This window comes from Geodermatophilus sp. SYSU D00879 (genome assembly GCF_054050375.1).
In genome coordinates this window covers 227,751-281,396 of record NZ_JBJGZF010000002.1, presented here as the reverse complement: position 1 = coordinate 281,396, position 53,646 = coordinate 227,751, and the positions used below count along the sequence as shown (strand labels likewise).

At 75.9% G+C, this 53,646-nt stretch carries 64 protein-coding genes (2 of these 64 running past the window's edge); 26 read left to right on the top strand and 38 right to left on the bottom strand.

What is annotated here, in order from left to right; translation table 11 throughout:
* Window positions 1-341, top strand: the 3' portion of a protein-coding gene (locus tag ACI79B_RS04785) for a cytochrome P450 (RefSeq protein WP_456929257.1). 979 nt of this gene lie to the left of the window's left edge; the window shows 341 of its 1,320 coding nt (coding positions 980-1,320); the start codon falls outside the window, past its left edge; its stop codon occupies window positions 339-341.
* Window positions 341-526 carry a ferredoxin gene (locus tag ACI79B_RS04780; protein ID WP_456929258.1) on the top strand — a complete coding sequence of 62 codons (186 nt, stop codon included), beginning with the start codon at window positions 341-343 and terminating at the stop codon, window positions 524-526. Before ACI79B_RS04785 ends, ACI79B_RS04780 begins: the two co-directional genes overlap by 1 nt.
* 5 nt (window positions 527-531) lie before the next feature.
* Here ACI79B_RS04780 and ACI79B_RS04775 read toward each other — a convergent pair whose 3' ends face one another.
* Complete coding sequence (locus ACI79B_RS04775; protein WP_456929259.1) at window positions 532-801, bottom strand: helix-turn-helix domain-containing protein; 270 nt, start codon at window positions 799-801, stop codon at window positions 532-534.
* A gap of 43 nt (window positions 802-844) precedes the next feature.
* Between ACI79B_RS04775 and map the strand changes: the two genes are divergently transcribed.
* Window positions 845-1,615, top strand: a complete 771-nt coding sequence (gene map, locus ACI79B_RS04770) for a type I methionyl aminopeptidase (RefSeq protein ID WP_456929260.1) — start codon at window positions 845-847, stop codon at window positions 1,613-1,615.
* A 3-nt stretch (window positions 1,616-1,618) separates the two neighbouring features.
* On the opposite strand, the gene ACI79B_RS04765 is transcribed toward map, so the two are convergent.
* Together ACI79B_RS04765 and ACI79B_RS04760 are read right to left on the bottom strand one after the other, a co-directional pair.
* Window positions 1,619-2,767 (bottom strand): cystathionine gamma-synthase, encoded by a 1,149-nt coding sequence (locus ACI79B_RS04765; RefSeq protein WP_456929261.1) that lies wholly within the window; start codon window positions 2,765-2,767, stop codon window positions 1,619-1,621.
* On the bottom strand, window positions 2,764-4,146 hold the full coding sequence (locus tag ACI79B_RS04760) for a cystathionine beta-synthase (protein ID WP_456929262.1): 1,383 nt from the start codon (window positions 4,144-4,146) through the stop codon (window positions 2,764-2,766). The genes ACI79B_RS04765 and ACI79B_RS04760 overlap by 4 nt, the downstream gene beginning before the upstream one ends.
* A 183-nt stretch (window positions 4,147-4,329) precedes the next feature.
* Between ACI79B_RS04760 and ACI79B_RS04755 the strand changes: the two genes are divergently transcribed.
* Entirely contained in the window at window positions 4,330-5,109 is a 780-nt protein-coding gene (locus ACI79B_RS04755) for an aldo/keto reductase (RefSeq protein WP_456929263.1), read from the top strand.
* A 3-nt stretch (window positions 5,110-5,112) separates the two neighbouring features.
* On the opposite strand, the gene ACI79B_RS04750 is transcribed toward ACI79B_RS04755, so the two are convergent.
* The gene (locus tag ACI79B_RS04750; RefSeq protein ID WP_456929264.1) at window positions 5,113-5,607 is read right to left on the bottom strand and encodes a hypothetical protein; all 495 of its coding nucleotides are present in this window, start codon (window positions 5,605-5,607) and stop codon (window positions 5,113-5,115) included.
* Between the two features lie 99 nt (window positions 5,608-5,706).
* Here ACI79B_RS04750 and ACI79B_RS04745 point away from each other — a divergent pair, with 99 nt between their 5' ends.
* The 4 genes from ACI79B_RS04745 to ACI79B_RS04730 all read left to right on the top strand — a co-directional run bounded on the left by ACI79B_RS04745 (window position 5,707) and on the right by ACI79B_RS04730 (window position 8,805).
* Window positions 5,707-6,717, top strand: a complete 1,011-nt coding sequence (locus tag ACI79B_RS04745; RefSeq protein ID WP_456929265.1) for an aldo/keto reductase — start codon at window positions 5,707-5,709, stop codon at window positions 6,715-6,717.
* Window positions 6,714-7,217 (top strand): XdhC family protein, encoded by a 504-nt coding sequence (locus tag ACI79B_RS04740; protein WP_456929266.1) that lies wholly within the window; start codon window positions 6,714-6,716, stop codon window positions 7,215-7,217. The genes ACI79B_RS04745 and ACI79B_RS04740 overlap by 4 nt, the downstream gene beginning before the upstream one ends.
* Window positions 7,214-8,530, top strand: a complete 1,317-nt coding sequence (locus tag ACI79B_RS04735; RefSeq protein WP_456929267.1) for an FGGY family carbohydrate kinase — start codon at window positions 7,214-7,216, stop codon at window positions 8,528-8,530. The genes ACI79B_RS04740 and ACI79B_RS04735 overlap by 4 nt, the downstream gene beginning before the upstream one ends.
* A gap of 86 nt (window positions 8,531-8,616) precedes the next feature.
* Window positions 8,617-8,805: a hypothetical protein gene (locus ACI79B_RS04730; protein WP_456929268.1), complete on the top strand. Its 189-nt coding sequence runs from the start codon at window positions 8,617-8,619 to the stop codon at window positions 8,803-8,805.
* Between the two features lie 54 nt (window positions 8,806-8,859).
* On the opposite strand, the gene ACI79B_RS04725 is transcribed toward ACI79B_RS04730, so the two are convergent.
* Both ACI79B_RS04725 and ACI79B_RS04720 read right to left on the bottom strand, forming a co-directional pair.
* The gene (locus ACI79B_RS04725) at window positions 8,860-9,669 is read right to left on the bottom strand and encodes an inositol monophosphatase family protein (RefSeq protein WP_456929269.1); all 810 of its coding nucleotides are present in this window, start codon (window positions 9,667-9,669) and stop codon (window positions 8,860-8,862) included.
* Between the two features lie 22 nt (window positions 9,670-9,691).
* Window positions 9,692-9,868, bottom strand: a complete 177-nt coding sequence (locus ACI79B_RS04720) for a DUF2795 domain-containing protein (RefSeq protein ID WP_456929270.1) — start codon at window positions 9,866-9,868, stop codon at window positions 9,692-9,694.
* A 54-nt stretch (window positions 9,869-9,922) separates the two neighbouring features.
* Between ACI79B_RS04720 and ACI79B_RS04715 the strand changes: the two genes are divergently transcribed.
* Entirely contained in the window at window positions 9,923-10,459 is a 537-nt protein-coding gene (locus ACI79B_RS04715; RefSeq protein ID WP_456929271.1) for a DUF2087 domain-containing protein, read from the top strand.
* A 94-nt stretch (window positions 10,460-10,553) separates the two neighbouring features.
* A complete protein-coding gene (locus ACI79B_RS04710; RefSeq protein ID WP_456929272.1) occupies window positions 10,554-11,183 on the top strand; it encodes a hypothetical protein in 630 nt (209 codons plus the stop codon).
* Here ACI79B_RS04710 and ACI79B_RS04705 read toward each other — a convergent pair.
* The 4 genes from ACI79B_RS04705 to ACI79B_RS04690 form a co-directional block, all read right to left on the bottom strand.
* Complete coding sequence (locus ACI79B_RS04705; protein ID WP_456929273.1) at window positions 11,180-11,611, bottom strand: VOC family protein; 432 nt, start codon at window positions 11,609-11,611, stop codon at window positions 11,180-11,182. The two genes, ACI79B_RS04710 and ACI79B_RS04705, sit on opposite strands and share 4 nt — an antisense overlap.
* Window positions 11,612-11,624: 13 nt before the next feature.
* Window positions 11,625-12,497: a ribosome small subunit-dependent GTPase A gene (gene rsgA / locus ACI79B_RS04700; RefSeq protein ID WP_456929274.1), complete on the bottom strand. Its 873-nt coding sequence runs from the start codon at window positions 12,495-12,497 to the stop codon at window positions 11,625-11,627.
* A gap of 140 nt (window positions 12,498-12,637) precedes the next feature.
* Entirely contained in the window at window positions 12,638-13,918 is a 1,281-nt protein-coding gene (aroA, locus tag ACI79B_RS04695) for a 3-phosphoshikimate 1-carboxyvinyltransferase (protein ID WP_456929275.1), read from the bottom strand.
* Window positions 13,919-13,968: 50 nt separating this feature from the next.
* Complete coding sequence (locus ACI79B_RS04690) at window positions 13,969-15,432, bottom strand: NAD-dependent succinate-semialdehyde dehydrogenase (RefSeq protein ID WP_456929276.1); 1,464 nt, start codon at window positions 15,430-15,432, stop codon at window positions 13,969-13,971.
* Between the two features lie 135 nt (window positions 15,433-15,567).
* Here ACI79B_RS04690 and ACI79B_RS04685 point away from each other — a divergent pair, with 135 nt between their 5' ends.
* Window positions 15,568-16,314, top strand: coding sequence for an SOS response-associated peptidase (locus tag ACI79B_RS04685; RefSeq protein WP_456929277.1), 747 nt, complete (start codon window positions 15,568-15,570; stop codon window positions 16,312-16,314).
* Between the two features lie 74 nt (window positions 16,315-16,388).
* Complete coding sequence (locus tag ACI79B_RS04680; RefSeq protein WP_456929278.1) at window positions 16,389-17,885, top strand: fused MFS/spermidine synthase; 1,497 nt, start codon at window positions 16,389-16,391, stop codon at window positions 17,883-17,885.
* On the opposite strand, the gene ybaK is transcribed toward ACI79B_RS04680, so the two are convergent.
* On the bottom strand, window positions 17,857-18,411 hold the full coding sequence (gene ybaK, locus ACI79B_RS04675) for a Cys-tRNA(Pro) deacylase (RefSeq protein WP_456929279.1): 555 nt from the start codon (window positions 18,409-18,411) through the stop codon (window positions 17,857-17,859). The two genes, ACI79B_RS04680 and ybaK, sit on opposite strands and share 29 nt — an antisense overlap.
* Window positions 18,412-18,631: 220 nt before the next feature.
* Between ybaK and ACI79B_RS04670 the strand changes: the two genes are divergently transcribed.
* Both ACI79B_RS04670 and rsrA read left to right on the top strand, forming a co-directional pair.
* Window positions 18,632-19,348 carry a sigma-70 family RNA polymerase sigma factor gene (locus ACI79B_RS04670; protein WP_387990223.1) on the top strand — a complete coding sequence of 239 codons (717 nt, stop codon included), beginning with the start codon at window positions 18,632-18,634 and terminating at the stop codon, window positions 19,346-19,348.
* Complete coding sequence (rsrA, locus tag ACI79B_RS04665) at window positions 19,345-19,683, top strand: mycothiol system anti-sigma-R factor (RefSeq protein ID WP_456929280.1); 339 nt, start codon at window positions 19,345-19,347, stop codon at window positions 19,681-19,683. Before ACI79B_RS04670 ends, rsrA begins: the two co-directional genes overlap by 4 nt.
* A gap of 81 nt (window positions 19,684-19,764) precedes the next feature.
* Here the strand turns inward: rsrA and ACI79B_RS04660 are convergent, their stop codons facing one another.
* Window positions 19,765-19,839 carry a 50S ribosomal protein bL37 gene (locus ACI79B_RS04660; RefSeq protein ID WP_014377707.1) on the bottom strand — a complete coding sequence of 25 codons (75 nt, stop codon included), beginning with the start codon at window positions 19,837-19,839 and terminating at the stop codon, window positions 19,765-19,767.
* 166 nt (window positions 19,840-20,005) lie between these two features.
* On the opposite strand from ACI79B_RS04660, the gene ACI79B_RS04655 reads away from it, so the two are divergent.
* The gene (locus ACI79B_RS04655) at window positions 20,006-21,055 is read left to right on the top strand and encodes a biotin carboxylase N-terminal domain-containing protein (RefSeq protein ID WP_456929281.1); all 1,050 of its coding nucleotides are present in this window, start codon (window positions 20,006-20,008) and stop codon (window positions 21,053-21,055) included.
* A 63-nt stretch (window positions 21,056-21,118) separates the two neighbouring features.
* Window positions 21,119-21,343 carry a biotin/lipoyl-binding carrier protein gene (locus ACI79B_RS04650; protein WP_387990214.1) on the top strand — a complete coding sequence of 75 codons (225 nt, stop codon included), beginning with the start codon at window positions 21,119-21,121 and terminating at the stop codon, window positions 21,341-21,343.
* Between the two features lie 16 nt (window positions 21,344-21,359).
* Here ACI79B_RS04650 and ACI79B_RS04645 read toward each other — a convergent pair whose 3' ends face one another.
* Complete coding sequence (locus ACI79B_RS04645) at window positions 21,360-22,154, bottom strand: esterase/lipase family protein (RefSeq protein ID WP_456929282.1); 795 nt, start codon at window positions 22,152-22,154, stop codon at window positions 21,360-21,362.
* Between the two features lie 110 nt (window positions 22,155-22,264).
* On the opposite strand from ACI79B_RS04645, the gene ACI79B_RS04640 reads away from it, so the two are divergent.
* Complete coding sequence (locus ACI79B_RS04640; RefSeq protein ID WP_456929283.1) at window positions 22,265-23,836, top strand: WS/DGAT/MGAT family O-acyltransferase; 1,572 nt, start codon at window positions 22,265-22,267, stop codon at window positions 23,834-23,836.
* Window positions 23,837-23,846: 10 nt separating this feature from the next.
* On the opposite strand, the gene ACI79B_RS04635 is transcribed toward ACI79B_RS04640, so the two are convergent.
* On the bottom strand, window positions 23,847-24,353 hold the full coding sequence (locus tag ACI79B_RS04635; RefSeq protein ID WP_456929284.1) for a GNAT family N-acetyltransferase: 507 nt from the start codon (window positions 24,351-24,353) through the stop codon (window positions 23,847-23,849).
* Between the two features lie 43 nt (window positions 24,354-24,396).
* Here ACI79B_RS04635 and ACI79B_RS04630 point away from each other — a divergent pair, with 43 nt between their 5' ends.
* Window positions 24,397-25,896 carry a sensor histidine kinase gene (locus ACI79B_RS04630; RefSeq protein ID WP_456929285.1) on the top strand — a complete coding sequence of 500 codons (1,500 nt, stop codon included), beginning with the start codon at window positions 24,397-24,399 and terminating at the stop codon, window positions 25,894-25,896.
* Window positions 25,897-25,986: 90 nt separating this feature from the next.
* Here ACI79B_RS04630 and ACI79B_RS04625 read toward each other — a convergent pair whose 3' ends face one another.
* Together ACI79B_RS04625 and ACI79B_RS04620 are read right to left on the bottom strand one after the other, a co-directional pair.
* Entirely contained in the window at window positions 25,987-26,235 is a 249-nt protein-coding gene (locus tag ACI79B_RS04625) for a WhiB family transcriptional regulator (protein WP_456929286.1), read from the bottom strand.
* A gap of 318 nt (window positions 26,236-26,553) precedes the next feature.
* Window positions 26,554-27,576, bottom strand: a complete 1,023-nt coding sequence (locus ACI79B_RS04620; RefSeq protein WP_456929287.1) for a diacylglycerol/lipid kinase family protein — start codon at window positions 27,574-27,576, stop codon at window positions 26,554-26,556.
* A gap of 81 nt (window positions 27,577-27,657) precedes the next feature.
* Here ACI79B_RS04620 and ACI79B_RS04615 point away from each other — a divergent pair, with 81 nt between their 5' ends.
* Window positions 27,658-28,131, top strand: coding sequence for a hypothetical protein (locus tag ACI79B_RS04615; protein WP_456929288.1), 474 nt, complete (start codon window positions 27,658-27,660; stop codon window positions 28,129-28,131).
* 25 nt (window positions 28,132-28,156) lie between these two features.
* On the opposite strand, the gene ACI79B_RS04610 is transcribed toward ACI79B_RS04615, so the two are convergent.
* From ACI79B_RS04610 to sodN, 6 genes are all read right to left on the bottom strand, one after another.
* A complete protein-coding gene (locus ACI79B_RS04610) occupies window positions 28,157-28,942 on the bottom strand; it encodes an HAD-IIA family hydrolase (RefSeq protein ID WP_456929289.1) in 786 nt (261 codons plus the stop codon).
* A gap of 4 nt (window positions 28,943-28,946) precedes the next feature.
* Entirely contained in the window at window positions 28,947-29,438 is a 492-nt protein-coding gene (locus ACI79B_RS04605) for an N-acetyltransferase family protein (RefSeq protein ID WP_456929290.1), read from the bottom strand.
* Window positions 29,435-30,265, bottom strand: a complete 831-nt coding sequence (gene pssA, locus ACI79B_RS04600; RefSeq protein WP_456929291.1) for a CDP-diacylglycerol--serine O-phosphatidyltransferase — start codon at window positions 30,263-30,265, stop codon at window positions 29,435-29,437. Before pssA ends, ACI79B_RS04605 begins: the two co-directional genes overlap by 4 nt.
* Window positions 30,266-30,276: 11 nt before the next feature.
* The gene (locus ACI79B_RS04595; protein WP_456929292.1) at window positions 30,277-30,966 is read right to left on the bottom strand and encodes a phosphatidylserine decarboxylase; all 690 of its coding nucleotides are present in this window, start codon (window positions 30,964-30,966) and stop codon (window positions 30,277-30,279) included.
* A 74-nt stretch (window positions 30,967-31,040) separates the two neighbouring features.
* Window positions 31,041-31,454 carry a VOC family protein gene (locus tag ACI79B_RS04590; protein WP_456929293.1) on the bottom strand — a complete coding sequence of 138 codons (414 nt, stop codon included), beginning with the start codon at window positions 31,452-31,454 and terminating at the stop codon, window positions 31,041-31,043.
* Window positions 31,455-31,581: 127 nt separating this feature from the next.
* Entirely contained in the window at window positions 31,582-31,986 is a 405-nt protein-coding gene (gene sodN, locus ACI79B_RS04585; protein WP_456929294.1) for a superoxide dismutase, Ni, read from the bottom strand.
* A gap of 51 nt (window positions 31,987-32,037) precedes the next feature.
* On the opposite strand from sodN, the gene ACI79B_RS04580 reads away from it, so the two are divergent.
* Window positions 32,038-32,403, top strand: a complete 366-nt coding sequence (locus tag ACI79B_RS04580) for a S24 family peptidase (RefSeq protein ID WP_456929295.1) — start codon at window positions 32,038-32,040, stop codon at window positions 32,401-32,403.
* A gap of 9 nt (window positions 32,404-32,412) precedes the next feature.
* On the opposite strand, the gene ACI79B_RS04575 is transcribed toward ACI79B_RS04580, so the two are convergent.
* Entirely contained in the window at window positions 32,413-33,018 is a 606-nt protein-coding gene (locus ACI79B_RS04575; RefSeq protein WP_456929296.1) for a dTDP-4-dehydrorhamnose 3,5-epimerase family protein, read from the bottom strand.
* Window positions 33,019-33,101: 83 nt separating this feature from the next.
* Between ACI79B_RS04575 and ACI79B_RS04570 the strand changes: the two genes are divergently transcribed.
* Window positions 33,102-34,295, top strand: coding sequence for an NAD(P)-dependent malic enzyme (locus tag ACI79B_RS04570; RefSeq protein WP_456929297.1), 1,194 nt, complete (start codon window positions 33,102-33,104; stop codon window positions 34,293-34,295).
* On the opposite strand, the gene ACI79B_RS04565 is transcribed toward ACI79B_RS04570, so the two are convergent.
* Together ACI79B_RS04565 and ACI79B_RS04560 are read right to left on the bottom strand one after the other, a co-directional pair.
* Window positions 34,285-35,736: a pyridoxal phosphate-dependent decarboxylase family protein gene (locus ACI79B_RS04565; RefSeq protein WP_456929298.1), complete on the bottom strand. Its 1,452-nt coding sequence runs from the start codon at window positions 35,734-35,736 to the stop codon at window positions 34,285-34,287. The genes ACI79B_RS04570 and ACI79B_RS04565 overlap by 11 nt on opposite strands.
* Window positions 35,733-37,073 (bottom strand): MFS transporter, encoded by a 1,341-nt coding sequence (locus tag ACI79B_RS04560; RefSeq protein ID WP_456929299.1) that lies wholly within the window; start codon window positions 37,071-37,073, stop codon window positions 35,733-35,735. The genes ACI79B_RS04565 and ACI79B_RS04560 overlap by 4 nt, the downstream gene beginning before the upstream one ends.
* Window positions 37,074-37,231: 158 nt before the next feature.
* Here ACI79B_RS04560 and ACI79B_RS04555 point away from each other — a divergent pair, with 158 nt between their 5' ends.
* Window positions 37,232-37,666 carry a hypothetical protein gene (locus tag ACI79B_RS04555; protein WP_456929300.1) on the top strand — a complete coding sequence of 145 codons (435 nt, stop codon included), beginning with the start codon at window positions 37,232-37,234 and terminating at the stop codon, window positions 37,664-37,666.
* Between the two features lie 2 nt (window positions 37,667-37,668).
* On the opposite strand, the gene ACI79B_RS04550 is transcribed toward ACI79B_RS04555, so the two are convergent.
* The 7 genes from ACI79B_RS04550 to ACI79B_RS04520 form a co-directional block, all read right to left on the bottom strand.
* Window positions 37,669-38,073, bottom strand: coding sequence for a hypothetical protein (locus ACI79B_RS04550; protein WP_456929301.1), 405 nt, complete (start codon window positions 38,071-38,073; stop codon window positions 37,669-37,671).
* A gap of 36 nt (window positions 38,074-38,109) precedes the next feature.
* Complete coding sequence (locus ACI79B_RS04545; protein ID WP_456929302.1) at window positions 38,110-38,826, bottom strand: metal-dependent hydrolase; 717 nt, start codon at window positions 38,824-38,826, stop codon at window positions 38,110-38,112.
* 126 nt (window positions 38,827-38,952) lie between these two features.
* Entirely contained in the window at window positions 38,953-39,141 is a 189-nt protein-coding gene (locus ACI79B_RS04540) for a DUF6104 family protein (RefSeq protein WP_456929303.1), read from the bottom strand.
* 2 nt (window positions 39,142-39,143) lie between these two features.
* Window positions 39,144-42,986, bottom strand: coding sequence for a multifunctional oxoglutarate decarboxylase/oxoglutarate dehydrogenase thiamine pyrophosphate-binding subunit/dihydrolipoyllysine-residue succinyltransferase subunit (locus ACI79B_RS04535; protein ID WP_456929304.1), 3,843 nt, complete (start codon window positions 42,984-42,986; stop codon window positions 39,144-39,146).
* A gap of 127 nt (window positions 42,987-43,113) precedes the next feature.
* Window positions 43,114-43,920 (bottom strand): ankyrin repeat domain-containing protein, encoded by an 807-nt coding sequence (locus ACI79B_RS04530; RefSeq protein ID WP_456929305.1) that lies wholly within the window; start codon window positions 43,918-43,920, stop codon window positions 43,114-43,116.
* A gap of 43 nt (window positions 43,921-43,963) precedes the next feature.
* The gene (locus tag ACI79B_RS04525) at window positions 43,964-44,719 is read right to left on the bottom strand and encodes an ABC transporter permease (protein WP_456929306.1); all 756 of its coding nucleotides are present in this window, start codon (window positions 44,717-44,719) and stop codon (window positions 43,964-43,966) included.
* Window positions 44,716-45,687 carry an ABC transporter ATP-binding protein gene (locus ACI79B_RS04520; protein ID WP_456929307.1) on the bottom strand — a complete coding sequence of 324 codons (972 nt, stop codon included), beginning with the start codon at window positions 45,685-45,687 and terminating at the stop codon, window positions 44,716-44,718. The genes ACI79B_RS04525 and ACI79B_RS04520 overlap by 4 nt, the downstream gene beginning before the upstream one ends.
* A 202-nt stretch (window positions 45,688-45,889) precedes the next feature.
* Between ACI79B_RS04520 and ACI79B_RS04515 the strand changes: the two genes are divergently transcribed.
* The 3 genes from ACI79B_RS04515 (at window position 45,890) to ACI79B_RS04505 (ending at window position 49,223) form a co-directional block, all read left to right on the top strand.
* Window positions 45,890-46,348 carry a universal stress protein gene (locus ACI79B_RS04515; protein WP_456929308.1) on the top strand — a complete coding sequence of 153 codons (459 nt, stop codon included), beginning with the start codon at window positions 45,890-45,892 and terminating at the stop codon, window positions 46,346-46,348.
* A 14-nt stretch (window positions 46,349-46,362) separates the two neighbouring features.
* Window positions 46,363-47,502 (top strand): adenylate/guanylate cyclase domain-containing protein, encoded by a 1,140-nt coding sequence (locus ACI79B_RS04510; protein ID WP_456929309.1) that lies wholly within the window; start codon window positions 46,363-46,365, stop codon window positions 47,500-47,502.
* Between the two features lie 83 nt (window positions 47,503-47,585).
* Window positions 47,586-49,223, top strand: coding sequence for an ABC-F family ATP-binding cassette domain-containing protein (locus ACI79B_RS04505; protein WP_456929310.1), 1,638 nt, complete (start codon window positions 47,586-47,588; stop codon window positions 49,221-49,223).
* Window positions 49,224-49,265: 42 nt separating this feature from the next.
* Here the strand turns inward: ACI79B_RS04505 and ACI79B_RS04500 are convergent, their stop codons facing one another.
* The 5 genes from ACI79B_RS04500 to ACI79B_RS04480 all read right to left on the bottom strand — a co-directional run bounded on the left by ACI79B_RS04500 (window position 49,266) and on the right by ACI79B_RS04480 (window position 52,137).
* Window positions 49,266-49,439 carry a hypothetical protein gene (locus ACI79B_RS04500; protein ID WP_456929311.1) on the bottom strand — a complete coding sequence of 58 codons (174 nt, stop codon included), beginning with the start codon at window positions 49,437-49,439 and terminating at the stop codon, window positions 49,266-49,268.
* 3 nt (window positions 49,440-49,442) lie between these two features.
* The gene (locus tag ACI79B_RS04495) at window positions 49,443-49,979 is read right to left on the bottom strand and encodes an esterase/lipase family protein (protein WP_456929312.1); all 537 of its coding nucleotides are present in this window, start codon (window positions 49,977-49,979) and stop codon (window positions 49,443-49,445) included.
* Window positions 49,980-50,157: 178 nt separating this feature from the next.
* Entirely contained in the window at window positions 50,158-50,700 is a 543-nt protein-coding gene (locus ACI79B_RS04490; protein ID WP_456929313.1) for an N-acetyltransferase family protein, read from the bottom strand.
* Window positions 50,701-50,702: 2 nt separating this feature from the next.
* Window positions 50,703-51,791, bottom strand: a complete 1,089-nt coding sequence (locus ACI79B_RS04485) for an alpha/beta fold hydrolase (protein WP_456929314.1) — start codon at window positions 51,789-51,791, stop codon at window positions 50,703-50,705.
* Window positions 51,712-52,137 carry a hypothetical protein gene (locus tag ACI79B_RS04480; RefSeq protein WP_456929315.1) on the bottom strand — a complete coding sequence of 142 codons (426 nt, stop codon included), beginning with the start codon at window positions 52,135-52,137 and terminating at the stop codon, window positions 51,712-51,714. Before ACI79B_RS04480 ends, ACI79B_RS04485 begins: the two co-directional genes overlap by 80 nt.
* Before the next feature lie 118 nt (window positions 52,138-52,255).
* Here ACI79B_RS04480 and ACI79B_RS04475 point away from each other — a divergent pair, with 118 nt between their 5' ends.
* Complete coding sequence (locus ACI79B_RS04475) at window positions 52,256-53,026, top strand: SDR family NAD(P)-dependent oxidoreductase (RefSeq protein ID WP_456929316.1); 771 nt, start codon at window positions 52,256-52,258, stop codon at window positions 53,024-53,026.
* A 45-nt stretch (window positions 53,027-53,071) separates the two neighbouring features.
* Here ACI79B_RS04475 and ACI79B_RS04470 read toward each other — a convergent pair whose 3' ends face one another.
* Window positions 53,072-53,646, bottom strand: partial view of an alpha/beta fold hydrolase gene (locus tag ACI79B_RS04470; RefSeq protein ID WP_456929317.1) — the 3' portion only. Its footprint extends 319 nt past the window's final position; 575 of the gene's 894 nt are visible here — the last part of the coding sequence; the start codon falls outside the window, past its right edge; it ends in the stop codon at window positions 53,072-53,074.

The following is a 53,646-nucleotide window of genomic DNA, read 5'->3' as shown; positions in this document are numbered from 1 at the left end:
GCCGCACCGCCACGCAGGACGGCGAGGTCGGCGGGCACCGCTTCACCGCCGGGGAGAAGTTCCTGCTGTTCTACGCGGCGGCCAACCGCGACCCCGAGGTCTTCGCCGACCCGCAGCGCTTCGACGTCGGCCGCGACCCCAACCCGCACGTCGGGTTCGGCTCGAAGGGCCCGCACTTCTGCCTCGGCGCGCACCTGGCCCGCCGCGAGCTGCAGGTGACCTTCCGCGCGATCTTCGACCAGCTGCCCGGCCTCGAGGTCACCGGCCCGCCCGACCGGCTGGCGTCCTCGTTCGTCAACGGCCTCAAGCGGCTGCCGGCCCGGCTCGGCGGGACCCGCTGATGCGGGTCGCCGCGGACCGCGAGCTGTGCGTGGGCTCGGGGCAGTGCGAGCTGCTGGCCCCGGACGCCTTCGAGGTCGACGACGACGGCGCGGTGCGGGTGCTGCAGGAGACGCCGGACGACGGGGACGCCGCGCGCGACGCCGTGCAGCAGTGCCCGACCGGGGCGCTGTCGCTCGCCGACTGAGCGCCTCAGGCGGAGAGCGCGGCCCCGGCGCCCGGCGCGGTGAGGTCGGCGGCCAGCCGGTCGAGCGGGACATCGAGCGCGCGGGCCAGCGCGGCGACGGTGAAGAACGCCGGGGTGGGCACCCGCCCGGACTCGATCTTCCGCAGCGCCTCCAGGCTCACCCCGGAGGCGGCGGAGACCTCGGCGGGGGAGCGGTCCCCGCGCGCGGCCCGCAGCAGGGCGCCCAGCCGGCGGCCGCGCTCGCGCTCCTCGGGGCTCAGCGGCGGTCGCACCATGGCGTGATAGTAATACCGGGATACCAATCCCGGGAGGACCCAGATGATCGAGCTGCGCACGCCGGGCGAGCTGGAGGCCATGCGGGCCGCCGGGGCCGTGGTGGCCGACATGCTCGCCGCCGTCCGCGCCGCGGCCGCCCCCGGCGTCCGGCTGACCCAGCTGGACGGGGTGGCCCGCGACGTCCTGGCCGACGCCGGCGCCACCTCACCCTTCCTCGGCTACGCCCCGCACGCGACCACCCCGCCGTTCCCGGGCGTGGTCTGCCTGTCGGTCAACGACGTCGCCCTGCACGGCATCCCGACCACCCGGGAGCTCGAGGACGGCGACCTGCTGAGCGTCGACGCCGGCGCCACCCTGGACGGCTGGGTCGGCGACTCGGCGACCACCTTCCCGGTCGGCACCGCGCGGCCCGAGGACCTCGCGCTGGTGGCGACCGCCGAGCGCGCGCTGGCGGCGGGGATCGCGGCGGCGGTGGTCGGCAACCGGGTGGGCGACGTCTCGGCGGCGATCGGGGCGGTCGGCCGGGCCGGCGGCTGCGGGATCAACACCGACCAGGGCGGGCACGGCGTCGGCCGCACCATGCACGAGGCGCCGCACGTGCCCAACGAGGGCCGGGCCGGCCGCGGCGTGCCGCTGCGCCCCGGGCTGGTGATCGCGATCGAGCCGTGGTTCCTCGCCGGCGGCCGCGACGACTACCGGGTGGACGCCGACGGCTGGACGCTGCGGAGCGCCGACGGCAGCCGGGCCGCGCACGTCGAGCACACGGTCGCGGTCACCGAGGACGGCCCGAGGATCCTCACCGCCCCGCGCTGACGCTCAGGCCAGCGCCTGCTCCAGGTCGGCGAGCAGGTCGTCGACGTCCTCGATGCCCACCGACAGGCGCACCAGGTCGCCCGGCACCTCCAGCGGCGAGCCGGCCGCGCTGGCGTGCGTCATCCGGTGCGGGTGCTCGATCAGCGACTCCACCCCGCCCAGCGACTCGGCCAGCGTGAACAGCCGCGCCCGCTCGCAGACCCGCAGCGCCGCCTCCTCGCCGCCGGCCAGCCGGAACGACAGCATCCCGCCGGAGCCGGACATCTGCTTGACCGCGATGTCGTGGCCGGGGTGGTCGGGCAGGCCGGGGTAGAGCACGCGGGACACCGCCGGGTGCCCGGTGAGGTACTCCGCGATCCGGGCGGCGTTGGCCTGGTGCCGCTCCATCCGCACGCCGAGGGTCTTGATCCCGCGCAGCACCAGCCAGTCCGACAGCGGGCCGGACACCCCGCCCATCGCGTTCTGGTGGTAGGCCAGCTGCTCGGCGAGGTCGGCGTCGCGGACGACGAGCGCCCCGCCGACGACGTCGGAGTGCCCGCCGAGGTACTTCGTCGTCGAGTGCACGACGACGTCGGCGCCCAGGGTGAGCGGCCGCTGCAGGTAGGGGCTGGCGAAGGTGTTGTCGACGACGAGCAGCGCGCCGGCCTCGTGCGCGACCTCGGCGGTGAGCGCGATGTCGGCGATGTTCAGCAGCGGGTTCGTCGGCGTCTCGCACCAGACCACGCGGGTGGCGCCGGGCCGGATCGCCGCGCGCAGCGCGTCGGGGTCGTTGAGGTCGACGGGGGTGTGCTCGACACCCCAGCGCGACACCACCCTCGAGATGAGCCGGAACGTGCCGCCGTAGGCGTCGCCGCCGAGGACGACGTGGCTGCCGGGCGCGCACACGGTGCGCAGCAGGGTGTCCTCGGCGGCCAGGCCGGAGGCGAACGCCAGGCCCGCGGTGCCCTCCTCGAGGGAGGCCAGCAGCTGCTGCAGGGCGTCGCGCGTCGGGTTGGCGCTGCGGGCGTACTCGTAGCCGTTCCGCAGCCCGCCGACGCCGTCCTGCTTGAACGTGGTGGCCAGGTGCAGCGGGACGACGACGGCGCCGGTGGCCGGGTCGGGGTCCTGCCCGGCGTGGATCGCGCGGGTGTCGAAGCCGTCGAACCCGCTCACCGGGTCACCCCCGCCAGGTGGCCGAGCACGTCCTGCCGGGTGACCACGCCCGCGGGCTTGCCGTCGACGTGGACGACCAGCGCGTCGGCCTCGCCGAACTCGGCCACCGCGGCGCTGACCGGCTCGCCGGAGCCGATGATCGGCAGCGGCGCGGACATGTGCTTCTCCACCCGGTCCGACAGCGAGGCACGGCCGGCGAACAGCGCGTCGAGCAGCACCTTCTCGTCCACCGAGCCGACGACCTCGCCGGCGGTCACCGGCGGCTCGGCCCGCACGACCGGCATCTGGCTGACGCCGTACTCGCGCAGGATGTCGATGGCGTCGCGGACGGTCTCGTTGGGGTGGGTGTGCACCAGCACCGGCGTCGCGCCGTCCTTGGCGGCGAGCAGCTCGCCCACCGTCTCGCCGGTGGCGACGTCGAGGAAGCCGTAGTCGGCCATCCACCGGTCGTTGAAGATCTTGTTCAGGTAGCCGCGGCCACCGTCGGGCAGCAGCACCACCACGACGTCGTCGGGCCCCAGTTTCTCCGCCGCCCGCAGCGCGCCGGCGACGGCCATCCCGCAGGACCCGCCGACCAGCAGCCCCTCCTCGCGGGCCAGCCGCCGGGTCATGCGGAAGGAGTCGGCGTCGGAGACCGGGACGATCTCGTCGGCGATCGAGCGGTCGTAGGCCTCGGGCCAGAAGTCCTCGCCGACGCCCTCGACCAGGTAGGGCCGGCCGGTGCCACCGGAGTACACCGACCCCTCCGGGTCGACGCCGACGACCCGGACCCCGCCGTCGCTGACCTCCTTGAGGTAGCGGCCGATGCCGCTGATCGTGCCGCCGGTGCCGACGCCGGTGACGAAGCAGGTCACCTCGCCCTCGGTCTGCTCCCAGATCTCCGGGCCGGTGGTCTCGTAGTGCGAGCGGGGGTTGGCCGGGTTGGCGTACTGGTCGGGCTTCCAGCCGCCGGGGGTCTCGCGGGCCAGCCGGTCGGAGACGGAGTAGTACGACCGCGGGTCCGACGGGTCGACGGCGGTGGGGCAGACGACGACCTCGGCGCCGTAGGCCCGCAGCACGTTGATCTTGTCCTGGCTGACCTTGTCCGGGCACACGAAGACGCAGCGGTAGCCGCGCTGCTGGGCGACCAGTGCCAGGCCGATGCCGGTGTTGCCGCTGGTCGGCTCGACGATCGTCCCGCCCGGCTTCAGCTCCCCGCTGGCCTCGGCGGCGTCGACCATCCGCACGGCGATCCGGTCCTTCACCGACCCGCCGGGGTTGAGGTACTCGACCTTGGCCAGCACCAGCGGCGCGTCCGGGCCGAGGTCGGCGGTGACCCTCGACAGCCGGACCAGCGGGGTGCCGCCGATCAGGTCGACGACGGACTCGGCGTACTGCACGCGGACCTCCTCGCCGGCGCTCCGGGCGGGCGCCGTGTGTCCCATCCCACCACTCCGCCGGCTTCCCGGCTGCGCCGCCGTCCCGTCCGCCCCCGGGCCGCCGCCCGGCGGCGACGGGTTCCTGACCGGGTCCGTCCGCTCCGGGTGCGTGTCGCCGCCCGCCGGCCCGGGCAGGGCTGCGGCATGACCGCGCCCCTCCCGTCCGCGCCGCTGGCCGGCGGCGGCAGCATGCCGCTGCTCGGCTTCGGCACCTGGCAGATGACCGGCAGCACCTGCTACGACGCCGTCCGCACCGCCCTGGACGCCGGCTACCGGCACCTGGACACCGCGACGATGTACCGCAACGAGGCCGAGGTCGGCCGGGCGCTGCGCGACTCCGGCGTCGACCGGGAGGAGGTCTTCGTGACCACCAAGCTGCCGCCGCGCGAGGCGGGCCGGGCCGACCGCACGCTGGCGGCGTCGCTGGACGCCCTCGGCCTCGACGCGGTCGACCTGTGGCTGGTGCACTGGCCGCCCGGCGGCTCCGACGAGGGCCTGTGGGAGCGGTTCGTCGCCGCCCGCGAGGACGGGCGGGCCAGGGCGGTCGGGGTCAGCAACTACTCCCTCGACGCGGTGGACCGGCTCACCCGGGCGACCGGCGTGACGCCGCAGGTGAACCAGGTCAGCTGGGCGCCGGCGCTGTACGACCCGGCGGTGGAGGACGGGCACCGGGAGCGCGGCGTCGTCCTCGAGGGCTACAGCCCGTTCAAGAACACCGACCTCGGCGACCCGGTGCTGCGGGAGGTCGCCGGCGCGCACGGCGTCACCCCGGCCCAGGTCGTGCTGCGCTGGCACGTCGATCACGGCGTGGTGGTGATCCCGAAGTCGGCCACCCCGGAGCGGATCCGCGCCAACCTGGAGATCGGCGGGTTCGCGCTGTCGGCCGAGGAGGTCGCCCGCGTCGACGGCCTGGCGCGCGGCTGATCCCTACCCGGCGTCCGGGGCCGGGGCTACCGGGCGCCGGGGCTCGCCGGCCAGCGCCGGCCGGACGTCGATCATCGGGGCCACCAGCCCCGTCGTCGGCCGGGTCACCGGGGTGAGGGAGGGCGCCGGCGTCCGCCGCCGGGAGCGCAGGGCGGTGAGCAGGTCCAGCGCCGCCAGCACCGAGGCGCCGACGACGACGTTGCGCAGCCGGCGCTCCCGTTCCCCGCGCCGGTTCTGCAGGGCGACGCCCATGACGGCCAGGTCGACGGCGTCGCCGGCGACGCGGGTCCACGCCCAGCCCGGGCGGCCGGCGAGCAGGCCGGCCGCGTGCGCGAGCTCCCGGGCGCCGACGGCGGTGACCACCGGCAGCGCCACCGGGGAGTCGTCGACGCCGGCGAAGCGGGCGACGGCCGCGGGCGAGGCCAGCATCGAGGTGCCGAGGCCGAGGCTGGCCAGGCCGAGCAGTCGGGCCGTGCGGCGGGCGGGGCGCGCGCTCATGGGGGTCCTCCCGGGGTCGGTCGCCCGGGCGGCTACCCGGGCGACCGGGCCGGAAACGGCCGGTGGCGGGGCCGCTCGCGGCGGGACGAGGATGCGGGCATGACCTCTCCTGCGTCTCCCCGGACCCTCGGCCGGGACGGCCTGGTCGTCTCCGCCCTCGGTCTGGGCTGCATGGGCATGAGCCAGATGTACGGCGCCGCCGACCGCGACGAGTCGATCGCGACGGTCCACCGCGCGCTCGACCTCGGCACCACCTTCCTCGACACCTCCGACGTCTACGGCGACGGGCACAACGAGGAGCTGGTCGGCGCGGCGATCCGGGGCCGGCGCGACGAGGTGCAGCTGGCGACGAAGTTCTCGCTGCGGCGCAACGACCGCGGGGGCATGGACATCGACGGCCGGCCGGAGAACGTGCGCGCCTGCGCCGAGGCCAGCCTGCGCCGGCTCGGCGTCGACGTGATCGACCTGTACTACCAGCACCGGGTGGACCCGCGGGTGCCGATCGAGGACACCGTCGGGGCGATGGCCGAGCTCGTGCAGCAGGGGAAGGTCCGGTACCTCGGGCTGTCGGAGGCGTCGACCGCGTCGGTCCGCCGGGCGGTGGCCGTGCACCCGATCGCCGCGCTGCAGAGCGAGTGGTCGCTGTGGACGCGGGACCTCGAGACGGAGGTGCTCGGGGTCGCGCGCGAGCACGGGATCGGCATCGTGCCGTTCAGCCCGCTCGGCCGCGGCTTCCTCACCGGCGCGATCACCAGCCCCGACGACTTCGCCGACGACGACTGGCGGCGCACCCACCCGCGGTTCACCGGGGAGGCGTTCGCGGCGAACCTGCGCCTGGTCGACGCCGTCCGCGCGCTGGCGGGGGAGAAGGGCTGCACGCCCGGGCAGCTGGCGCTGGCCTGGGTGCTCGCGCAGGGCCCCGACGTCGTCCCGATCCCCGGCACCAAGCGGCGGTCCTACCTGGAGGAGAACGCCGGCGCGCTCGCCGTCGAGCTGTCGGCCGACGACCTCGCGCGGCTCGCCGAGATCGCCCCGCCCGGGGTCGCCGTCGGCGGCCGGTACGCCGACGCCGGGTACGCCTACGGCGACAGCCCGGAGCGCGCCGCGTGAGCGACCCGGCCTGCGGCGTGGCGCACGGGGCGCCGGCCGCCCCGCCGACCGACCGGGTGCTGGTCGCGGTGTTCGCCTCGCCGGTCGCGGAGGTGCTGCTGCGCTGGGGCGCCGAGCTCGGCTTCCGCACCGCGCTGGTCGACCCGGCCGGCGGGGACGGCGCCCGCGCGCTGGCCGACCTCGAGGACGCCCTCGACCTCGACCGCGCCGACGTCGTCGTCACCGACCACCACCGCCCCGAGCTCGGCGAGGTGCTGCGCGACGCGCTGACCCGCCGGGTCCGCTGGGTCGGCGTCATGGGCAACCCGCGGCACGAGGGCCCGCACGTGGCGGCGCTGGCCGCGCTCGGCGTCCCGCCGGAGGAGGTGGCCCGGGTGCACCGGCCGATCGGGCTGGACATCGGCTCCCGGGCGCCGGCGGAGATCGCGCTGAGCACGCTGGCCGGGCTGCTGGCCGACCGCACCGGCCGCTCCGGCGGGTTCGCGCACGGCCCGCGGTGAGCGCCGTCCTGCTCGGTGCCGACCTCGGCACCAGCGGGCTCAAGCTCGTCGCGCTCGGCGAGGACGGCGGCACCGTCGCCGAGACCGAGGCCGGCTACCCCGTCGACAGCCCGCGGGAGGGCTGGGCCGAGTGCGCCGTCGGGACCTGGCGCGCGGCGTTCGACGACGCCCTGGCCCGGCTGCTGCCCGCGCTGGGCGGCCGGCCGGTGGCCGGGCTCGGCCTGTCCGGCCAGATGCACGGCACGGTGCTCGTCGACGACGCCGGCGCCGCGCTCGCGCCCGCGGTGCTGTGGCCGGACCGGCGGGCCGCCGCGGAGGTCGGCCGGTGGCGGGCGCTGCCGGCTCCCGACCGCGCCGCCCTGGCCAACCCGCTGGTGCCGGGCATGACCGGCCCGGTGCTGGCCTGGCTGGCGGCGCACCGGCCCGGCCTGGTCGACCGCGCCGCGGCCGTGCTGCTGCCCAAGGACGCCCTCCGCGCCACGCTGCTGCCCGGCACCGACCCGCGGGTCACCGACCGCAGCGACGCCTCGGCCACGCTGCTGTGGGACGTCGTCGCCGACGGCTGGTCCGCCGCCGCGCGAGCCGCCGCCGGGGTGCCGCCCGGCCTGCTCCCGGCGGTGCGGCCCTCGGCCGAGGTGGCCGGGACGGCGGTGCTCGGCGGGGCCGAGGTCCCGGTCGTCGTCGGCGGCGGGGACACCCCGCTGGCGCTGCTCGCGGCCGGCGCCACCGCCGGGCTGCAGGTCAACCTCGGCACCGGCGCGCAGGTGCTGCGCCCCGGCTGGACGCCCGCCCCGGCCGACGACCCGCCGGTGCACGGCTACGCCGACGCCGAGGACGGCTGGTACGCGATGGCCGCGCTACAGAACGGCGGCTCGGCGTGGACCTGGGTGGCCGGCGTGCTCGGCGTCCCGCCCGCCGCGCTGTTCGACCTGGCCGCCACCTCGCCGCCCGGCGCCGGGGGAGCGGTGTTCCGGCCGTTCCTCACCGGCGAGCGCGGCGGGGTGGCCGGACCCGCGGACCGCGCCGGCTGGTCCGGCCTGGGCGCCGGCACCACCCGCGCCGACCTCGCCCGGGCCGCCGTCGAGGGGGTGCTGTCCGCCGTCGCCGCGGCGGCCGGGCTGCTCGGGGAGGTGCCCGAGGGGCCCGTCGTCCTGACCGGGGGCGGGGGCCGCGCGCCGCTGGTGCGGGAGATCCTCGCCGCCCTGCTCGGCCGGCCGGTGACGTGGCTGCCGCTGCGGAGCGCGTCCGCGGTCGGGGCGGCGGTGCTGGCCGGGCGCGGCGCCGGCCTGCCGGTCGAGCCGCGGCGGGCCTGACCGGGCCGCATGGAACGGTGCCGGTCCGGGCACCGTTGACCTCGACGAGGGCCCAGGACGGGCCCCGGCGAGAGGAGGCACGCGAGATGGCGTCGGTGTTCGACAAGGTGGCCCAGTTCGCCCGCAGCCCGAAGGGTCAGCAGACCCTCAAGCAGGTGTCGGCCAAGGCCCAGCAGCTGGCGAAGGACCCCAAGACCAGGGCGCGGATCGACGACGCCCGCCGCCGGTTCACCGGTGGCCGCGGCACCGGCGGCGGCCCGCGCCCCACGGCCTGAGCCACGACGCGACGGCGGCCCCTCCCCGGGATCGGGGAGGGGCCGCCGTCGTCGTCACCGCGCCGCGGGGTCGGGCAGGCGCAGGTGCGCCAGCGCGGCGTCGTGCAGCGCGCCGTTGGTGGCCAGGGCGCTGCCGCCGGCCGGGCCGTCGGCGCCGGTGAGGTCGGTGAACCGCCCGCCGGCCTCGCGCACGATGACGTCGAGCGCGGCGAGGTCCCACAGCGACACCTCGGGCTCGCAGGCGACGTCGACCGCGCCCTCGGCCAGCAGCACGTAGCTCCAGAAGTCGCCGTAGGCGCGGGTGCGCCACACCGACCGCGTGAGGTCCAGGAAGCCGTCGAGCAGGCCGCGCTCCTCCCAGCCGGAGAGGCTGGAGTAGGACAGGCTCGCGTCGCCGAGGTCGGTGATGCCGGAGACGGAGCACCGGGTGGCCGACTCCAGCCGCCGCCCGGTCCAGGCGCCGACGTCCTTGGCCGCCCACCAGCGGCGGTTGAGCGCCGGTGCCGAGACCAGGCCGACGACCGCCTCGTCGCCGTCGAACAGCGCGATGAGGGTCGCCCACACGGGCACGCCGCGGACGAAGTTCTTCGTCCCGTCGATCGGGTCGAGCACCCAGCGCCGCGGGCCGTGCCCGGTGACGCCGAACTCCTCGCCGAGTACGGCGTCGCGGGTGCGGGCCCGGGCGAGGGTGATGCGCAGCTGCTCCTCGACGGCGCGGTCGGCGTCGGTGACCGGCGTCAGGTCCGGCTTGGTCTCGACGGTGAGGTCGAGCGCCCGGAACCGCTCCATGCTGATGGAGTCCGCCTGGTCGGCCAGCACGTGCGCCAGGTGCATGTCCCCCGTGAAGTCCCGGCCCGGTGTCATGGGCACCGAACCTAGCGGGCGGTCAGTCGAAGACGGCGGCACTGACGCCGCTGGGCCCCTCGTACTCCCGGTCGTCGATCTTCCGCAGCGCGTCGAGGACCTCCTCGCCCGCACCCTTGGCGTGCTCGAGGATCTGGTCCTTGCTCGCCGGGTAGTCCATGCCCTTGAGGGCCTTCTGCAGGTCGATGGGGCTCACCATGCCGGTGCGGCTACCCCCGCCCACGTGCTCCGATGCACGGATACCGTCGAGGGGATGGACGCGGCGACGATCGTGGGGCTCCTGGCCGACCCCACCCGGTTGAAGGTGGTGGCGGCCCTGGCGCTGGGCGCCGGGACGATCGAGGACGTCGCCGCGGCCTCGGGCCTGTCGCTCAAGGACGTCGCGCTCGCCGCCCGCCGGCTCGCCCGGGCCGGGCTGGTCCGCCGCGACGGGCACGTCCTCGAGCTGCTGACCGACCGGTTCGGCGCCGCCGCCCGCGCGGCGGCCGAGGCGGCGCCCGCGCCGGAGCCGCTGTCGGACGACCCGGCCGAGTCCGCGGTGCTGGCCGCGTTCATCCGCGACGGCCGGCTGACCACCATCCCGGCGCAGCAGAGCAAGCGGCGCCTGGTGCTCGAGCACGTGGTGCGGGTGTTCGACGTCGGCGTCCGCTATCCCGAGCGCGAGGTCAACGCGCTGCTGGCCGTCTGGCACCCCGACACCGCGGCGCTGCGCCGCTACCTGGTCGACGAGGGGCTGCTGTCCCGCGAGTCCGGCCTCTACTGGCGGACCGGCGGCTGGGTCGACGTCTAGTCCTCCTGCCGGCGCTCGTGCTCTGCCCACAGGTGTGAGCAGAGCACGAGTACCCGGAGGACAGGTCGGCGGCCGCGGGGCCACACTGCCGGGCGTGCCCGACGCCGACGCCTTCCGCGCGCTCGCCCGGTCCTCCCCGGACCGGTGGACGACGCTGCGGTTCACCGAGCGCCGGCGTCGCGGGTGGACGTGGTCCGAGCCGGTCCGCGCGTGGCTGCGCCGGCCGGACCGGCTCCGGGTCGAGGACGCCGCCGGCCGGCTGCTCGGCGTCGTCCGGGAGGCCGGCGCGGGCGAGGACCCGATGTGGCAGGACTACCGCTGGGTGGCCGAGCTGCGGCCGAGGGAGCTCGCCGACGGCGTCGACCCGGACACCGGGGCGCCCGCCGGGCCGGCGCTGACCGTCGACGGTGTGCGCGAGGTCGAGCACGCCGGCCGCCCGGCCTGGGAGGCGCTGGTCGTGCCCACCGACCGGTACGAGCCGCGCTGCGGGTGCTGCCCGCTGCTGCGCAGCCGCCGGGTCGACGAACTGGAGTGGGGGAGCGTCCCCGAGGGCGTCGAGTACCCGACCGCCCACCTCGTCCGGCTCGACGTGCAGACCGGCGTCTGCGTGTGGGCGGAGGCGCTGGACGGCACCTGGGCGGGCGAGACGCACGACCTGCGCATCGAGGCGGTCGACGACCCGGTGCCCGACGGGCTGTTCCGGAGCGCGAGGCGCGCGGTCTAGCCGAGCCGCACGGTCCCGTCGGCGTCGACCGACCAGCCGGGGTTGTGCCCGATCTCCCAGACGACGCCGTTCGGGTCGCGCACCAGCGCGTGGAAGACGCCGCCGAAGGCACCCTCCTCGGGCGGGGTGAGCACGGTGCCGCCCGCCGCGGCCATCCTCTCGCACAGCGCGGCGACGGCGTCGCGGTCGCCGACGTTGTGTGCCAGCGTCAGCCCGGACACCTCCGGCCGGGCGGGCCCGGTGCCGAGGTCCTGGGCGAACTTCGCCGTCTCGAAGAAGGCCAGCACCGTGCCCGGCGCGACCTGGAAGAACACGATCTCGCCGGGCACGTCGAGCAGCGGCGTCCAGCCCAGGCCCTCGACGTAGAACCGCCGCACGGCGTCGAGGTCGGCGGTGGCCAGGGTCAGGAAGTGGACCTGCTGGTCCATGGGTGACCTCCCGTCAGTAGCCGGGGCCGAGCTGGCCCACGGCGTCGAGCAGCCGCCGCACGCTGGCCAGCCGCTCGGCGCGGCCGGGCGGGCCGGCGGCGGCCCAGGCGTCCAGCGCGCAGTCGGGGTCGTCGGCGGAGTGCCCGCACCCGGGCGGGCAGTCGACGGCGGCCTCGGCGAGGTCCTCGAAGGCCGCGACGACGTCGTCGGCGGTGACGTGCGCCAGCCCCAGCGAGCGGATGCCGGGGGTGTCGACGATCGTCCCGCCGCCGGGCAGGTCGAACAGCACCGCCGACGACGACGTGTGCCGCCCCTTGCCGACCTTCGTCACCTCGCCGATGGCCCGGCCGGCCTCGGGCACCAGCCGGTTCACCAGCGTCGACTTGCCCACGCCCGACTGGCCCACGAACACGCTGGTGCGCCCCTCCAGCCGCTCGAGCAGCGGGTCCAGCGGCGTCTCCCGCGACACCGGCACCGCGCCGACGTCCAGCCCGGCGTAGCGGTCCAGCAGCGCCTGCGGGCTGGCCAGGTCGGTCTTGGTCAGGCAGAACAGCGGCTCCAGCCCACCGGCGTAGGCGGCCACCAGGCAGCGGTCGAGGAACCCCAGCGCCGGGTCGGGGTCCGTGACCGAGGTGACGACGACCAGCTGCTCGGCGTTGGCCACCACGACCCGCTCGGTGGGGTCGGTGTCGTCGGCGGTGCGCCGCAGCGACGTCGTCCGGTCCTCGATGACGACGATCCGGGCGAGGGTGTCGGGCCGGCCGCTGGTGTCGCCGACCAGCCGCACCCGGTCCCCGACGACGACGCCGTGCCGCCCCAGCTCCCGGGCGCGCATCGCGGTCACCTCGAGCGGGGCGCCGTCGGGACCGGGGACCCGGACGGTCATCCGGCCGCGGTCGACCGCGATCACCAGGCCGGGGACGGCGTCGGAGTGCGCTGGCCGGGTGCGGGTGCGCGGGCGGGAGCCGCGCCGGCTGGGCCGGACCCGGACGTCGTCCTCGTCCGAGCGGCTGTCGTGGCGGCGGCTCAGGAGGCCACCCCCGCGGTCGCGGAGAGCATGCCCGCCCAGCGTTCGCGGAAGTCCGGCAGCGTCTTGGTGACCGCCTCGGGCCCGGAGACCCGCACCCCGTCGACGGCCAGGCCGAGGACGGCCGCGGCGTGCACCATGCGGTGGTCGGCGTAGGAGTCCAGGAGGGCCGCCCGGAGCGGGCCCGGCTCGACCTCCAGGCCGTCGGGCAGCTGCCGCACGCGGGCGCCGACGGCGGTGAGCACCTCGTCGAGGGCCTGGATGCGGTCGGTCTCGTGGCCGCGCAGGTGGGCGATGCCGGTCAGGCGCGAGGGCCCGTCGGCCAGCGCGCACAGCGCGGCGAGCACCGGGGTCAGCTCGCCGACGTCGCCCAGGTCGGCGACCAGCGGGGCGATGCGGCCGGTGCCGGTGACCCGCAGGCCGTCCGGCGTCCGCTCGACCTCGGCGCCCATCGCGCCCAGCAGCGCGTCCAGCTGCGCGCCGGGCTGGGTGGTGGCCGCCGGCCAGTCGGGGACGGTGACCCGCCCGCCGGTGACCAGCGCCGCGGCGAGGAACGGCGCGGCGTTGGACAGGTCGGGCTCGACGACGCGGTCGAGCGCGGCCAGCCGCCCGGGGGCGACCCGCCAGCCGCGGTCGGTGGCCGCGACGCCGATGCCGTGCTCGCGCAGCGCGGCGACGGTCATCTCCACGTGCGGCATCGACGGCACCCCACCGGCCAGGGCCAGGTCGAGGCCCTCGTCGAAGCGGGCGGCAGCCAGCAGCAGCCCGGAGACGATCTGCGAGGACTCGCTCGCGTCGACGGTCACCGCCCCGCCGCGGACCGCGCCGGTGCCGTGCACGGTGAACGGCGCCCGGCCGCGGTCGCCGTCGTCCACCTCGACGCCGAGGTCGCGGAGTGCGGCGATCAGCCCGGCGTTCGGGCGCTCGCGCAGCCGCGGGTCGCCGTCGAGCCGGACCGGGCCGTCGGCGAGCGCGGCCACCGGCGGCAGGAAGCGCAGCACGGTGCCGGCCAGGCCGGCGTCGACCTCCGCCGGGCCGCGCAGCGCGCCGGGGGTGACCAGCCAGTCGGCGCCGTCCTCGGCGATCCCGACGCCGAGCGCGCGCAGGCCGGCGGCCATGAGGTCGGTGTCGCGGGCCCGCAGCGGGCGCACGACGCGGCTCGGGCCGTCGGCGAGCGCGGCCAGGACCAGCGCCCGGGCGGTGATCGACTTGGACCCGGGCAGCGGGACGACGGCGTCCACGGGGGTCGAGCGGTGCGGCGTCGTCCAGACCTGGCTCACGGGGGACCATCCTGCCCGGTCCGGACGACGCCGCCCACGCTCGGCCTGCCCTAGCCGGCCTGCGGCTTCTCGGCCTTCTTGGCCGGCACCGTGCGCAGGAGGCGCCGGTTGGCGAACTCGAACACCGCCAGCTCGGAGAGCTCGCGGCCGTAGCCGGAGCGCTTGATCCCGCCGAAGGGCAGCTCGGGGGAGGAGCCGGTGGGCTGGTTGATCCAGACCATCCCGGCCTCGATCCGCTCGGCCACCGCCCGCGCGCGGTCGAGGTCGCTGCTCATCACGGTCGCACCGAGCCCGTAGACGCTGTCGTTGGCGAGGGCGACGGCCTCGTCGGCGTCCTTCACCTTGTAGACGACGGCGGCGGGCCCGAAGAGCTCCTCGTGGTACGCGCGCATCTCGGGCGTCACGTCGGTGAGGATCGTCGGCTCGACGAACGCGCCCGGCAGGTCGGGACGGCCGCCGCCGGCGAGCACGGTGGCGCCCTTGTCGACGGCGTCCTGGATCTGGGCGTGCAGGTCCTTCGCGGCCTGCTCCGACGACAGCGGCGCCAGCGTCGTGCCCGCCTCGGCCGGGTCGCCGGGGGCGAAGGTGGAGAAGGCCTGCTGCAGCCCGGCGACGAACGGCTCGTAGGCGTCCTCGGTGACGATCAGCCGCTTGGCGGCGATGCACGCCTGGCCGGTGTTCTGCATCCGGCCCGTGGCCGCCGCCTTGACCGTGGCGCCGACGTTCTCGGCGTCCAGGACGATGAACGGGTCGCTGCCGCCGAGCTCGAGCACCGACTTCTTCAGGTGCTTGCCGGCCAGGGCGCCCACGGCGCTGCCGGCGCGCTCGCTGCCGGTGAGCGTCACGCCCGCGATGCGCGGGTCGGCGATGACCTGCTCGACGTCGGCGATGCGCAGGAAGGTGTTGGTGAAGACGCCCTCGGGCGCACCGGCGTCGGCGAACAGCTGCTCGATGGCCAGCGCGCACTGCGGGACGATCTCGGCGTGCTTGAGGATCACCGTGTTCCCGAGCACGAGGTTCGGGCCGGCGACGCGGACCACCTGGTAGTAGGGGTAGTTCCACGGCTCGATGGCCAGCAGCACGCCCACCGGGTGCGTCTCGACGACGGCCTCGCCCTTGCCCAGCAGCGGCTGGATCGGCGTGGGCTGCAGGAAGCCTGGGCCGTTGTCGGCGTAGTAGTTGAGGATCATCGAACAGAGGAACAGCTCGCCGGCGGCCTCCTCGAGGCGCTTGCCCATCTCCTTGGTGGCGAGGGCGGCCAGCTCGTCGCGGCGCTCGTCCATGAGCTCCGCGGCGCGGCGGACGACGCCGGCGCGCTCCTCGACCGAGCGCTGCCGCCACTCCTGGTACGCGGCGTGCGCGGTGCCGATGATGCCGTCGATGGCCTCGGTGGGCGTGAAGTCGAACTCCTTCTCGGTCTCCCCGGTGAAGGGGTTGACCGTCGCGTAGCGCCGCTCGGCGGACTCGCTCGCGGTCTTCGGCTGCTCCTGCGGTGGGTTCTGGGTCGCGGTCACGCGCGTGATCCTCGTCTCTGCTCGCCGGGGTCTCCACCCGGGGCCCACGGAGGGCCCTCCTGCTGTCCCCGGTGCCGCCTAGAGTCGGTCCCGCGGGCCCGTCCCGGGCCGGCCCGACAGCCGGGAGGACCAGCCATGTGTGGTCGCTACGCCGCCACCCGCCGTCCCGAGGACCTCGTCGTCGAGTTCGAGGCCGTCCCCGCCGAGGGACAGGAGCCGCTGCGGGCCGACTTCAACGTCGCGCCGACCAAGGACGTCTACGTGGTCCGCACCAAGCGCGAGCGCGACCCGGAGGGCAGCCCCACCGGCGAGGCGCACCGGGAGCTGCGCTCGGTCCGCTGGGGCCTGGTGCCCTCCTGGGCCAAGGACGTGTCGGTCGGCAACCGGCTGCTCAACGCCCGCGTCGAGTCGCTCACCGAGAAGCCGGCGTTCCGCTCGGCCGCCCGCTCCCGCCGGTGCCTGGTCCCGGCCGACGGCTGGTACGAGTGGCAGAAGAAGCTCGACTCGCCCGGCAAGCAGCCGTACTTCATCACCCCGGCCGACGGGTCGGTCCTGGCCATGGCCGGGCTCTACGAGGTGTGGGGCAAGGGCGAGGACCGGCTCTACACCTGCACGGTGGTCACCGCGCCCGCCGTCGGCGCGCTCACCGAGATCCACGACCGGATGCCGCTGGTGCTGCCGCGCGAGCGGTGGGCCGACTGGCTCGACCCCGCCCGCGACGACGTCGAGGCGCTCGCGGAGCCGACCCCGCCGTCGGTGGTCGAGGGACTGGAGCTGCGCCCGGTGAGCCCCGCGGTGAACAACGTCCGCAACAACGGCGCCGGGCTGGTCGCCCGCGTCGAGGGCGCCAGCGCCCCGGCCGACCAGCCCGCGCTCTTCTGAGGAGCCGTCCCCTGAGCGAGCGCGCGTCCGCCGTCGTCCCCTCCGACCCGCCCGCCGAGCCGCCCGCCGGTCCCGTGCTGCCCGGCTGGGTGGCCGCCGGGGTGACCTTCCTCGCCTCCGGCGCGGTGCTGGTGCTGGAGATCGTCGGGCTGCGGCTCATCGCCCCCTACGTCGGCATCACGCTGCAGACCAACACCGCGGTCATCGGCTTCGCGCTGGCCGCGATCGCGGTCGGCGCCTGGGCCGGGGGCGCCACCGCCGACCGCCGCGACCCGCGCGGGCTGATCGCGCCGCTGCTGGTCGCCGGCGGGGCGCTGGTGATCGCCGTGCTGCCGCTGGTGCGCTTCACCGGGTCGTTCCTCACCGGGCCCGACGCCGGCGCCGTGCTGCTGCTGGCCGCGGTCGCCATCGTGGTGCCCGCGACGCTGCTGTCGGCGGTGCCGCCGATGGTGGTGAAGCTCCAGCTGGCCAGCCTGGCCGAGACCGGGTCGGTGGTCGGGAAGCTGTCGGGCATCAGCACGCTCGGCGGGATCGCGGCCACCTTCGCCACCGGCTTCGTGCTCATCGCGGTCTTCCCCAGCAGCGGCATCCTCGTCGGCACCGGGCTCGTGACCGTCGTCGCCGGGATCGCCGTGTTCCTGCTGCTGCGCCGCCGGTCCCCGGGCGGGGCCGGCCGGGTGCCGACGGCGCTGCTGCTGCTCGCCGTCGCCGGGTCGCTGCTGGCGGCCGTCGCGCCGACGCCGTGCGAGGAGGAGACCTCCTACCACTGCGCCCGCGTCGTGGCCGACCCCGAGCGGGAGACCGGCCGGGTGCTGGTGCTGGACACGCTGCGGCACAGCTACGTCGACCTCGCCGACCCGACGTACCTGGAGTTCCAGTACGTCCGGGCGATCGCCGCGGTCACCGACGTCCTGGCCCCCGCCGGGCAGCCGCTGTCGGCGCTGCACCTGGGCGGCGGCGGGGCGACCGTGCCGCGCTACCTCGCCGAGGTCCGTCCGGGCACGGAGAGCCTGGTGCTCGAGGTCGACCCCGGCGTCGTCGCGATCGACCGCGAGCAGCTGGGCCTGCAGACCTCGGAGCGGCTGCAGGTGCGGGTCGGCGACGCCCGTGTGGGGCTGGCGGCCGAGCCCGCCGGCACCCGCGACGTCGTCGTCGGCGACGCCTTCGGCGGCCTGTCGGTGCCCTGGCAGCTGACCACCGTGGAGGCGCTGCGGCTGGTCGACCGGGCGCTCACCGACGACGGCGTGTACGTCGCCAACCTCATCGACCACCCGCCGCTGGGCTTCGTGCGCGCGGAGCTGGCCACGATGCGCGCGGTGTGGCCGCACGTGCTGCTGCTCGCGCGCGCGCCGGTGCTGGCCGGCGAGGACGGCGGCAACGTCGTCGCGGTCGCCTCGCACCGGCCGCTGGACGAGGCCGCGCTCGCCGAGGCGCTGCTGGCGCAGGACTCGACCTGGCAGGTCGCCCCGTCCGAGGAGGTGGCCGCCCTCGCCGGCGACGCGCAGGTGCTCACCGACGACGCCGCGCCGGTCGACCAGCTGCTCACCCCCTACGGCGCCCCCAGCTCCTGATCGGCCCCTCGCAGGGGCCCGCCGCGAGCGTGCGAGGGGTGGGGGCGAGGGGTCCTTTCGCGATGGGGGCGGTGCGGGCGCGGGTGAGACGCACCAGTTCGGCCGGCGGCAGCTCCACCTGCAGCCCGCGCCGGCCGGCGCTGACCATCACCGTGGCGAACCCCAGCGCCGAGTCGTCGACCACCGTCGGCAGCGCCTTCCGCTGGCCGAGCGGGCTGATCCCGCCGAGGACGTAGCCGGTGGTGCGCTCGGCGTCGGCCGGGTCGGCCATCGCCGCCTTCCGCCCGCCGGCCGCGGCGGCCAGCGCCTTGAGGTCGAGGGTGCCGCTCACCGGGACGACGGCGACGGTCAGCGCGCCGTCGACGCGGGTGACCAGCGTCTTGAACACCTGGCGCGGGTCGGCGCCGAGCGCGGCCACCGCCGCCTCGCCGTGGCCCTGGTCGCTCGGGTGCTCGGGGTCGTAGGGGTGCAGGGTGTGCGCCACCCCGGCCTTCTCCAGGGCCCGCACCGCGGGGGTCGCCGCCACGGCCGGGCACTGTAGCCAGCGCCCGCGCGGACCGCCGCCGACTTCCCGCGGCCGGGGAATGAGCCCACCGGCGGGCACCGTTGCAGGGACCGTGAGCAGCACCGTCTCCAGCGCCCGCACGCGGGCCCCGCACCGGCGGCCCCCGGGCCGGCCCGACGCCGCGCGACTAGGATCGACCGACGTGGCAGCCCGCCTCCGGGCGCCGCAGAGAGGACGGTCGGTGCCTGAGGAGACCCCGGGCGGGAACCCCGCCGTCGAGCCGGTCGAGACCCCGCGCGAGCAGGTGGTCGGGGCTCCGGTGGAGGTGCCCGAGGCCCGCGAGGGGGGCAGCCGCACCGAGGTCGCCGAGACCCGCGCGGAGCGCGACGCCCGCTTCGAGCGGGACGCGCTGCCCTACCTCGACCAGCTCTACCCGGCGGCCCTGCGGATGACCCGCAACCCCGCCGACGCCGAGGACCTGGTCCAGGAGACGTTCGTCAAGGCCTACTCCGCGTTCCACCAGTTCGCCGAGGGCACGAACCTCAAGGCCTGGCTGTACCGGATCCTGACCAACACCTACATCAACAGCTACCGCAAGAAGCAGCGGCAGCCGCAGCAGTACCCCACCGACCAGGTGCAGGACTGGCAGCTCTACGCGGCCGAGGAGCACAGCTCCAGCGGGCTGCGGTCGGCGGAGATCGAGGCGCTGGACCACCTGCCGGACTCCGACATCAAGGAGGCCCTGCAGCAGCTGCCCGAGGACTTCCGGCTGGCGGTGTACCTCGCCGACGTCGAGGGCTTCGCCTACAAGGAGATCGCCGAGATCATGGGCACGCCCATCGGCACGGTGATGTCCCGGCTGCACCGTGGCCGGCGGGGCCTGCAGAAGCTGCTGGCCGACTACGCCCGTGAGCGCGGGTTCGTCCGCGCCGGAGCCGGTGAGGAGGGGCGGTCGTGAGCACCGAGCAGGAGCGTCCGGTCGAGATCTCCTCGTGCGACGACGTCCTGTCGCACGTCTTCGAGTTCCTCGACCGCGAGACCGACGACGCCCGCCGCGCCGTCATCGCCGAGCACCTCGAGGACTGCTCCCCGTGTCTGCGGCAGTTCGGCATCGAGCAGGAGTTCAAGGCGCTGGTCCGCCGCCGCTGCGGCGGCGACCCGACGCCGTCGGGCCTGCGCGATCGGATCAAGATGCAGCTGACCACCGTCTCCTTCGAGGAGGACGGCACGCAGATCAGCGTGGAGAAGGTCAGCACCGAGGTGGTCCGGACCGACTGGTCCGAGGACGCCTGAGACACCCCGGCACACGACGACGCCCCGCCCCCGGTCCTCCGGGTGCGGGGCGTCGTCGTGTCGGGCCCGTGAGGGCCGTCGTCAGGCGTTGGGGCGCTTGCCGTGGTTGGCCTTGTTCCCCTTGCGGGAGCGCCGCTTGCGTCCACGCTTGGACATCGCTGCCCTCCTCTCGTCGTCGTGGTCCGGAGTGTCCGAGGTCGTACCCAGGGTCCCACAGCGGATGAGGAGGCCCCCGCCCGGTGGCGTGGGTGTCGGCGGCGCGGGGCACGATGGCAGGGAGACCGGGCGGACGGCCCGGCGCGGGGACGGGAGGCCGGGAAGCGTGGCCCAGCACGGGATCGACAGCGTGCTCGTGGCGGGGCGGGGGCCCGCGGCGTGCGCGGTCATCGCGGCCTGCTCGCGGCTCGACGTGAAGTCGGTGGCGGTCTACTCCGAGGCCGAGCGTTCGGCCCGGCACGTGCGCCTGGCCGACGACGCGGTGCTGCTCGGCCCGGCGCCCGCGGCGGAGTCCTACCTCGCCGTCGACCGGATCGTGGAGGCCGCCCGCCGCAGCGGCGCCCGGGCCGTGCTGCCCGTGCCGCCGGCGCTGGCCGGCAACGCCGCGCTGGCCGGGGAGGTCACCGCGGCGGGGCTCACCTGGGTCGGCCCGCCCGCCGAGGTGCTCGAGCGGCTCGGCGGCGACGGCGTGGAGCCGGCCAGCGAGCACGGCCTGCTCGCCGTCGTCACCGAGGACGGCCTGCGCTTCCCGACGGCGGTCGCCCGCGACCGGGCGGCGGGCATCGCGCGGGTGTCCTGGACGCCCGACCCCGCCGGCGACGTGCCGCCCGGCGCCAAGCGGCTGGCCGAGGTCGGCTGGCGCGGGCTGGTCACCGTCGGCGTCGCCGAGGACGGCGAGCTGGGGGAGGTCGCGGCCGGCTTCTCCCTCGACATGGCCGTCCTCGAGCGGGCGCACCAGGTGAACGCGGTCGACCTCGCGCTGGCCGCGGCGGTCGGCCGCCGCGCGCCGCGCCGCCGCGCCGCCGACGAGCACCCGCCGCGGGCCGCGGTCGCCGTCCAGCTGCGCTCGACGCTGCCGCCGGGGCGGGCCGGCCGGGTGACCGGCGCCCTGCCCTCGGCGGGCCGGCTGCGCGGCACCACCGGGCGGACCGAGGTGGTCGCGGTCAGCGGCTACGACCCGGGCGACCGGCTCGACGGCTGGTACGACGCCCTGCTGGCCACCGTGAGCGCCGGGGCACCCGACACCGCCACCGCCGCGCGGGCGGCCGCCGCCGCGCTGTCCGGGCTGCCCGAGACGGGGGTGCCGCACGACGGCGAGGAGGTCTGCGCGGTGCTGCACCGGCTGGCCGAGGGGGAGCTCGCGCCGGGTTCCTGAGCGACCACCGGGCCGCGGGGGCCCGTGCTTGGATGGGGGCTCCGCTCAGCGAGGAGGTGCCGCGTGGCAGTCGAGGAGATCCACGCCGAGATGGTCTCCAGCGTCTGGAAGGTGCTGGTGAGCCCGGGCAGCGAGGTCTCCGCGGGGGACACCCTGGTGATCCTCGAGTCGATGAAGATGGAGATCCCCGTGCTCACCGAGCGCGCCGGCGTCGTGCAGGAGCTGCACGTCGTCGAGGGCGAGGTGCTGCAGGAGGGCGACCTCATCGCCACCGTCGCCGACGCCTGACCGCCGTCCCGGCGGCTCAGGTCGCCCGGCGGGCCAGGCCGCCCAGGCGGTCCCCGAGCAGCCGGTAGACCCCCGGGTGCACGCTCATGCCGACGTGGCTGGAGTCGACCTCGACGTTCTCGGCGTCCGGGTCCAGGCACGCGTGCCAGTCGACGACCCAGTCGCTGCGCGAGTAGACCGAGAGGTACGGCACCCCGGCGGGGAAGGGGTGGGCCAGGTCCTCGGCCAGCTCCCCGGCGCACCCGCCGTCCAGGCAGTCGTCGCGGAACAGCCCCGGCATCCCCGCGCTGCCCAGTGCGGCGACCAGCCGCACCTGCGCGGCCACCAGCGGGTTGATCGCCATGTGGTCGACGTTCGGGCTGCCGAGCGTGGCGATCCCGGCGACCCGGTCGGGCCGGCGCATCGCCACGAGCTTGGCGAACAGCCCGCCCCGGCTCTGGCCGACGACCGCCGCGGGCCGGGCCGTCCGGTCGGTGAACTCGACGAGGCGGCGCTCCAGGCGCTCCACCGCCAGGCGGGTGCAGTCGACGTTGACCCGGATCTGCGAGGTGCACGTCCGGTAGCCCCGGGCGCGCAGCCAGCGCTCCAGCACCGACAGCGACGGGTCCCCGGCGAGGAAGCCGGGCACGAGCAGGACCGGCAGGCCGCCGCCGGGCGGGACGCCGTGCCCCCGCCAGACGGGCGAGCGGGCCAGCGCGGCCGCCTCGCGCCACGGCCGCTGCGCCGCGAGCAGCGCCGCCACCGGGGACGCCCCGATCCACGGGGGAGCCTCGCCGGCCGGTGTCCGGGAGGAGTGCGCCGTCGTCTGCATGTCGGGTCTCCGCTCCCTCGACCGTCCGGTGCAGGGAAGTGTGGCCCCTGACACACTCGTGCACACGGCCGGGGCGCACACCCCGCCGTCTCCCGAGGAGGCCAGCGGACGTGAAGCAGCTGTCGGGTCTGGACGCGACGTTCCTGCACCTCGAGACGTCGGCGCAGTTCGGGCACGTCTCGAGCCTGTCCATCTACTCCCGCCCGGACGACCCCGCCTACCGGCCCTACGACGCGTGGCGCGCGCAGCTGGAGCAGCGGCTGCACCTGCTCGAGCCGCTGCGCCGGCGCCTGGTCGAGGTGCCCCTGGGCCTGGACCACCCCTACTGGGTCGCCGACCCCGCCTTCGACCTGGACTTCCACGTCCGGCACACGGCCGTCCCGCCGCCCGGCAGCGACGACCAGCTCGCCGCGCTGGCCGCGCGCCTGGTCTCCCGGCCCCTGGACCGGCGCAAGCCGCTGTGGCTGTCCTACGTCATCGAGGGGCTGGCCGACCAGCGCTTCGCCGTCCTGACGATCGTCCACCACGCCACCATCGACGGGGCGTCGGGCGTGGAGCTGATGACGCTGATGCTCGACGACACCCCCGAGGGCAACCGGACGCCGCCCGAGGCCGAGACCGGGACGTGGACGCCCGAGCGGCCGCCCGGCGACCTCGAGATGCTCGCGCGCGGTGCGCTCGGCCTGGCCCGCAAGCCTGCGCGCGGGGTGCTGCTCGCCGCGTGGAGCGCCCGCGAGATCGGCCGGGCCACGCGCAACCCGGTGCTGGTCCGGGCGGCGAACGACGTCCGGCGCAGCCTGCGCGGGCCCCTGGGCACCGTGCTCAACCTCGGCCGGCACCGCCCCGAGGAGCCCGACCAGCCGCCGCCGGTGCCCAGCGTCCGGCCGCCGCGCACGCCGTTCAACGGACCCATCACCCCGCACCGGAAGCTCGCCATCCGGTCGACGTCGCTCGACGTCGTCAAGGAGGTGAAGACCGCGCTGGGCGCCACCGTGAACGACGTCGTCATGGCCGCGTGCGCCGGCGGCCTGCGCACCTGGCTGGACCGGCGCGACGCGCTGCCGTCGGACCCGCTGGTGGCGCTGGTGCCCGTCTCGGTGCGGACCGGGGAGGAGACCGACCGCTGGACCAACCGGGTGTCGATGCTCTCGGCGGTCCTGCCGACCGACGAGCCCGACCCCGTCCGGCGGGTCCGCCGCGTGCACGAGGCGATGAGCAGCAGCAAGGAGATCTTCTCCGCGCTGCCCGCCGAGCGGCTCACCGACTTCGCCGAGTTCCCGCCGCCGGCGGTCTTCGCGCGGGCGATGCGGCTCAGCGCCCGGCTGCGGCTGGGCTCCCGCCTGAGCCCCGGCAACCTCGTCATCTCCAACGTGCCCGGTCCGCGCACGCCGCTCTACGCCGCGGGCGCGCGGCTGGAGCACTACTTCCCGGTCTCGACGATCGTCGAGGGGCAGGGGCTGAACATCACGGTGCAGAGCTACCTCGACCGCCTGGACTGGGGCCTGGTGTCGTGCGCCGAGCTGCTCCCGGACGTCGACGTGCTGCTCCGCGACATCCTCGACGACCTGGACGGCCTCGCCGCCGCGGCCGGCGTGCAGGTGCCCGCCCCGGAGGCGGCCGCGCCCCCACCCCGCCGTCCCGCCCGGTCCCGCAGCAGCGGTCCGGCGGGCGCGCGGCGCTGAGGGGACCCGGTCAGAGGTCGCGGGCGTAGACCAGCAGGTCGATGCCGGGACGCGGCGCCCAGTCGCGCTCGGGCAGCCGGGTGAAGCCGAGCCGGGCGTAGAGCCGGTGCGCGGCGGCCATCACCGGGTCGGTCGAGAGCAGCATGCGCCGCTTGCCGACCGCGCGGGCCCGGCGCAGGCACTCGGTCACCAGCAGCTCGCCGACCCCGCGGCCGCGCGCCTCCGGGTCGACGACGAGCATCCGGAACGCCGCCTCCTCCGGTGACTCGGTGATCTCGCCGAAGTCGCCCTCCAGCACCAGCGCCACCGCGCCCACGACCCGGTCCCCGTCCCGGGCGACCAGCAGCTGCGACCGGGAGGCGCGGCCCTCGACGTCGGCCAGCTGCGGCAGGTACGCCTCGGAGGCCAGCCGCTCGTCCCGGTAGACGCCGACGGTCAGCGCCGCGATGGCCGGCCAGTCGGCGGGGACGGCGTCGTCGACGGTCGCGGGCGGGGGGACGAGGGACGGTGCGGCCACGGGTGCCCAGCCTAGGCGGGCGCCCGCCCTACCCTCGGGGACGATGAGCACCCTCTCCGAGCGCCTCCACCGCGGCGCGGCGACCGCCCCGTCGCAGGTCGACCACGCGCGCCGCCTGGTGGCCGACTGGCAGCTGCTGGCCGACCTGGCCTTCGCCGACCTCACCCTGTGGGTGCCGCTGCGCACCGGCGCGTGGTGGTGCGTGGCGCAGGTGCGCCCGCTCACCGCGCCGACCAGCCAGCCCGAGGACCTGGTCGGCAGCGAGGTCGACGGCCCCGACGCCGACCCGTTCCGGCTGGCGCACCGCGAGGGCCGGCCGGTGACCGAGGGGGAGCCGGACTGGTCGGGCACCAGCCCGCGGCGGCGCGAGGTCATCCCCGTGCGGCACGACGGCGTCGTCGTCGCGGTGCTGGCCAAGGACACCAACCTGGCGGTGACCCGGTCGCCGTCGACGCTGGAGCTGACCTACCTCGACATCGCCGCCGACCTCTGCCTCATGGTCTCGGCCGGCACCTTCCCGCCGGAGAAGCTGCTCGACGCCGAGATGAGCCCGCGGGTGGGGGACGGGCTGGTGCGCCTGGACGCCGCCGGCCGCGCCGTCTACGCCAGCCCCAACGCCCTGTCGGCCTACCGGCGGCTCGGGGTGACCGGCGACCTGTTCGGCACGGACCTGGCCCGGGTGACGCGGGCGGCGTCGTCGGACCGGGTGGCGGGGGAGGCGGTCGCGGCCACCATCGCCGCCGCGGTGGCCGGGCGGTTCCCCGACCCGACCGACGTCGTGGGGCGGTCGGCGACGCTGCTGGTGCGCGCGCTGCCGCTGCAGGCGCCGGGCGCCGAGGAGGGCGCGCTGGTGCTGGTCCGGGACGTCACCGACCTGCGCGACCGCGACCGGGCGCTGCTGACCAAGGACGCGACGATCCGCGAGATCCACCACCGCGTGAAGAACAACCTGCAGACGGTCGCCGCGCTGCTGCGGCTGCAGGCCCGGCGGATGACCGAGCCGGCCGCGCGGGCGGCGCTGGAGGAGTCGGTGCGGCGGGTGGCCTCCATCGCCGTCGTCCACGAGACGCTGGCCGGCAGCCGGGAGGACGTGGTCGACGTCGACGACGTGCTCGACCAGGTGCTGCCGATGCTCGGCGACCTGACCTCGATCGGCCCGGCGGCGCGCACCCGCCGGGTGGGCGCCTTCGGCGAGCTGCCCGCGGCCACCGCGACGCCGCTGGTCATGGCGGTCACCGAGCTGCTGCACAACGCCGCCGAGCACGCCTTCCCCGCCGACGGCCAGCCGGGTTCGATCGAGCTGGCGGCCGAGCGCGACGGCGACGACCTGGTGGTGCGCGTCCGCGACGACGGGCAGGGGGTGCCGGAGGGGTTCGACCCGGCGCGCAGCGACGGCCTGGGCCTGCAGATCGTGCGGACGCTGGTGACCAGCGAGCTCGGCGGGTCCCTGCTCATCCGGACGCCGGAGGAGCCGCCGGGTCCGGGGCGGCCGGGCACCGAGGTCGTCCTCGAGCTCCCCGGGGCTGGGCGACCGCGCCGCTAGGCGGTGTCCTGAAACGGCGCGAGGCCGGTCCCCGCTCGGGGGACCGGCCTCGCGCCGTTGCTCAGCCGGCGGGTGCCGGCAGCTGCTGCGTCAGGCGCGGACGCGGGTGCGGGACTGACGGCGCTTGAGAGCACGCCGCTCGTCCTCGGACAGCCCGCCCCACACGCCGGAGTCCTGACCCGAGCGCAGAGCCCAGTCGAGGCAGGACTCGACGACCGAGCAGCGGTTGCAGACCGCCTTCGCCTGCTCGATCTGCACGAGGGCCGGGCCGGTCGTCCCGATGGGGAAGAACAGCTCCGGGTCCTCGTCCCGGCAGAGCGCGCGGTGGCGCCAGTCCATGTCTGTGCACTCCTCGGTGTCGACTACATTGCTTGCAGATCGCTGACATCGGGCCGCATGCGCGGGCGCGACACCGGTTGCCCAGCGCCTCGTTCCAGCGACCGCCCACCGCTTGTTACCGGCAGGTTGCGTTCCTCTCGCGATGTTTTCACCTGAGGAACTCGTGTCAAGCGCACCGGGGCCCTGGGTCGACCCCTCGTGAGCAACCTCACCACGCGCGTGCTAGGGGCGCCACTCGGCGGTGCGGTGGTGCTTGACACGGGCCCCCCGGGCGTGTCCTCGGGACGCCGTGGAGGGCTCCGCGCGCCGGGCGGTGCGCTAGGCGATGACGGCGAGCGCCGACGGCACCGACCGCACGCGCAGCCCGGTCGCCGTCCCGAGGTGGTCCCCGTCGAGCTGCCAGCCCTGCGGGCGCGACGCCCGCAGCTCGAAGCCGGCCAGGTCGTGCAGGCGGTGCACGCCGCGGCCGCGCGCGTCGGGGCGGCGGGCCAGCACCTGCCGGGTGGTGTGCAGCATCCGCAGCACGCCCATCCGGCCGAGGGCGAACACGTCGAGGCCGGCCTCGAAGGAGGCCTCGGGGCTCGGGTTGACCGGCCGGGAGCCCAGGTAGGTCCACGGGCTGACGTTGGAGACCAGGCAGAGGAACAGCCCGTCGAGGTCGGGGGAGCCCGGGACGCACAGCGTCACGGCGGGGCGGCGGCGCTCGCGGCCGAGGACGAACGCCCGGGTGGCCTCCCGGACGTAGAGTGCCCCGGTCGACCGGCGGCCGCGCGCCCGCTGCGCCTCCACCCGGGCGATGACGTCGGCGTCGAAGCCCAGGCCGGCGGCGAAGACGAACCAGCGCGGGTCGGTCCAGCCGGGGGCGGCCGCGGCGTCGGCCTCGGCGACGGCGGTGGCGACGCCCGGGTCCACCCCGCGCGCGGGCGCGGTGCTGGTGCCGGTGGCGCTGGCGGTGCCGAGGGAGACGCGGCGGGTGCGCCCGGCGCGCAGCGAGTCGAGGATCTCGCCGGTGGCCTCGACCGGGTCGCGGGAGCGGCCCAGCGCGCGGGAGAACACGTTGGTCGAGCCGCCAGGGACGACGGCCAGCGTCGGCACGTGCTCACCGGGGCCGTCGGTGAGCAGGCCGTTGACGACCTCGTTGACGGTGCCGTCCCCGCCGAGCGCGACGACGACGTCGAACCCGTCGGCCAGCGCCTGCCGGCCCAGCTCGCGGGCGTGCCCCCGGTGGGTGGTCTCGGCGAGGTCGACCTTGAGCTCGCTGGCCAGTGCGCCGACCAGCACGTCCCGGACCCGGCCGGTGGTCGTCGTCGCCGCGGGGTTGGCCACCACGAGCGCACGCATGGGGCCAGGCTAGCCAGCACCGGGGCGCCCGACGGGCACGGACGGGACCTGGCGTGACCGGTGACGCGTAGCCTCGCTCCTGTGACGGACGAGGACGCGACCCGCCGCCCCAGCCGGGCCGAGCGGCTCCTCGGCGGCGCCGCGCAGCCCTCCGCCCGACCGTCGCGGCCGGCCCGGCCCGAGGCCCCGCCGGCGGTGGTCCGGGCGGCGCTGGTGGCCGCGATCGAGGCGGCCCTGCTGATCGGCGGGGCGCTGGTCATCCTGTGGCTGACGCTCACCAGCGACCCCGACAGCGTGGCCCGCGCGCTGGCCGAGGTGGTCTACGTCGGCATCTTCGGCGCCGTCCTGGCCGCGGCCGCGGTGGGCCTGCGGCGGCTGTCGGGGTGGGCGCGGGGGCCGGTCGTCGTGCTGCAGATCCTGCTCGGGTTGTTCGGCTACAGCACCGCGTTCCCCGGCGGCCAGCCGCTGCTGGGCATCCCGCTGATCGTGCTGGCGGTCGCCGAGCTGTACCTGCTGTTCACCCCCGAGGCGCGGCTGGCCTTCCTGGACCGCTGAGCGACCGGGCGCTGGACGACCCGCGCTAGACGACCAGGTCGACGACGTCGGCGATCGAGTCGAGGACCCGGCTGGGCCGGAACGGGAAGCGGCCGACGTCGGCGGCGGTGGTCGAGCCGGTGAGCACGAGGATCGTCTCCAGGCCCGCCTCGATGCCGGCGACGACGTCGGTGTCCATCCGGTCGCCGATCATCACCGTGCTCTCCGAGTGCGCGTCGATCCGGTTCATCGCGCTGCGGAACATCATCGGGTTGGGCTTGCCGACGAAGTAGGGTTTGGCGCCGGTGGCCTCGGTGATCATCGCCGCGACCGAGCCGGTGGCGGGCAGCGGCCCCTCCGGCGAGGGCCCGGTGACGTCGGGGTTGGTGGCGATGAACCGCGCGCCGGTGCCGATGAGCCGGATCGCCCGGGTGATCGCCTCGAACGAGTAGGTGCGGGTCTCGCCGAGGACGACGAAGTCCGGGTCGGTGTCGGTGAGGGTGTAGCCGGCCTCGTACAGCGCGGTGGTCAGCCCGGCCTCGCCGATGACGTAGGCCGAGCCGCCGGGCAGCTGGGTGGACAGGAAGTCCGCCGTCGCCAGGGCCGAGGTCCAGATCGAGGTCTCGGGCACCTGCAGGCCCGAGCGCGACAGCCGGGCGGACAGGTCGCGCGGCGTGAAGATCGAGTTGTTGGTCAGGACGAGGAACCGGCGGTCCTTGTCGACCAGGCGCGCGAGGAACTCGGCGGCGCCCGGGAGGGCCTGGCCCTCGTGCACGAGGACGCCGTCCATGTCGGTCAGCCAGCACTCCGCGGTGCCGCGCTCGATGGTCACCGCGTCAGACTGCCGCATCGCGCCGGTCGGCCGCGAAACCGGCCAGTGCCTCATCGGTCAGCCGGAACACCGTCCACTCGTCCATCGGGACGGCGCCGGCGGCGCGGTAGAACGCGATCGAGGGCTCGTTCCAGTCGAGCACCGACCACTCCAGCCGGTCGTAGCCGCGCTCGACGCAGGTGGCGGCCAGCGTGCGCAGCAGCTCCCGGCCCAGGCCGCTGCCGCGGTGCCGCGGCTGCACGTAGAGGTCCTCGAGGTAGATGCCGTGCGTGCCGCGCCAGGTGGAGAAGTTGAGGAACCACAGCGCGGTCCCGACGACGGCGCCCTCGCGCTCGGCCACGTGCCCGAACAGCGCGGGCGAGTCGCCGTACAGCGCGGTGTACAGCTGCTCCTCGGTCAGCCGCACCTCGTGCGCCGCCTTCTCGTACTCGGCGAGCTCGCGCACCAGGCCGACCACGGCCGGGACGTCGTCGGGGCGGATCGGGCGGACGGTCACGTGAGCACCTCACGGAGGCGGGCCGGCACCAGCCGGGCGAGGGGGGACAGCAGGGGGACCAGGACCGGCGCCAGCAGGTAGCCGTAGGCGAGCACGCAGCCGGTGACGACGGGGACGGTGGCGAACCCGACCACCAGCGCGACCGCGGCGGCGACCAGGCCGTAGGGCCGGCCGCTCTTCGGGCTGACCAGCGACCGGAACGAGCGGAACCGGATGGTGCTGACCATGAGCAGCGCGGGGACGGCCACGATGAGCAGCACCCACAGCCGGTCGCGGCCCTGCATCTGGTCGCCGAAGGCGAAGACCGAGGCGAGCACGACGCCGGCCGCGCCGGGGCTGGGCATGCCGGTGAAGTACCGCTTGTCCGCGGTCGGGTCGATGGTGGTGTTGAAGCGGGCCAGCCGGATCGCGGCGCACGCCACCCAGAGGAAGCACACGACCCAGCCGAGCGGGTCCCACTCGTCGCGGCCCTCGGAGAACAGCGTGAAGGCCAGCAGCGCGGGGGCCAGGCCGAAGGACACCAGGTCGGCCAGCGAGTCGAACTGCAGGCCGAAGGCGCTCACCGCGCCGACCAGCCGGGCGACGGCGCCGTCGGTGATGTCGAACAGCACCGACAGGCCGATGAGCACCGCGGCGAGGGTGTACTGGCCGCGGATGGACACGAGGATGGCGGCGAAGCCGCACATCATGTTGCCCAGGGTGAACAGGCTGGGCAGGGTCGCCAGCGCGCGCCGGCGGCTGCCGCGCACCGACCCGCGGACGAACTCGACCGTGGCCGTGCGCCGGGTGGGGGCCGGCCGCCCCTCTCCCGAGGCGGTACTGGGCACCGTCGGGCCCCTCAGCCCGCGGCGGGCCAGCGGGCGATGACGGTCTCCCCGCCGCGCACCCGCTGCCCCTTCCGCACGGTGAGCGTGCACCCGGCCGGGACGAAGACGTCCATCCGCGAGCCGAACTTCATCAGGCCGAACCGCTCGCCGGTGGCCAGCCGCTGGCCGACGCCGGTGCGCGTGACGATGCGGCGGGCCAGCACGCCGACCAGCTGCCGGAAGACGACGGTGCGCTCGCCCCCCGGGTGGTCCTCGCGCAGCCACAGCTCGCTGCGCTCGTTGCGGTGCGCCGACTCGGCGCGGTAGGCGGCCAGGAAGCTGCCCTTGCGGTAGGAGCTCTCCACCACCTCGCCGCGGTAGGGCGAGCGGTTGACGTGCACGTCGACCACGGAGAGGAACACGCTGACCTGCTGCCAGCCGCCCTCGGGCGCGGGCTCGGGCGCCACGCCCTCCTGCGGCTCGCCGGCGACCATCACCATGCCGTCGGCGGGGGAGAGGACGACGTCGGCCGGCGGTTCCTCGCGGTCGCAGGCGCGCTCGGGGTCCCGGAAGAACAGCACCATGTAGGCCGACAGGGCGAGGAACGGCCACGCGGCGAGCCGCGCCCAGCGGCGCCCGCGGGCCGCGCCGGCAGCGGCCAGCAGCGCGGCCGGGGCCAGGGGTCCGGTGATGAAGGGCCACCCGGCCCGGTCGATGCGCATCGAGGTCCGACGGTACCGGGGGCGCCCGTGCGGCCCGCCCACCCGCCGGGGAGGCCGGTGGGCGGGTCGCGGCGTCAGCTCGCGGGGGTCGCCACGTCGACCAGCCAGCGGATCCCGAACCGGTCGGTGACCTGGCCGAAGGTGTCGCCCCACACCTGCTTCTCCAGCGGGACGTCGACCTGGCCGCCCTCGGCGAGCTGCTCGAACCAGCGGGTCAGCGTCTCCGCGTCGTCCCCGGACAGCGAGACCGACACCTTGTTCGGCCCGCCGGCGTCGGGGTCGTGGCCGTCGGAGGCCATGAGCTCCAGGCCGTGCTCGGTGCGCAGGAAGGCGTGCATGACGCCGTCGGCGGGGAACCGGTCGCCGCCCCCGCCGACGTCGCCGAAGGTCATGACGTCGAGGTGCCCGCCGAAGACGGACCGGTAGAGCTCCATCGCCTCGCGGGCGTTGCCGGAGAAGTGCAGGTAGGGGTTGAGCCGGACGGCCATCGGGTCTCCTCGGGTCTGGGGGTGGCGGGGTGCAGACCGGCGGGTGTGGCGGGACTCATCGGTCCCGGGGACGCCGACGGCCGGTGGGCGAGGTGCCCACCGGCCGTCGGGACGTCGTGCCGCGAGATCAGGCCGCGGCCTTGGTCTCCCAGAAGATCTTGTCGATCTCGGCGATGTAGTCGAGCAGCTTCTGGCCCTCGGCCGGGTCCATGCTGCCCTTGCCGCCGGCGGCGCCGGCCTGCTTGGTGGCCTTGTTGAACAGCTCGTGCAGCTGCGGGTACTTCTCGAAGTGCGGCGGCTTGAAGTAGTCGGTCCACAGCACCCACAGGTGGTGCTTCACCAGGTCCGAGCGCTGCTCCTTGATGAGCACGCAGCGCTGCTTGAAGACCTCGTCGTCGCTGGCCTGGTACTTCTCCTGGATGGCCTTGACCGACTCGGCCTCGATGCGGGCCTGGGCCGGGTCGTACACGCCGCACGGGAGGTCGCAGTGCGCGGTGGCCTCGACGGCGGAGAACACGCGGCTGAACAGCATGCTCGCTCCTTCGTGTGTCGATCGATCGGGTCGTCTGCGACCCTACTCGCGGTGATCAGCCCCCGTCCCGCCGAGCGGCCGTTCCCACCGCTGCCCGCGGTGTGGGTGCTCGCGCGGGTCACCGGCCCCTCGATGACGCCGACCGTCCGGCACGGTGACCGGCTGCTGGTGCGCCGGTTGCGCCGCGGCCGGGCCCGGGTGGGCGACGTCGTGCTGGCCCGCTTCCCGGCCCGCCCGGACCTGCTGGTGGTCAAGCGGGTGCACCGGCTGCTCGACGGCGGCGCCGTCGACGTCCGCGGGGACAACCCGCTGGTGACCGACGACAGCCGGGCCTACGGGCCCGCGGTCGCCGTCGGCCGGGTCGTCCTCCGGCTGCACCCACGCCCCGGCCGGCTGGCCGCGGCCCCCGCGCTCTAGGCCCGGCGTCTAGGCACCGGCGCGCTGCTGGGCGTACCAGGCGCGGCACTCCTCCATCGTCGGCAGGATGCCCTGCTCGCGGGCCTGCGCCAGGGTGGGCGCGGCCCGGTCCTTGTCCGAGAGCCGGACCTCGACGTCGTCCGGCCACGGCAGGCCGAGCTCGGGGTCCATCGGTGAGACGCCGAACTCGCGGCCGGGGGAGTAGCCCGAGGAGACCAGGTAGGTGACCGACGAGCCGTCCTCGAGGGAGAGGAAGGCGTGGCCGAGGCCCTCGGCGAGGAAGACCGCGCGCGGCCTGTCCGCCTCCAGCAGGACGGCGTCGGAGACGCCGAAGGTGGGCGAGCCGACCCGGATGTCGACGACGACGTCGAGCACCCGCCCGGCCGGGCAGTACACGTACTTGGCCTGCCCCGGCGGCACCAGCGCGAAGTGCACACCGCGCAGCACGCCGCGCGCCGAGACGCTGTGGTTGGCCTGGGCCAGCGGCAGCGCCCACCCGGTGGCCCCGGCGACCACGTCGGCGCGGTACCACTCGGTGAACCGGCCCCGGTCGTCCCCGTGCGGCACCAGGTCGAGGACGTAGCTGTCCGGGACGGCGAGTTCTCGGATCTCCACGGCCGCACGGTAGCGAGCCCGGTGCCGCGCGTACGGGGTCGGCGGCCCGGCGACGGAGGTCACATCACTACCCTGTCGAGGCCATGAGCGCAGCGACGGGCTCCGCCGGGGACAGTGCCGACCGCTTCAGCGCGGACGCGGCGTTCGCCGTCCACGAGGGCGGCAAGCTCGCGGTACGGCCCACCCGGCCGATCGAGACCCGCGAGGACCTCGCGCTCACCTACACCCCGGGCGTCGCCCGCGTCTCCAGCGCCATCGCCGCGGAGCCTGCGCTGGCCCGCCGGTTCACCTGGGCGCCGCGGGTGGTCGCGGTCGTCTCCGACGGCACCGCCGTCCTGGGCCTGGGCGACATCGGCCCGGCCGCGGCGCTGCCGGTGATGGAGGGCAAGGCCTGCCTGTTCAGCGAGTTCGCCGGGCTGTCGGCGGTGCCGATCGTGCTGTCGACCACCGACGTCGACGAGATCGTCGAGGCCGTCGTCGCGATCGCGCCGTCGTTCGGCGGGATCAACCTCGAGGACATCAGCGCCCCGCGCTGCTTCGAGGTCGAGGACCGGCTGCGCGAACGGCTCGACGTCCCGGTCATGCACGACGACCAGCACGGGACGGCGATCGTCGTCCTCGCCGCGCTGCGCAACGCCGCGCGGGTCACCGGCCGCACGCCGGGCGACCTGCGGGTGGTGGTGGCCGGCGCCGGGGCGGCGGGCATCGCGTGCACGAGGATCCTGCTCGGGGCGGGCGTGGGCGACATCTGCGTCGCCGACTCCCGCGGGGTGCTGCACCCCGGCCGCGAGGATCTCACGCCGGTCAAGCGCTGGGTCGCCGAGAACACCAACCGGGCCGGGTACGCGAGCACGATGACCGGCGCGCTCGAGGGGGCCGACGTCTACCTCGGCCTGTCCGGCGGCTCGGTGCCCGAGGCGGCGATCGCGTCGATGGCGGCGGACTGCATCGTGTTCTCGCTGGCCAACCCGACGCCCGAGGTCGACCCGGACATGGCCGCGCGGTATGCGGCGGTCGTCGCCACCGGGCGCAGCGACCTGCCCAACCAGATCAACAACGTGCTGGCGTTCCCCGGCGTGTTCCGCGGCGCCATCGACGCCGGCGCCACGGCGATCACCGAGGAGATGAAGCTCGCCGCCGCCGAGGCGATCGCCGGCGTCGTCGGCGAGGACCTGGCACCCGGGTACGTCGTCCCCAGCCCGCTGGACCGGCGGGTGGCCACCGCGGTCGCCGAGGCCGTGTCCGCCTGCGTCCGCGAGCAGGGCGTCACCCGCTGAGCGCCTCCCGGCGCGGCCGGTAGACCAGGTCGAGGACGCCGGCGAGCAGCCGCTCGGCCACCGGGCGGGGGAGCGCGGCCACCAGGGCGTGCACCGGCGCCATCCGCTCGGGCAGCCGCCCGCCGCCGACGCCGGCGACCTCCAGCAGCGCGTCGACCTCGGCCACGGTGAGCGCGGCCGGGTCGATCGTCGCGGCGGCCGCGACCAGGTCCGGGTCGGCCACCGGCGGGGGCAGCGCCGCGGCCGCGCGGGCGGCGTCGGCCAGGTCGGCGAGCAGGGCGTCCACCCGGCCCGCCGTCGCGCCGGTGACGGTGAGGTGCAGCGTGGCCGGCAGGTCCGCGCCGCCGGGCTGGGCGAACGGCGGCTGGGGCTGCAGCAGCCAGCCCCGGGCGGTGGCCTCGTCGGCGAGGTTGAGCACGTCGACGCCGTCCGGGCCGTCCTGCGCCAGCGCGACCAGCGTGGCCACCGGCGTCCCGACCACCCGCAGCCCGGGGATCGCCGCCGCCCCCTCGGCGAGCGCGGCCGTGGCCGCCCGCGTGGCCCGCGCCAGCTCGGCGTACCCGTCCCGGCCCAGCCACCGGTGCACCGCCCAGGCGGCGGCCATCGGCCCGGCCGGGCGGGTGCCGGCCAGTGTCGGGTTGACCACCGGGTAGCCGGGCCAGCCGGCGGTGCTGAACCAGTGCCCCTGCCGCAGCTCGGGCTCCGCGGTGAGCAGCACCGAGACGCCCTTGGGTGCGTAGCCGTACTTGTGCAGGTCCACCGACAGCGAGGTCACGCCGGGCACCGACAGGTCGAAGGGCTCGGGGACGTCGTCGAGGAAGGGCAGTACCCAGCCGCCGATGCAGGCGTCCACGTGGCAGGGGACGCCCGCGGCGGCGGCCAGCGCGGCCACCTCGCCGACCGGGTCGAGCACGCCGTGCGGGTAGGACGGCGCGCTGACGACGACCAGCGCGGTCCGGGCGTCCAGCGCGGCCGCCACCGCCGACGGCAGCGCGCGGCAGGTGACCGGGTCGACGGCGACGTCGACGACCTCGAGGTCGAACAGGTGCGCGGCCTTGCGGAACGCGGCGTGCGCGGTGACCGGGAGCAGCAGCCGCGGCCGCCCGGTGCCGCCGCGTGCGCGCCACCGCTCGCGGGCGGCCAGCACCGCCAGCAGGCAGCTCTCGGTGCCGCCGCTGGTCACCGTGCCGACCGTCGCCGGGCCGCCGCCGAGCAGGTCGGCCGCCGCGCCCACCAGGTCGTCCTCGATGCGGGCGACGCTGGGGAAGGCGGTCGGGTCCAGCGCGTTGGTCCACTGGAACGCGGCCTGCGCGGCGGCGGCGAGGTCCTCGACGCCGGCGAGCCCGGAGTCGTAGACGTAGGCCATCGTCGAGCCCCCGTGGGTGGGCACGTCGCCGGCCTGCAGCGCGGTGAGCTCGGCCAGCACCTCCTGCGGCGTCACGCGGGGACCTCCTGGGGCCGGGCGGGGACGGGGTCGAGCCGGTAGCGGGCCAGCACCGGCAGGCCGGCGAGCACGAACAGCGCCGGGACGACGGTGAAGCCCAGCCGAACGGCGAGCACCGCGCCGCCGGACTGGACGGCGTCGCCGCCGGTGGAGGAGACGTAGCCGGCCGCGGCGAGCAGCAGGCCGAGCAGGCCCGGACCGACGGCGAGGCCGAGCGTCTCGGCCGCCGTCCACACGCCGGTGAAGACGCCGGCCCGCCGCCGCCCGGACGCGGCCTCGTCGGCGGCGACGACGTCGGGCAGCATCGCCAGCGGGAACATCTGCATGCCGGCGTAGCCGACGCCGACCAGGACCACGAGCGCGACCGCGACCCCGGTGCCGCCGGTGCCGACCAGCGCGAGCGCAGCGGCGCCGGCCGCGAACAGGACCGAGGACACCAGCAGCCCGGTCCGCTTGCCCAGCCGCCGGCTCACCCGCAGCCACAGCGGCATGACGAGGATCGCGGGCCCGACCAGCGCGGCGAACAGCACCGAGCCGGCCGCGGGGTCGCCGAGCACGTGCTCGGAGTAGTAGGGGACGCCGGCCAGCATCACGCCGATCCCCAGCGCCTGGACGACGAAGCCGGTGAGCAGCACCCGGAACGGCCGGGACCGCCAGGCGACGACGAGCGTGGCGCCCAGCCGCCCCTCGCTCCCGACGCGGGTGAGGGTGGGCGCCCGGCGCGTGCCGGCGACCGCGCCGAGCATCCCGGCGGCCAGCAGCACCGCGACGAACACCGCCATCGCCAGGTGCCCGGCGCGCCCGCCGCCGGCCAGGTCGACCACCGCGGGCGCCCCCGCGCCGGCGAGCAGGATGCCCAGCGCCAGCGCGGCCACCCGCCAGGACATGAGCGTCGACCGCTCGCCCGGGTCGTCGGTGATCTCGGCCGGCTGGGCCACGTAGGGCACCTGGAAGCAGCCGTAGGCGGTCGCCGCGAGCAGGAAGGTCACCGCCACCCACGCCGCGGCCGCCGCCGGCGGGGCGCCGGGGCCGGCGAACACGAGGACGAACAGCGGCGGCAGGGCGAGCCCGCCGGCCAGCATCCACGGCCGCCGCGGCCCCCAGCGGCCCGTCGTCCGGTCCGAGCGGCTGCCGATCCACGGGTTGAGCAGCACGTCCCAGGCCTTGGGCGCGAACACCACCAGCCCGGCCAGCCCGGCGGCGACGCCGAGCTCGTCGGTCAGGTAGTGGAGCAGCAGCAGGCCGGGCACCGTGCCGAAGGCCGCCGTCCCGATCGAGCCGAGGGCGTAGCCGAGGTGGGTGCCCCGCGACAGGCGCGGTGCGACGGCGGTCACAGCGGGGGACCGTAGCCGCCGTCGGCGCGGCGCGGTCTCGGAATCCTCCGCGCTGTCCACCGATGAGGGGTGTCCACCGATGAGGGAGGAGCCGCCGGGCGGTCTTCCCCCGTGTGGCCCCGCGACGGCGGCGGGCCCCGCCCACCCAGGAGGCGACCATGGACCCCGACCCGAGCACCGCTCCCGCTCCCGAGGCCCGCGCGGCGGCGCTGCGCACCCTCGACCGGCTCGTCGGCACCTGGACCGTCTCGGGCCCCGGCGGCCCGCGCGGCGAGGTCCGCTACGAGTGGATGGACGGCGGCAACTGGCTGGTCCAGCACGTGGACCTGCGCGGCGAGGACCCCACCCGCGGGGTGGAGTACATCGGCTGGGACGAAGGCACCGGCGAGCTGCGGTCGCACTGGTTCGGCACCGGCGGGGAGCTGCTCGAGTACACCTACCGGCTCGAGGGCGACGTCCTGCGGATCTGGTTCGGCGGCACCGACTCCCCGGCCCGCTACGAGGGGCGCTTCAGCCCCGACGGCACGGTCAACGAGGGCGCGTGGCGGTGGCCCGGCGGCGGCTACGGGTCCACGATGACACGGGCCGGCTGACCTCAGCCCAGCACGGTCTCCGCGCAGTCCCCGAGGTCCTCCGGGGAGGTCGCCGCGGGGCAGTCCAGCCGCAGCCAGTCGCCGGTGCCGAACCGGTCGCGGCTGCCGTCGACGAACACCTCCAGGCCGGGGACGCCGGGCCGGGCGCGGTACCAGCCGGTCACCGGGTCGCCCTCAGTGGTGGGGCGGGTGACCTCCAGCTCCGCCCCGCCGGCGGTTCCGCCGGCGGCCAGGCAGGCCAGGGCGTCCGCGGCGACCCGCTCGCCCTGGCCGAGGTCCTGCACCGGGCAGGACGGCAGCGCGGCGCGGCCGGTGAACGCCTGCGGGGTCCCGGCCTGCGGGGTGCCGGCGGACGGCGTGCACCCGGCGCACGCGAGGGCCACCAGCAGCGCACCGACGCGGGTCACGCGCCGAGCATGGCGCGCGGGGGTCTCGGCGCGGTCTCAGCCGCCGAGGGTGACCAGGTCGGCCAGGTAGGGGTCCAGGGCCTCGCGGGCGCCGGTGTTGGCGTAGACGAACCACACCGCCACGCCGAGGAACAGCGGTGCCAGCACCGCCTTCTCCAGCGTCGTCCCGGTGCGCATCGGGGTGAGCGCGAGCCGGCGGCGCTTGGCCAGCCACAGCACCGGCAGCGGCACGCCCTGCTTGGTGATGAGGTCGCCCGCGATGTGCGTGAGGACGCCGAGCCCGACCGCGTACGGCAGCCACGTGGGCTGCGGGATGTGGGCCAGCAGCAGCCAGGCGCCGCCGAAGGAGAGCAGCAGGTTCCCGACGACGGTGTTCTCCGCCCGGCCGGGGATGACGAAGTGCAGCGCCCGCAGCGCCAGCCCGATCCCCAGCGCCATGACCAGGAGGCTGGACCAGAACACGCCGGCCGCGGCCAGGGCCAGCGCGCCGAACGCGAGCGGCGCGAGCACGGCGTCGTGGGTGCCCCAGCGGTGCCCGCCGGCCAGCCGGCCGATCGCGCCGGAGGGCACGTCGGTCACCGGCCCCCACATGTCCGAGACCGTCGAGCCGGAGTGGTCGAGGTCGGGCAGCATGGCGAACCCGCCGACGGCGGCGACCCACGCGACCTGGGCGACGGTGCCCTCGACGGGCGCCCAGGGCAGGGTCGCCGCGCCGGCCGCGAGTCCGGACAGGGCGTGCGAGTGACCGAGCACGGACACAGCGTGCCGTCGTCCGCGGCCCGGCCGGCGCAGGCGCGCCCCGCGCCGACGAACCGTGGCCCCCTCGCAGGATCCGGCCCCGAGCGTGCGAGGGGCCGGATCCTGCGAGGGGGTCCTTCCTCAGTCGTCGTCGTCGACGTCGTCGGTGCCGCCGCGCGCCAGCCACGTGGCCAGCCGCTCGATCGGCACCTCGAAGTCGGGGTGCTGGTCGACGAAGGCCTGCAGCTGGTCGGCCAGCCAGGCGAGGGTCACCTGCTCCTCGCCCCGCCGGTCGGCCAGCTCCTCCAGGCCGCGGTCGGTGAAGTACACGGTCAGCCGGCGAACGCCTGCGCGATGAGCTCCTTCTGCTCCACCTCGTGCACCTTCGCCGAGCCGACCGCCGGGCTGGCCGAGGCCTTCCGGCTGACCCGCCGCAGCGTCCGCCCGCCGAGGTGCTCGGGCAGGTTGAGCGCCATGAACGACCAGGCGCCCATGTTCGCCGGCTCCTCCTGCACCCAGACCAGGTCCTGCGCGTTCGGGTAGCGGCCGACCGCCTCGGCGATCTGCTCGGCCGGCAACGGGTAGAGCTGCTCGACCCGCAGGATCGCGGTGTCCGCGCGGCCCTCGTTCTCCCGCTGCGCGAGCAGGTCGTAGGCGACCTTGCCGCTGCACAGCAGCACCCGGCGCACCGCGGCGTCGTCGAGCGGCTCGCCGCCGACGCCCGGGTCGCCGAGCACCGGGCGGAAGCCCTCGTCGGTGAAGTCCGCGACCGGGCTGACCGCCGCCTTGGCCCGCAGCAGCGACTTCGGCGTGAACACGACCAGCGGCCGGTGCACGTCGGAGAGCGCCTGCCGGCGCAGCAGGTGGAAGTAGTTGCCCGGCGTCGAGCAGTTGGCGACGGTCATGTTGTTCTCGGCGCACAGCTGCAGGAACCGCTCGATGCGGCCGCTGGAGTGGTCCGGGCCCTGACCCTCGAGGCCGTGCGGCAGCAGCATGGTGACGCCGGAGCGCTGCCCCCACTTGGCCTCGCCGGAGGAGATGAACTCGTCGATGACCATCTGCGCGCCGTCGACGAAGTCGCCGAACTGCGCCTCCCAGAGGACCAGCGCCCTGGGGTTGGCCACCGAGTAGCCGTACTCGAAGCCCAGCGCCGCGTACTCGGACAGCAGCGAGTCGTAGACGAAGAACTTCGCCTGGTCCTCGGCCAGGTGCGCCAGCGGCGTGTACTCGGCGGCGGTCTCCCGGTCGATGAGCACCGAGTGGCGCTGCACGAACGTGCCGCGGCGGGAGTCCTGACCGGCCAGCCGCACCGGCACGCCCTGCATGAGCAGCGACCCGAACGCCAGCAGCTCGCCCATCGCCCAGTCGATGCCGCCCTCGCTGACCATCGCCGCGCGCCGCTCGAGCAGTCGCTGGAGCTTCGGGTGCGGGGTGAAGTTCGGCGGCAGCGAGACGTGCGCGTCGCCGATCGCCTTCATCACCTCGGGGGTGATCGCGGTGGCGACGGCCGAGACCTGCTGGGCCGGCTGGTCCATGACCGGCTGCGGCTTCGGGGTCTCGGTGGCGTCGTGGGTCTCGGCGAAGGCCCGCTCCAGCTGGTCGCGGTAGTCCTTCAGGGCCTCCTCGGCCTCGGCCAGCGTGATGTCGCCGCGGCCGACCAGCGCCTCGGTGTACAGCTTCCGGACCGAGCGCTTGCGGTCGATGATGTCGTACATCAGCGGCTGGGTCATCGACGGGTCGTCGCCCTCGTTGTGCCCGCGGCGGCGGTAGCAGACGAGGTCGATGACGACGTCCTTCCTGAACGCCTGCCGGTACTCGACGGCCAGCCGGGCCACGCGCACGCACGCCTCGGGGTCGTCGCCGTTGACGTGGAAGACCGGCGCGTTGACCATCCGCGCGACGTCGGTCGAGTAGAGGCTCGAGCGGGCCGCGGCCGGGCTGGTGGTGAAGCCGACCTGGTTGTTGATGACCACGTGCACGGTGCCGCCGGTGCGGTAGCCGCGCAGCTGGGACAGGTTCAGCGTCTCCTGGACGACGCCCTGGCCGGCGAACGCGGAGTCGCCGTGCAGCAGGACCGGCAGGACGGTGAAGCCCTGCTCGCCCTTGTCGATCATGTCCTGCTTGGCGCGGGTGATGCCCTCGAGGACCGGGTTGACCGTCTCCAGGTGCGAGGGGTTGCTGGCCAGCGAGACGGCGATCTCGGCACCCGGCTTGAACGGGTTCTCGAAGGTGCCCTCGGCGCCGAGGTGGTACTTGACGTCGCCCGAGCCCTGGACCGTGCCGGGGTCGATGTTGCCCTCGAACTCGCCGAAGATCTTCGAGTAGCTCTTGCCCAGGACGTTGGCCAGGACGTTGAGCCGGCCGCGGTGGGCCATGCCGATCGCGACCTCGTCGAGGCCGTGGTCGGTTCCGGCGATGAGGACCTCGTCGAGGATCGGGATGACCGACTCGCCGCCCTCGAGGCTGAACCGCTTCTGGCCGACGTACTTGGTCTGCAGGAAGGTCTCGAACGCCTCAGCGGCGTTGAGCCGGCCGAGGATGTGCTTCTGCTTCTCCCGGTCGGGCTGCTCGGCCTTGAGCTCGATGCGCTTCTGCAGCCACTCGCGCTCCTCGGGGTCGGTGATGTGCATGTACTCCACGCCGACGGTGCGGCAGTAGGAGTTGCGCAGCACGCCGAGGATGTCGCGCAGCGGCATGACCTTCTCGCCGACGAACCCGCCGACGGGGAAGGGCCGGTCGAGGTCCCACAGCGTGAGGCCGTGCTGGAGGATGTCCAGGTCGGGGTGGCTGCGGACCTTGAACTCGAGCGGGTCGGTGTCGGCCATGAGGTGGCCGTTGCGCCGGTAGGACTCGATGACCTCGATGACCCGGGCTTCCTTGTCGATCTGCCCCTCGCGGCTCACCCGCACGTCCGGCATCCAGCGCACCGGCTCGTAGGGGAGGCGCAGCGACCGGAAGACCTCGTCGTAGAAGCCGTCCTCACCGAGCAGCAGCTGGTGCAGCCGGCGCAGGAAGTCGCCGGACTCGGCGCCCTGGATGATCCGGTGGTCGTAGGTCGAGGTCAGCGTGATGATCTTCGAGACGCCGAGCTCGGTCAGCGCCTCGGGGCTCATCCCCTGGAACTCGGCCGGGTACTCCATCGCGCCGACGCCGATGATCGCGCCCTGGCCGGCGGTCAGCCGCGGCACCGAGTGGACGGTGCCGATCGTGCCCGGGTTGGTCAGGCTGATCGTGGTGCCGGAGAAGTCCTCGAGGGTCAGCTTGCCGGCGCGGGCGCGGCGGATGACGTCCTCGTAGGCGCCCCAGAACTGGGCGAAGTCCATCTCCTCGGCGGCCTTGATCGAGGCGACGACGAGCGAGCGGGAGCCGTCGGCCTTGGGCAGGTCGATGGCCAGGCCGAAGTTGACGTGCTCGGGCTGCACCAGGGTCGGCTTGCCGTCGACCTCGGCGAAGGCCGCGTTCATGTTCGGGAAGTCGTCCAGCGCCCGGACCAGCGCGTAGCCGATCAGGTGGGTGAACGAGACCTTCCCGCCGCGCGAGCGCTTCAGGTGGTTGTTGATGACGATGCGGTTGTCGGCCAGCAGCTTGGCCGGCACCGCGCGCACGCTGGTCGCCGTCGGCACGGTGAGCGAGGCGTTCATGTTCTTGACGACGCTGGCGGCGGCGCCGCGCAGCGGCGTGCGCTTCGGTCCGTCGGCGGTGGCCGCGGCCGGCTTCGCGGCGGCCGGGGCCGGCTTCGCCGGGGCGGGCGCGGCCTTGGCCGTCTGGTCGGCTCGGTCGGCGGCCTGGTCGACCACGGTGGCCTCCGTGCGCTCGGGGACCGGGGTGGACCGCGCAGGCGCCGGGGACGGCGCCGCCGGGGCGGCGGCCGCGGGAGCCGAGGCGGCGGCGTCGGCGGCGGCCGGGCGCGCGGGGGAGGCCGCCGCGGCGGCGGGCTCGGGCTGCGCGGCGGCGCCGTTGCCGGCGGCCGGCGCCTGCTCACGGTCGTCGCTCGCGGCGACCGGGCTGCCCGGCCGGTAGTCGGCGAAGAACTCGTGCCAGGCCTGGTCCACGCTGGACGGGTCGGCGAGGTACTGCTGGTACATCTCCTCGACCAGCCACTCGTTGGTGCCGAAGCCCGCCACCGCGGAGGAGGACGAGGTGGTGGACGGCCGGGATGAGTTGTCGCGTGACACGGGGCGAGTGCCTTCTTCGTCGTCGGTGGACGTCGCTGGACCGGGGTTGGAGTCTACGCCCGTCCGGTTCTCCGGAACCGCGCGGAGCAGGCCGTCTGCATCCCGGACGCCGCTGGTCGGGGGCCGGTCAGTCGGTGGCGCCGGAGGCGACGAGCAGGTCGACGAGCGCGTCGCGGGCGCCCGCCTGACCAGCGTCGCGCCGGTGCCGGGCCGCCGCGACCCGGCCGATGTCGAGGGCGCTGGCGCCGTCGCTGGTGGTCGCGTTGACGTCGGCCCCGGCGGCCAGCAGCAGCCGCACGACCTCGGGCGCGTCGTCGCCCGGGCCGGCCGCGACCGCCTCGTGCAGCGCCGTGCGGCCGGTGTCGGGGTCCCGGCGGGCGACGGTGGCGCCCGCGTCGAGCAGGACGCGGACCAGGTCCGGGCGGCCGGCGGCGGCCGCCGCGGCGAGCGCGCCGCCGTCGGGGTCGGCGCCGCGGTCGAGCAGCAGGCGCAGCGTGCCCGCCGCCCCGCCGGCGGCGGCCAGCGTCAGCAGGTCCCAGCCGCCGGCGGGATCGGTCAGCGGCGCCCCGGCGTCGAGCTCGGCGGCGAGCCGGCCGGTGTCGTCGAGGTAGGCGGCGGCCGCGGCGTCGACGGCCGCACCGAGCCCGGTGAGGACCGGCACCAGCTGCGGGGCGTGCTCGACGGCGACGTGCAGCGGCGTGCGGCCGGACTCGGTGCGCGCGGCGAGGTCGGCGCCGGCCCCGACCAGCACCTCGACCACGTCCGTCCGGCCCTGCGCGACGGCCAGGTGCAGCGGCGTCCAGCCGCCGTCGCCGTCGTGCTCGACCGCGCCGGTCAGCAGCCGCGGCGCCTCGGTGACGGCGCTGCGGACGGCCTCGGCGTCGCCGTCGGCCACCAGCCGGCCCAGGCGCTGCACGGTCATGCGGGTGGTCATGCGGGAGGACCTCTCGGTGCGGGGTCGGGGAGGCCGGCGCCGGCTAGCCGACGTCGCGGCGGACGGCGAGGAAGGTGCCGAGCAGGGCCGCCAGCAGACCGTAGCCGAGCAGCAGCAGGCCGCCCTGCCACCGCTCCAGCAGCTCCGGGGCCTGGAAGGTGGCCGTCAGCGCCTCCAGCGCACCGCCGGGCAGCCACTTGTAGGCGGGGGCCGTCGCCGGGACCGACCGGATGATCGGCTCGACGACGAACAGGTAGACCAGCGCCCCGACGATCGCGCCCACCTGGTTGCGCAGCAGCGCGCCGACGCCCACGCCGATGACGGCGTAGACGACCAGCGCCAGCCCGCTGGAGGCCAGGACCCGCAGGTTGTCCCCGGACAGCGACGGCGCGGTCCCGCGGGCGCCGGCGTAGAGGGCGACGACGGCGTAGTTCACCGCCAGGACCAGCAGCGCGAAGGGCACCGCCGCCAGCGCGTACGAGACCAGCTTGGCGACGACGACGCGCCCCCGCGCCGGGGTGGTCAGGAACGTCGGCGTCGCGGTCCGGTGCCGGTACTCCTGGGTCATCCCGATGATCCCGAGGATCAGGAAGAGCACGGTCACGTTCGCCGCCGTTGCCAGCGCGAGCTGCTCGTACTGCTCCGAGCCGACCGGGGGCAGCCCGGCCTCGGCGTCGCCGGCGAACGCGGTGAACAGGACGGCGAAGCCGGCGACCATCACGCACGACCCGAGCAGCAGGCCGATCCACACGCGCGTGGTGAACAGCTTGGTCCACTCGGCGCGCACCAGCGCGGTCATCGGGCGGCTCCCTCGGCGGTCACGGCGGTCGGGTCGGCGGCGTACTGCTCCTGGCCCGCGGTGAGCCGGAAGTAGAGGTCCTCGAGGCCGGTGGTCTCGGCGCGCAGCTCGTGCAGCTCCACCCCGGCGGCGAAGGCGCGGGCGCCGACGTCGGCGGTCGTCGTCCCGGTCACGGTGACCAGGCCGTCGTCGGAGCGGGTGGCGGCGATGCCTGCCCCGGCGAGGACGGCGGCCAGCCGGTCGGCCTCGGGGCTGCGGGCGAGCACGCTGCCACCGGACGCCCCGGCGCGCAGCTCGGCGATCGAGCCCTGCCGCACCAGCCGGCCGGCGCCGACGATGACCACCCGGTCGGCGGTCTGCTCCACCTCGGCGAGCAGGTGGCTGGAGACGAGGATCGTGCGGTCCTCGTCGTGCGCCAGGTGCCGCAGGAACCCGCGCAGCCAGAGGATGCCCTCGGGGTCCAGCCCGTTGGCCGGCTCGTCGAGCACGAGCACCGACGGGTCGCCGAGCAGCGCCGTCGCCAGCGCGAGCCGCTGCCGCATGCCGAGGGAGTAGCCGCCGGCGCGGCGGCGCCCGGCGGCGGTCAGCCCGACCCGCTCGAGCGCCTCGTCGGCGCGGGAGACCGGCAGCCCGGCGGCGCGGCAGTACACGCGCAGGTGGTCGCGGCCGGAGCGGGCGGGGTGGAACGCGGTCTCGAGGACGGCGCCGACGGTGCGCACCGGCTCGCGCAGGGCCGCGTACGGGACGCCGTTGAAGGTCGCGGTGCCGGCGTCGGGCGTGACGAGCCCGAGCACCATCCGCAGCGTCGTCGTCTTGCCCGCGCCGTTGGGGCCGAGGAAGCCGGTCACCGAGCCCGGCTCCACGGTGAAGCCGAGGTCGGAGACGGCCCGCACGGAGCCGAAGGTCTTGCTCAGGCCGGACACCTCGACCCGCACCGGTCCCGGGCGTCCGGGGGTCGCGCTGGTCATGGTCCTCCTCGCCGTCGGGTCCCCGTGCGCCCGCCATCCTGGCCCACGCCGGGGACGCTGCCGAGGGCCCGGGGGGACGGCGCGCCACCGGTCGTGTCCCGGCAACCCGCCGTCCACCAGCCGTTTCCCGCGGCAGCCCGATCGGGTGCCCGGCCCGTGACCGGCGGCACAGCGGCGCGGCGCGATCACTACAGTGCGCGCCGTGAGCGCGTATCGGACGGTCGTGGTCGGGACCGACGGCTCGGAGTCCTCGCTGCGCGCGGTGGCGCGGGCCGGTGCCCTCGCCGGCGCCTGCGGGGCGACGCTCGTCGTGGCCTGCGCCCACCTGCCCACGGAGGAGGACGACCGGGAGCTGTCCCGGGCCCAGGACGTGCTGGGGGACGAGGCCTACCAGGTGGTGGGCGCCAACCCGGCCGAGGAGACCGTGCGGCAGGCCGGCGAGGTGGCCCTGAAGGCGGGCGCCGGCGACGTGCGCACCGTCGCCGTCCTCGGGTCCCCGGTGGAGGCGCTGCTCGACGTCGTCCGGCGCGAGGACGCCGACCTGCTGGTGGTCGGCAACCGCGGGCTCAACGGCATCCGGGGCCGGCTGCTGGGCTCCGTGCCGGCCGACGCCACGCGCCGCGCGGCCTGCGACGTGCTCGTCGTCCACACGACGGGCTGACCCGGGGGGCGGACGTGGACCCCGGATCCGGCCCGGACCGCGACGCCGTCCGGGCGGCGCTGGAGCGGCTGCTGCTCGGCGGCCCGCGCCGGCTGACGCGGCTGGAGGTGGCCGCGGCCGCGGGCATGCCGCCCGAGCGGACCCAGCGGCTGTGGCGCGCGCTGGGCTTCCCCGACGTCGCCGACGACGACCCCGCCTTCACCCTCGCCGACGTCGGGGCGCTGGGGACCCTGTCGGCGCTCATCGACTCCGGCTTCGTCGACCCCGACACCGAGGCCTCGATCGCCCGGGCCACCGGGCAGGCGCTGTCGCGGCTGGCAGACTGGCAGACCGACCTGCTCGCCGACGTCCTCACCCGGCAGGCCCGGGAGCTCGGCCCGGAGGCCGTCGACCCGGTCGCCGCGGCCGACGTGCTGCTGCCGCTGCTGGCCCGCACCCAGGACTACGTGTGGCGCCGGCACCTCGCGGCCAACATCGACCGGGTGCTGGCGACCGGCGAGCCCGGCGACCGCCGCGAGCTCGCCGTCGGGTTCGCCGACCTGGTCGGCTACACCACCCGCTCCCGCGGCATGGCCGCCCGCGAGCTCGGCGCGATGGTCGAGGCGTTCGAGGCGACCGCGACCGAGGTCATCGCCCGCTCGCACGGCCGGGTGGTCAAGACCGTCGGCGACGGCGTCCTCTACACCGCCGCCTCCGCCGTCGACGCGGTGGAGATCGGGCTGACCCTGCCCGAGGCGTGGGACGCCCCCGACCGGCCGCAGCTGCGGGTCGGCGCCGCCTACGGCACGGTGCTCACCCGGCTCGGCGACGTCTACTCGCCGGTGGTCAACCTGGCCAGCCGGCTGACCTCGGTCGCCCGGCCCGGGACGGTGCTGGTCGACCGCGAGCTCGCCCGCCGGCTGCGCGGACACCCGCGGTACCGGGTGCGGCCGCTGCGCCGGGTGTCGGTGCGCGGCTACGACCACCTCCGGCCGTGGCTGGTCCGCCGCCGGCCGGTGGGGGAGGAGGACAACGCGCTCGAGGCGATGCTCGACGAGATGGCCGACGAGGTGCTCGCCCGGGACCACGACGAGGACCTCGACGAGGACCTCGACGAGGACCTCGACGCCGAGGCGGGCGACGGCGCGGACGACGGGAACGCGCGCGACGCCTGACCGGGCCGCGCGCTACCGTGGGCCCGTGCTGTGACCCCGGAACGACGTCGACCCGACCGATCCGTCCTCCCGGGAGCACCTCCATGAGCGCCACCCTCGTCGCGCGCGGCCTGGCCGCCGGCCACGGCGCGCGCGTCCTCTTCTCCGGCCTCGACCTCGTCGTCGCGCCCGGTGACGTCGTCGGCCTGGTCGGCGTCAACGGCGCCGGCAAGTCCACGCTGCTGCGCACGCTGGCCGGCGAGCTGCCCGCCGGCTCCGGCTCGGTCACGCTGAGCCCGCCGACGGCCACCGTCGGGCACCTCCCGCAGGAGCGCGACCGCCGCGAGGGCGAGACCGTCGCCGCCGCGCTGGCCCGCCGCACCGGCGTCACCGCCGCGCAGGCGGCCCTCGACGCCGCCACCGCCGACCTCGCCGACGGCCGCCCCGGCGCCGACGACGCCTACGCCGAGGCACTGGAGCGCTGGCTGGCCCTGGGCGGTGCCGACCTCGACGAGCGGCTCGAGCAGGTCCTCGCCGAGGTCGCCCCCGGCGTCGACCCGGGCGCCCCGATGCCGGCGCTGTCCGGCGGCCAGGCGGCGCGGGTCGGGCTGGCCGCGCTGCTGCTGTCCCGCTACGACGTGCTGCTGCTCGACGAGCCGACCAACGACCTCGACCTGGCCGGCCTCGACCAGCTCGAGCGCTTCGTCACCGGCAACCGGTCCGGCATCGTCGTGGTCAGCCACGACCGCGAGTTCCTCAGCCGCACCGTCACCCGGGTCGTCGAGCTCGACCTCGCCCAGCAACTCGTCCGCGTCGTCGACGGCGGCTACGAGGCCTACCTCGCCGAGCGCGAGGTGGCCCGCCGGCACGCGCGCGAGGAGTACGAGGAGTACGCCGAGACCAAGGCCGAACTCGAGGCGCGGGCCCGCATGCAGCGCAACTGGCTGGCCAAGGGCGTCCGCGACGCGGTGAAGAAGCAGAAGGACCCCGACAAGTTCATCAAGGCACACAACCGGGCGACGGCGGAGAAGCAGGGGGCCAAGGCCAAGCAGACGGAGCGGCGGCTGGAGCGGCTGGAGGTGGTCGAGGAGCCCCGCAAGGAGTGGGAGCTGCGGATGACCATCGCCGCGGCGCCGCGCGCCGGGGCCGTCGTCGCCACCCTGCGCGACGCCGTGGTGCGCCGCGGGGACTTCACCCTCGGGCCGGTGGGCCTGCAGGTCGACTGGGGCGACCGGGTGGCGATCACCGGGCCCAACGGCGCGGGCAAGACGACTCTGCTCGGCGCGCTGCTGGGCCGGGTGCCGCTGGACTCCGGTGCCGCCTCGCTCGGCCCGGCGGTGCGGCTCGGCGAGGTCGACCAGGCCCGCGGGCTGTTCACCGGCGACCGGCGGCTGCTCGACGCCTTCGCCGCCGAGGTGCCCGACTGGCCCACCGCCGAGGTGCGCACCCTGCTGGCCAAGTTCGGCCTCACCGCCGAGCACGTCCTGCGCGCCGCGGCCACCCTCTCGCCGGGGGAGCGCACCCGCGCGGCGCTGGCGCTGCTGCAGGCCCGCGGGGTGAACGTGCTCGTCCTCGACGAGCCGACCAACCACCTCGACCTGCCGGCGATCGAGCAGCTGGAGTCGGCGCTGGCCGCCTACCCGGGCACGCTGCTGCTGGTCACCCACGACCGCCGGATGCTCGAGGCGGTGGCCACCACCCGGCGGATCACCGTCGACGGCGGCCGGGTCAGCGAGAGCTGACCCCGGCCGGGAGGTCCCCGGCCCCGGGAGGACCGGGGCGTCTCAGGCGCGGGCGCCGGTCCTCTCCGCGACGTCGGCCAGGGCCCGGGCCAGCTCGTCCGGCGCGGACAGCGCGGCGAAGTGCGCCAAGGGCAGGCGGACCAGCCGGTCGGCCCGGGCGGCCATCGCCTCCTGGGCCGGGACCGGGATGCTGCTGTCGGACTCCTGGGCGCACACCAGTCACGTCGTCGGGTGGCCGCGTTCGGGCGCGGTGCTCGGCGTCGTGTAGGCAGCGGTGGACTGCAGGACGAGCCGGTCGCGGAGGGCGGTCGCCTGTTCCCGGGAGAGGTCGGCGCAGAGCGCCTCCCGGACCGTGTCGACGTCGCGGCTGACCGCCAGCGAGCCGTCGTCCCGCGGCTCGATCCAGGACGGGAGCGAGTCCTTGCCCGCGAGGTCCAGCAGTGACTGGCCGCGCTGCGGCCAGAAGGCGGCGACGTAGACGCTGTGCCGCACCCGGGGGTCGTCGGCCGGCTCCGTGATGACCATGCCGCCGTAGGAGTGCGCGACCAGCACGACCGGCTCGTCGACGCCGGCGAGGACCTGGCGGACGTGGTCCACGTCGGAGCGGAGGTCACCCAGCGCGGCGGGATCGGTCCCGGCGCTGGGCATCTGGTCGACGATCGTCACCCGGTGGCCGAGGTGCTCCAGGCGGCGGGCGACGCCGTCCCACACCCAGCCACCGCCCCAGCTGCCGTGCACGAGGAGGTGGTGAGCCATCCCCGGAGGATGCGCCGGCCCCCACGACCGCGCCGGCTCCCGGGCCCGGGGAGCCGGGCCTCGGACGTGCAGCCCCCCGGGGTGTCCGAGCCCTGACCCCCTGGGCCCGGGCGGGCTGCGCGGGGGCTCGACCGGGCCGCCGTCCCGGTGCGGACCGTCCGGCTCGGCCGCGGGCGGCTCAGCTGAGGTCCTGACCCAGCGCCTCGTCCAGACCGACCGTGGCCATGCCCGACCAGGTGTCGTCGACGTGGTGGGCCAGCACCATGAGGTCGCGCAGCTGCCCCTCCCGGTCCCGGATGTGGTCGCGCAGCAGCGCCTCGCCGGTGAAGCCGAGGTCGGTGAACAGCGCCAGCGCCGCGCCCTGCTCGGCGACCACCTCCACGACCAGCTTCGCCAGCCCGTCGCCGACCGCCGTCACCAGCGCCTGCCGGGCGAGCTGCCGGCCCAGGCCCTCGCCCCGGCGGGTGGGGGAGACGACCAGCCGCACCTCCCCGACGTGCGAGGACCAGCCGGGCAGCGGGCGCACCGCGACGTACCCGGCGACCTCGTCCCCGTCCAGCGCCACGAACCGCCGTCCGCCCGCGGACCCGGACGCCCAGGACCGGACGACGTCGGGGTCGGTGACCTCCTCCTCGATGAAGGTCAGGTCGCCCTCGGGCAGGCCCGCGAAGAAGCGCAGCAGCGCGTCGCAGTGCGCCGACTCCAGTTCGACGACCTCCACGGTCAGTCCTCCCCGATCTCGTCGCTGCGCTTCTTCAGGAAGCCGATGATCTCCGGCACCGTCGTCTTCGCCGCCGTCCGCCCCACGACCAGGCCCATGTGCCCTGCGTTGAGCCGCAGCTCGTGCTTGTCCTCCGAGCCGACCAGGTCGATCAGCGGCGCGGTCGCGTCCGGCGGGACGATGTGGTCGCGGTCGGCACGCACGGTGAGGAACGGCAGCCGGATGTCCGACAGGTGCACCGGGTCCCCGGCGACGGTCAGCCGGTCGGTGACCATCCCGTTGTCGCGCACCAGCATCTGCACCGTCTCGCGGGCGGCCGCGCCGGGGAACGGGATGTGGTCGTCGGACCAGCCGGTCATCGCCTGGTAGGCCGCCACGTACTCGTCGTTCCAGAGCCGCTCCCACAGCGTCACGTACCGGGTGACCTCGGAGGTGGGGGTGAGGGTGCGGAACCCCTGCACGACGACCCGCGGCGGCACGTTGCCGTCCTCGTCGACCACGTCGTCGACGTCGAGGCCGCCGCGGAAGACCTCGGCCATCGGCCCCATCTCGGTGAAGTCGACCGGGGTGGCCAGCACGGTGAGGCTGCGGACCGGGGCGTCGGGGTGGTGGGCGGCGTAGAGCAGCGTCAGGTTGCCGCCGAAGCAGTAGCCGAACAGGTTGACCTCGTCGGCGCCGGACAGCTCGCGCACCCGCTCGACGGCGGCGGGGATGTAGTCGTCGACGTAGTCCTCGAGCCGGTTCTGCGCGTCCCGCGCGTCGGGCTCGCCCCAGTCGACCATGTAGACGTCGAACCCCGCGTCGAGCAGCTGCTCGACGAAGGAGTTCCCCGGCGTCAGGTCGAGGATGTAGCTGCGGCTGATCAGGCTGAACACGATCAGCAGCGGCGGCGAGTACCTGACCTTGTCGCTGCGGTAGTGCCACAGCTGGGTGCGGCCGCGCTCCCAGACGACGTCCTTCGGGGTGAGCCCGACGCCGGGCCGGTCGACGCCGGCGACGAGCTTGATGCCGTTACGCGCGCGGAGGGCGTTGCGCTCCACGTCGCGGCGGACGCGGTCGAGGACCGCCTGGGGACTGGGCACCGTCGGCATCCGGTTCCTCCGAGGTCGAGGGGGGCGGGACGTCCGCCGTCCGGGGACGGCGGCGCTCGTTCTCCAGCTGCACGGTCAGCCGCCGGACCTCGCGGTCGAGCGCGCCGACCTGGGCGCGCAGCCGGGCGAGGTCGGTCCCGGCGGGCAGGTTGACCAGGTGCCAGGCGCGCGCGGAGACGCCGCGGGCGGTGTCCTTCGCCAGCGTCTGCGCGCGGCGCAGCAGGCCCACCCCGACGGCGAAGTACGGCGTGCGCACCAGGTTCTCCGCGTGCGGGGTCACCCGCTTCTCGGCGGCGTCGTACGCCTGCCGCCACAGCGGGGGCCCCGGCGGTGTCGGTGACGACATCGAGTTCCTCCTCAGCGGGACCGGCTACCCGCCGGGCCTCCTACCCGCCCGCCCGGTGATCTACCGCACAGCGCCGTTACGGTCCTGGGGACGGTGCGGCGCGGGAGAGGAGACCACGGTGGCGGACAGGACGATCATGGACATGTTCCGGCTCGACGGGAAGGTGGCGATCGTCACGGGGGCGTCGTCGGGGCTGGGCGTGGTGTTCGCCCGGGCGCTGGCCCAGGCCGGGGCGGACGTGGCGCTGGGCGCCCGCCGCGAGGACCGGATGGCCGCCACGAAGGAGGCCGTCGAGGCCGAGGGCCGGCGGGCGATCACCGTGCGCACCGACGTCGCCAAGGTGGAGGACTGTCAGGCGCTGGTCGACGCCACGATGGCCGAGTTCGGCCGGGTCGACGTCCTGGTCAACAACGCCGGCATCGGCACGGCGGTCCCGGCCACCCGGGAGAAGCCCGAGGAGTTCCGGTCGGTCATCGACGTCAACCTCAACGGCTGCTACTGGATGGCCCAGGCCTGCGGGCGGGTGATGAAGCCGGGCAGCTCGATCGTGAACATCTCCAGCATCCTGGGCCTGACCACCGCCGGGCTGCCGCAGGCCGCCTACGCGGCGAGCAAGGCCGGCCTGATCGGGCTGACCCGCGACCTCGCCCAGCAGTGGACCGGCCGCAAGGGCATCCGGGTCAACGCGCTGGCGCCGGGCTTCTTCGCCTCGGAGATGACCGACCAGTACCCCGAGGGCTACCTCGACCAGCAGATGGGCCGGGTGCTGGCCGGCCGCGCCGGCGACCCGATGGAGCTCGCGGCCGCGCTGGTCTTCCTGGTCAGCGACGCCGGCGGCTACGTCACCGGGACGACGATCCCGGTGGAGGGCGGCATGCTCACCAGCTGACCGGGTCCCGGGGCCCCGCCTCGCGCGGCGGGGCCCCGGTCGCACTCAGCGGCCGTCCGCGCGCGCGGCGAGCTCGGTGATCCGGTCGACCAGCTGCGGCCACACCTCGCGCGGCAGGTCGTGGCCCATCCCGTCGACGACGAGCAGCTCGGCGCCGGGGATCGCGGCCGCCGTCGCCCGGCCGCCGGACACGTCGACCAGCGCGTCGTGCTCCCCGTGGACGACGAGCGTGGGGACGGCGACCCGCGCGAGGTCGGCGGTGCGGTCGGGGCTGGCCAGGATCGCGGCGAGCTGGCGGGCGACGCCGGCCGGGTTGTAGGCGCGGTCGAACGACAGCCCGGCCCGCTCGCGCACGCCGGCCTCGTCGAACTCGAAGCCGGGGGAGCCGATGACCCGGTAGGTGTCGACGGCGCGCTGCAGCGCGGACTCCCGGTCGGTGGCCGGCGGGGCGAGCAGGACGCCGATGGCGGCCTCGGCGGGCGCGCCGACGGCGGGGTCACCCGTCGTCGACATGATCGAGGTGAGGCTGCGCACCCGGTCCGGGTGCCGGACGGCCAGTGACTGGGCGATCATCCCGCCCATCGAGGCGCCGACGACGTGGGCGCTGTCGATGTCCAGCG

Coding starts and splice junctions, on each gene's coding strand:
- ACI79B_RS04780 (WP_456929258.1), top strand. CDS start 341: ATGCGGGTCGCCGCGGACCGCGAGCTGTGCGTGGGCTCGGGGCAGTGC.
- ACI79B_RS04775 (WP_456929259.1), bottom strand. CDS start 801: ATGGTGCGACCGCCGCTGAGCCCCGAGGAGCGCGAGCGCGGCCGCCGG.
- map (WP_456929260.1), top strand. CDS start 845: ATGATCGAGCTGCGCACGCCGGGCGAGCTGGAGGCCATGCGGGCCGCC.
- ACI79B_RS04755 (WP_456929263.1), top strand. CDS start 4,330: ATGACCGCGCCCCTCCCGTCCGCGCCGCTGGCCGGCGGCGGCAGCATG.
- ACI79B_RS04750 (WP_456929264.1), bottom strand. CDS start 5,607: ATGAGCGCGCGCCCCGCCCGCCGCACGGCCCGACTGCTCGGCCTGGCC.
- ACI79B_RS04745 (WP_456929265.1), top strand. CDS start 5,707: ATGACCTCTCCTGCGTCTCCCCGGACCCTCGGCCGGGACGGCCTGGTC.
- ACI79B_RS04730 (WP_456929268.1), top strand. CDS start 8,617: ATGGCGTCGGTGTTCGACAAGGTGGCCCAGTTCGCCCGCAGCCCGAAG.
- ACI79B_RS04725 (WP_456929269.1), bottom strand. CDS start 9,669: ATGACACCGGGCCGGGACTTCACGGGGGACATGCACCTGGCGCACGTG.
- ACI79B_RS04720 (WP_456929270.1), bottom strand. CDS start 9,868: ATGGTGAGCCCCATCGACCTGCAGAAGGCCCTCAAGGGCATGGACTAC.
- ACI79B_RS04715 (WP_456929271.1), top strand. CDS start 9,923: ATGGACGCGGCGACGATCGTGGGGCTCCTGGCCGACCCCACCCGGTTG.
- ACI79B_RS04705 (WP_456929273.1), bottom strand. CDS start 11,611: ATGGACCAGCAGGTCCACTTCCTGACCCTGGCCACCGCCGACCTCGAC.
- rsgA (WP_456929274.1), bottom strand. CDS start 12,497: ATGACCGTCCGGGTCCCCGGTCCCGACGGCGCCCCGCTCGAGGTGACC.
- ACI79B_RS04685 (WP_456929277.1), top strand. CDS start 15,568: ATGTGTGGTCGCTACGCCGCCACCCGCCGTCCCGAGGACCTCGTCGTC.
- ACI79B_RS04645 (WP_456929282.1), bottom strand. CDS start 22,154: ATGCAGACGACGGCGCACTCCTCCCGGACACCGGCCGGCGAGGCTCCC.
- ACI79B_RS04630 (WP_456929285.1), top strand. CDS start 24,397: ATGAGCACCCTCTCCGAGCGCCTCCACCGCGGCGCGGCGACCGCCCCG.
- ACI79B_RS04625 (WP_456929286.1), bottom strand. CDS start 26,235: ATGGACTGGCGCCACCGCGCGCTCTGCCGGGACGAGGACCCGGAGCTG.
- ACI79B_RS04620 (WP_456929287.1), bottom strand. CDS start 27,576: ATGCGTGCGCTCGTGGTGGCCAACCCCGCGGCGACGACGACCACCGGC.
- ACI79B_RS04595 (WP_456929292.1), bottom strand. CDS start 30,966: ATGCGCATCGACCGGGCCGGGTGGCCCTTCATCACCGGACCCCTGGCC.
- ACI79B_RS04590 (WP_456929293.1), bottom strand. CDS start 31,454: ATGGCCGTCCGGCTCAACCCCTACCTGCACTTCTCCGGCAACGCCCGC.
- sodN (WP_456929294.1), bottom strand. CDS start 31,986: ATGCTGTTCAGCCGCGTGTTCTCCGCCGTCGAGGCCACCGCGCACTGC.
- ACI79B_RS04570 (WP_456929297.1), top strand. CDS start 33,102: ATGAGCGCAGCGACGGGCTCCGCCGGGGACAGTGCCGACCGCTTCAGC.
- ACI79B_RS04555 (WP_456929300.1), top strand. CDS start 37,232: ATGGACCCCGACCCGAGCACCGCTCCCGCTCCCGAGGCCCGCGCGGCG.
- ACI79B_RS04530 (WP_456929305.1), bottom strand. CDS start 43,920: ATGACCACCCGCATGACCGTGCAGCGCCTGGGCCGGCTGGTGGCCGAC.
- ACI79B_RS04525 (WP_456929306.1), bottom strand. CDS start 44,719: ATGACCGCGCTGGTGCGCGCCGAGTGGACCAAGCTGTTCACCACGCGC.
- ACI79B_RS04520 (WP_456929307.1), bottom strand. CDS start 45,687: ATGACCAGCGCGACCCCCGGACGCCCGGGACCGGTGCGGGTCGAGGTG.
- ACI79B_RS04505 (WP_456929310.1), top strand. CDS start 47,586: ATGAGCGCCACCCTCGTCGCGCGCGGCCTGGCCGCCGGCCACGGCGCG.
- ACI79B_RS04495 (WP_456929312.1), bottom strand. CDS start 49,979: ATGGCTCACCACCTCCTCGTGCACGGCAGCTGGGGCGGTGGCTGGGTG.
- ACI79B_RS04485 (WP_456929314.1), bottom strand. CDS start 51,791: ATGCCGACGGTGCCCAGTCCCCAGGCGGTCCTCGACCGCGTCCGCCGC.
- ACI79B_RS04480 (WP_456929315.1), bottom strand. CDS start 52,137: ATGTCGTCACCGACACCGCCGGGGCCCCCGCTGTGGCGGCAGGCGTAC.